The following is a 54,725-nucleotide window of genomic DNA, read 5'->3' as shown; positions in this document are numbered from 1 at the left end:
CGCCGCCCGGTTCGTCAACGCCTTGTACCGCGACGACCACCGCATCGGCCGGCCCGACCTGCCGTCGATCCGCACCGCAAGCGGGCTCTCCGAGCTCGCCGCCGAACTCACGCGAGCGTGAGCCACAACAGGCTCGCGAGCCCGGCCAGTCCACAGTAGATCGCGAACGGGGTCAGCGTACGGGTGTGGAAGTACCGGGTCAGGAACCGCACGGCAAGATAGGCGCTGACGAACGACGCGATGCTGCCGGCGAGGATCGGGCCGTGAATACCCGCCCCGAGCGGGCCGGTCAGATCGGGGATCTTGAGCGCACCCGCCGCCAGGATGACCGGCGTGGCAAGGAGGAACGAGAACCGGGCGGCGTCCTCATGCGACAGTCCGCGCAGCAGCCCGGCGACCATCGTCACCCCGGATCGGCTGATTCCCGGCAGCAGCGCGAGGATCTGTGCGGAGCCGATGAGCACACCCCGCCCCATCGGCAGTCGCGCAATGCGCGCATCCGGCCCCTCGTCCAAGGTGGGCAGTGCCTCGGTCGCCACGCCCGCGGCCGGCATCGCCTTTCTGTCCACATGCGACGCCTGCGCCGCCGGGGTCGGGGCGCGGCGGCGGAGGCGCTCCCCCAGAAAGAGCACGAGCCCGTTGACGATGAGGAAACTCGCCGCCGGAATGGGTTTGCCGAGGGTGGTGCGGAAGAGATGTTCCAGCAGCAGCCCGGAAATCCCGACCGGGATGGTGGCCAGGACGATCAGCCAGGCGAGCCGTTCGGCGGGAGTTTTCACCCGGCGGTAGCGGATCGAGCTGACGAACCCGCCGATGATGCGGACCCAGTCACGCCAGAAGAACACCAGCAGCGCCAGCGCGGTCGCCACATGCAGGCCGACGATGAACGCCAGGTACGGCGACTGCGGCGCGGAGACATCGAGATCCTGCGCCCACTGCCCGCCGGCGAGTGCGGGGATGAGCACGCTGTGTCCCAGGCTGGAGACCGGGAACAGTTCGGTGACGCCCTGGAAGGCGCCGACGACAACGGCTTCGACGTAGGTCAGGCTCATGGCACCCGGTTTCCTTTGGACTCACGGCGGGCGCGGATCAGCTCACGCGCCACGGGGATGAGCGACAGCAGCACGATGACAGCGATGAGGGGCAGCAGGTAGGTGTCGATGCTCGGGATCTGGCTGCCCAGCAGGTATCCGGCGAGCGTGACCCCGAGCGACCACAGGAGTCCGCCCACGATCTGCCACAGCGTGAAGGCCCGCGTGGAAACGCCGAGTGCGCCCGCGAGCGGGTTGAGCACCGTGCGCACCAGCGGGATGAACCGGGCGAGCACGACGGCCTTGCCGATGCCGTAGTTGTCCAGTGCCTCCCGGGAACGCACGACGGCGGCGTGCAGCCGGGGCCGGTCAGGACGGTCGAGCAACGCGGGCCCGGCGCGGCGGCCGATCAGGAACCCGGTCTGAGCACCGAGTAACGCACCCGCCGCGGCGGCGACGAGCACCCACGGCAGCGACAGGTGCAGTGTGGCCCCCGACGTCGTCGCGCACAGCAGGCCCGCGGTGAACAACAGCGAATCGCCGGGGAGGAAGAACCCGATCAACAGTCCGGTTTCGGCGAACAGCACCACCGCCACACCCAGCGGGCCGAACGCGGCCAGCAGGCTGTGCGGATCCAACGGGTTCAACGCGAGCACATGCACGTTCACCAGTCTCGCCGAACGCGGGTTAACGGATGGCTAACCGACCGCAAGGGGCGGGTCATCGATCGGCAGCAAAAGCGAAAAAGTCGGCGGCGCGGGCTGGGACAGCCACAGCCGGCCGCCCTCGGCTTCGGCGAGGCCGCGAGCCAGCCCGAGCCCGATACCGCGCCCGGCCCCGGATTCCCGGCGGGCAAAGGGATCGAGGCCGCCCGAAATGCCGGGACCTTCGTCGGACACGTCCACCGCGAGCGCGTCACCGGCATCGCGCGCGGTGACGGTCACCGTGCCGCGGCCGTGCGTGACCGCGTTGTCCAGCAGCACGGCCAGGATCTGCCGGATCGCCGCCTCCGACGCGCGCGGCGCGGGTGGGTCGTTCGCGACGACGTGCAGCCGCCGGTTTTCCGCGGCGAGCAGACCACGCCAGCTTTGTTCGATTTCGGCGAGCAGGGTGCCGAGATCGGCCACCTCCGTCGTGGCGCGCTGATTGCGGGCGAGCGTGAGCAGGTCCTGAATGGTGCGTTCGAGACGGTCCGCGGTGTCCACGCAGTCGCGCAGCGCGGCCCGGATCTCGTCCGGGTCCGTCGTCTCCTGCGCGGCCTCGAGCTGCAGCCGCAGTCCCGCGAGCGGGGTGCGCAGCTGGTGCGAAGCGTTGGCGGAGAACGCACGTTCCCGCTCGAGCATGTCCCCGATCCGCTCGGCCGTGGTGTTCACCGACGAGCCCACCGAGTCGATCTCGGTCACCCCGGCCGGCCGCGCCCGGACCGTGAAATCGCCCTCCCCCAGCCGCCGCGCGGTCAGCGACAGGTCTTCGAGCGGGCGGGCGAGCCGTGCGGCCATCCGGCGCGCGACGAGCCAGGTCAGCCCGAGCGCCGCGGCCGCGAGACCGGCCATCACCAGCCAGGTCAGCCCGGTCCGCACGTAGAGTCCGGCGCCCCCGCTCGCCGTGCGAACCACCCCGACCAGCTGGCCCTCGTCCGTGACCGGCACGGCGAACACCAGGTCCGGGCCACCGCGCGCCGGCCCGCTCGCCATGGCACGGGCGACGATCTCATCGGCGGTGGCGGGACCGGTGCCCGCGAGCAACCGGCCGTCGGGCGCATAGACGGCGATGTCGGTGCCGCTACTGGGCAGGCGCACCGTCGCGGGATGCGCGGCCAGGTCGTCCGCGAGCGCGAGCGCGGTGGAGTCGGCGACCCGTTCCAGTTCGGCGCGCTCGTCATCGAGGTAGTACTTGGCGACTCCCGCCGCCAGCGGCAGCCCGAACAGGCTGATCGCGAGCAGCGCGGCGGCCAGGGTCAGCGCGATGATTCGTTTGCGCATGGAGCCTCCCCGGGCAGGTCCAGCCGGTAGCCGTGGCCGCGCAGCGTGGAGATCCCCGGTGCCTCGCCCGGCGCGGCGTCGGCGAGCTTGCGGCGCACCGCGGCGATGTGCACGTCGAGGGTCTTGGTCGAGCCGTACCAGTGCGCGTCCCACACGTCGGTCATCAGCGTGTCCCGGCTGATCGCGACGCCGGGGTTACGGGCGAGCCGGGCCAGCAGGTCGAACTCCTTGGCCCGCAACAGGATTTCCCGCCCGCCGAGGTGCACCCGCCGGGCTGCGACGTCGACGCGCAGCGGCCCGACTTCGAGCACCCCGGCCGGCGCCGGTCCGGCCGGGCCGCGCCTGAGGTGGGCACGGACCCTGGCCAGCAGCTCGGCGAGCCGGACCGGTTTGGTGAGGTAGTCGTCGGCCCCGGCCTCCAGGCCCACGACGACGTCCATTTCCTCGTGCCGCGCGGTGAGGATCACCAGCACCGCCGAGGGCTGCCCGGCCCGCAGCCGGCGGCACACCTCGATCCCGTCGAGGTCGGGCAGGCCGAGATCGAGCAGCACGAGGTCGAACACGCTCGCCGCCGCGGCCGAAAGGCCGGCCGCGCCGCCGCGTTCCCAGCGGACGTCGAACCCGTGCCGGCGCAGGCTCGTCTCCAGCACCCGCCCGATCGTCTCGTCGTCCTCCACCACCAGCAGCTTCGCCATGGCGGCAGCCTAATCCGCGCCGCCCTGCCGCGCCCAGCAGCCGCCCGCAGTCCACAGTGGACGAATTCCGGATCCACAAAGGACTACGGGCAGCCGTCGATGCGGTGCAGGATCTGTTCGGAGCTTTCCCGCAGCGCGGTCAGGGCCTCGTCGTCGAGGACATCGATGACGAGGTCGCGCACCTTCGCGACATGCCCCGGCGCGGCACGCACGAGATGCTCGTACCCCTCGTCGGTCAGGATCGCGTTGGTGTAGCGGCGGTCATCCCGGTCCGGCTCGCGCCGCACGAAGCCACGTTTTTCCAGCCTGCTGATCAGGTGGGACAGCCGCGAGAGCTCGGCGTTGGTCAGCAGCGCGAGCCTGCTCATCCGCATCCGCCTCCCCGGCTCTTCGGACAGGCCGGCCAGCACGTAGTACTCGACGTAGCTGAGCTGGGCATCGCGCTGCAGCTGGGCTTCCAGCTCGGTCTGCAGCCTGGCGAACATGAACGTGAACGACCGCCATGCATCGAGCTGGGCCGCGTTCAGCCAGCGTGGCCCGTTCGTTTCGGCCTGCTTGCGCGATTTGCCGGTACCCATCGGCCCAGCTTACCCGATCACTTGAATGTTCATGTGCTGTCCGGTACGGTATGACGTGAACATTCAAGTAAACGAGAGGGGTGGCCGGATGACGGTCGTCGTTCCACCAGCAGGGCGGTATGTCGTCGATCCGGGCCGTTCCGAGATCACCTTCACCGCGAAGCACCAGTTCGGCCTGGGTACGGTCCGCGGCGGTTTTTCCTTGCGCACAGCGGAAATCACCGTGACCGACCCGCCGGCGAGCTCGGCGGTGCGGGTCTCCGTCGACGCCACAAGCTTCGACAGTGGCCACAAGGGGCGCGACGGTAAGGTGAAGTCGAAGACGTTCCTGGATGTCGAGCGACACCCCGAGATCGCCTTCGAATCCACCGGCGTCACGGTCGACAGCGCGGGCAACTGGACGGTGCGGGGCATCCTCACCGCCCGTGGCGAGAAGGCCCCGGTCGAACTCGCCGTCGTGGACGCCAAGACGGCCGGCACCGAGCTCACGCTCACCGCCACGACCGTCGTCGACCGTTACGCGCATGGCATCACCGCGATGAAGGGGATGGCGGGCCGCCACCTTCATCTGACCGCACAGGTTCGCGCCCACCGCCAGGGCGCGTAGGCAAGCACTCACTGACCACAAAGGACTGAAATGAGCGACCTGAAAATCGCGATCATCCTCGGCAGCACCCGGCCGGGCCGCAACGGCAAGGCCGTCGCCGACTGGGTACTCGAGCGCGGGAAGGGCCGGGCCGGCGCCGACTACGAGCTGGTGGACCTGGCGGACTTCCCGTTGCCGCACCTGGACGAGCCGATCCCGCCGTCGGCAGGCCAGTACGTCGGCGAGCACACCAAGGCCTGGGCGGCGAAGATCGCCGAATTCGACGGGTTCGTCTTCGTCACCCCCGAGTACAACCACTCCACCTCTGGTGTGCTCAAGAACGCGATCGACTATCTGTACTCGGAGTGGAACAACAAGGCCGCGGCGTTCGTCTCCTACGGCGGGCTCGGCGGCGCCAGGGCGATCGAGCACCTGCGGGGCATCGCCAGCGAGCTGCAGCTCGCGCATGTTCGCCAGCAGCTGTCCTTCTCGCTGTTCAACGACTTCGAGAACTTTTCGGTGTTCAAGCCGGCCGCCCTGCACGAGGACGCGGTCACCACGCTGTTCGACCAGCTCGAAGCCTGGTCGGGTGCGCTCAAGCCCCTGCGCGGCTGACCGCGGTGGGCCGCCATGGTCCGCGCTGGACCGGGGCGGCCCGAAATCGCGTCATGGCACCGCCGCGCCGACGTCGAGTCCGCATGGACAACAGCGACACTCGCGTGCCGAGATCGGACGCCTTCGCCGCGGCAGTGGGGAACATTCTGCGTGAATTACGGCTCGGGCGAGGCTGGACGCGGGCGGAGCTGAGCACGCGCACCGCGGGCGAGATCGCGGGTTCCTCCATTTCCAGCTATGAGAGCGGGTACCGCGCACTCAAGCTCGAAATCCTCGCCACCCTGTGCACAGCACTGGACGTCCGGGTCGATGCGGTCTTCACCGCGGCCGAACGGCGTGCGCGAGAAGGCGCTTTCCACGCTCCGGAGCTGTGACGTACGGCCCCGGCCCCAGGCAACCGTCATCGATGCCGGTTGGCCACCTGACAGATTCATGTTACCTTGGGTAACAGTAAATCTCGGTAACACCGTCGTCAGGGAGAGCCGCCGTATGACCAGCGCCGCTACGGACGAGCAGGCCGGCCGCCGGGAAACCGCACGCCGGCTGCTGGACTCGTCCGAGACCTTGTCCTACGACCCGGTCCGCGAGGTCGACTGGGAGACCGCCCTCGACGAGGACCACCACGGGGCGAGCCCGGAGTGGAGCACCCTGTACGGGACTTCGTACTGGGCGGAGCTGACGCCCCGGCAGCAGCGCGAGCTGACCCGCCAGGAGGCGGCTTCAGTGGCGAGCACCGGGATCTGGTTCGAGATGATCCTGCAGCAGATGATGCTGCGGGACTTCTACGCGAAGGATCCGACAGACCCGGCGTTCCAGTGGGCGCTGACCGAGATCGCCGACGAATGCCGGCATTCGATCATGTTCGCCCGGGGCGCCGCGAAACTCCGCGCACCCGCCTACCGCCCGCGCCGCTTCGTGATCGAACTCGGGCGCACGTTCAAGACCCTCGCTTCCGGTGAGGCCGCCTATGCAGCGATCCTGGTCGCCGAGGAGGTCCTCGACGTCATGCAGCGGGACTGGATGCGCGACGAGCGGGTGGCGCCGTTCGTCCGCACCATCAACAACATTCACGTCGTCGAGGAATCGCGGCACATGAAGTTCGCCCGCGAGGAGACCCGGGACCGGTTGCGTGGTGCGGGCTGGCTGCGCCGCCAGGTCAACGCGCTCGTCGTGGCCATCGCCGCGTACTTCATCGTCACCAGCATGGTGAGCGACAAGGTGTACGCGAACGCCGGCCTCGATCTGCGGCGCGCGATCCGCGAGGCGCGCGCGAACGAGCACCACAAGTCGATGCTGCGCTCCAGTTGCGCCGGCCTGATGGAATTCCTCGCCTCGGCCGGCTTGCTCACGAAGGCGTCGGCATGGTTCTACCAGCGCGCGAATCTTCTGTGACGCCATGGCCTACGCGATCACCCAGACCTGCTGCGCCGACGCGTCCTGCGTGTCCGTCTGCCCGGTCAACTGCATTCACCCCACGCCGGACGAGCCGGACTTCGGCAGCACGGACCTGCTCCACATCGACCCGCGTGCCTGCATCGACTGCGGTGCCTGCGCGGACGCCTGTCCCGTCGACGCGATCTTCCCCGTGGACGCGCTGACCGCTTCCCTCCAGTCCTATTCGGACCTCAACGCCGCCTACTACACGGATCGCGAGCCGGCGCCCGATCCGTCGCCGAACTTCCACGCGTGGGCCCCGCCGGTGTTCGCCAGGAGCATCCCGAGTGACTTCGCCCCGCTGGACGTCGCGGTGGTGGGCACCGGGCCGGCCGGGATGTACGCGGTCGAGGATCTGTTGCTGCACACCGGTTCCCGGGTGACGCTGATCGACCGGCTGCCGGTGGCCGGCGGCCTCGTGCGGTTCGGGGTCGCGCCGGATCACCCGTCCACCAAGCGGATCGGCGAGACTTTCGCGCGGTTCCACCACCATCCGCGGCTCCGGTTGCGGCTGGGCCTCGAGGTCGGGACCGATGTCACGGTCGAGGAACTGGCGCGGCGGCATGACGCCGTGATCTACGCCGTCGGCGCGTCTTCCGCGCGCAGGCTGGGAATTCCCGGTGAGGAACTGCCCGGCAGTGTCGCCGCCACGGCGGTGGTCGGCTGGTACAACGGACATCCGGACCTCGCGGCCGACGCGATCGACCTGTCGGCAGAGCGGGTCGTCGTGGTCGGCACCGGCAATGTGGCGCTGGATGTGGCCCGGATCTTGACCGCGGATCCGGGCACGTTGCGCGGCACGTCGATCGCGCCGGAAGCGTTGGCACGGCTGGAATCGAGCAAGGTGCGAGAGGTCGTGCTGCTGGGCAGGCATGGCCCGGAGACGGCCGCGTACACCGGCCCGGAGCTGCTCGCGCTGCGTGAACGGGAGCTCGTGGTGGACGGTGACGATCGCACGATCGCGGCCGGGGACGGGAAAGCCGGGTTACTGCAAGGGGTTCCGGTGGAGAACATCGATTGGTCCACACCACCACCGGAGCGGCGGCGCATCGTACTGCGGTTTCACTCGGCGCCGGTGGAAATCCTGGGAGACAGCCAAGTTCGCGGCGTGCGGCTTGCCGATGACACGGAGATCGCGGCCGGGCAGGTGGTGTCCGCGGTGGGGCAGCGCGGCACTCCCGTGCCCGGGCTGCCTTTCGACGCCGAAACGGGCACGATCCCGCACACGGCAGGCCGGGTGAGGCCGGGGACGTACGTCGTGGGCTGGATCAAACGCGGCCCGTCCGGCGGAATCGGCGCGAACCGTACCTGCGCGCGGGAAACCGTGAGCACCCTGCTGGCGGACGCGATCAACGGCCGGCTCGGCTGAGACTCCCGTCAACGCCCCTCGGCGGACACCTCAGCCGAACTCATGCAGCACCTGCGCCGTGTGCGCGCCAAGCGGGGCCGCGCGCCCGGCGGGGCGGCGGGCCACCGGTGGTGCGGCGTCGACCCGGAAACCACCGTCGAGCGAGCCGGTGAGCGTGGCGGCTGCTTGGGCGCGCTGGGACAGTTCCGCGAACCACCAGCCGCCGCCCAGCCGGCAGGCCACCGCGGTCAGCGCGGCGTTCACGCCGGTCAACGGGGCCGCGATCGCATCACCGCACGGCGCGAGCCCTCCGCGGTCGTCAGCGATGCGCCCCGCAGCGTCCCCCTGCGCCGCGAGCGCTCCGTCATCGGGGGCGGCCGGGCCCCCAGCATCGCCGCACGCCGGCACTCCGTGGTCATACGCGACCAGTCCGGCGGCCACCGCGTCCTCGTCGCCGGAACCGCCCGTGATGCGCAGCCAGCATTTGTCCTTGGCTATGACCGGCGGATCGACCAGCACGTCATCGATCACCACGTCCGCCGCTTCGATGAGCCGGACTGCCTTTTCCGGCGCGAGCGCCACCGATTCCTGGCCGCTGTGCAGCAGATCGAAGAACTCGCGCGGGCCCGAACGCGCGGTATCCGGCCGGCCCGGATCCTCGATCTTGAGCACCCGCGCACCCAGCAGAGTCAGGATATGCCCGCACAACGGCCCAGCCCAGCCCGAGGACAGGTCGGCGACCAGCAGTTCGGGCAACCGCCACCGCTTTCGGTCCGTCCACATCGGACGATCACTTGACACCGCTTCCCGGCTCAGTCCATTGAGGACAACGGGAGCAGCACAACTATCCACTGTGTACTGCGTGACTCGAAAAGTGCCGTCCGCGGACCACGGTGCGTTCCGGTGGAACCCCGCGATGGCGGCCCGTTCGCCGAGGACCCGCGGTCCGGGCAGGACCACCTCCCGGCCGCCAACGCGGGCCAGCAGCTCCGTCGCCAGCAACGCACCCCAGGCAACGCTCGCCGGCTGTCCTGGACACAGCAGCGGCGGCCCATCGCGACGACCGGTGAGCATCATCGCGCCCGAGGCGGCCCAATCTTCGGCCGCCGTGGTATCCACTGTGCGCACCGTCGGCACCGTGGCGGCCGAGGGCAGCATCCCGACGGCGTCGATAACCCCGTCGGCCTCGCGCCATGCGCCGTCATCCCCGGAATCGACGACAGCGCCGAGCGCCGCGAGCAGCCGGCCGGCGTGCCAGACCGCCGCCCCCGATCCACACACCGCGACCCGCAGCCCGCTCAGCGGGCCGCCCGCCTGGGGTCTCCAACCGGCCACAAAGGACAATTCTGCGCCACCATCGCGCCCCGCGCCGGATCATGCGACACCCATCAGGGCGACACCGCCTTCCACGCTGCGTTTCGCGGCCACCGTGCCGGTTGCGCTCCCGCGTCGCTCAGCCGGATTCGTGCACCCAGTCGATGTCCACTTCGGCCGTACCGGTCACCGGCCCGATGCGGTTGATCTGGAACACCAGGTGCATGGGGCCAGTGGGCAGGTGCCGGGAGTAGACATGCCACACCTGCCCGTCGACCGAAACCCGCACCTGCGAAGGACTCCATTCCACGCCGTAGGTGTGCCACTGGGTCATGTCGACGCGGAAATCGCCGGCGTAATCGGAATCGTCACCGCCGCCCGGCCCGGCGTAGTGAATCCACGACCCGAAGGACTGACGGCTGGTGTCATAGCATTCGAGCCAGTCGATCTCGCCCGCCTGCGGCCAGTCCGCGTCGTGCTCCGGCCAGTAAAGGAAAACCGGGGCCAGTCCCTGCCCTGCCGGTGCCGGGAAGCGGGCGCGTACCTCGGTTTTCCCGTAGGTCCGCTGGGTTCGCGACGCGACCCCGCAGATGCCCGAGCTGTCCGCGCGCAGCCGCAGCAACCCGTCCGAGACCGTGCACTGCGCGGCCTGCCAGGTCTCCCCCGACGCCTGGTTGAAACCGTTGTAGGCGACCCAGCGCGTGGCGTCGAGTGCGGACCCGTCGAAGTCCTCGGGCGCCTGCGGCGGCGAGCCGCCCGCGTCACCAGAACAGGCCGTGAGCAGCATCAGCACGACCACCAGCCAGGACTTCACCCGTCGAGTACACCACGCCGGACGCTGCCTCGCGGTTACCAATCCGGCCGAAAGTAGGCGGACACGGTCCGCAGCCGATCTGCTTGTAGACATCCGTTTCCGCCGTAGCTGCCGTCGGATTGGTAACGAACGGCACAGTACGGCAGGCAGCCGCGGCGGAACTCACCCGCGGCGGGCGAGTGCGCGCAGGAAGAACACCAGGTTCGCCGGGCGCTCGCCGAGCCGGCGCATGAAGTACGGGTACCACTCGGTGCCGTAGGGCACGTACACCCGCATCCGCAACCCGCGTCCGGCGAGCTCCTGCTGGACCCGCGGGCGTACCCCGTAGAGCATCTGGAGCTCGTACTCGCCGCGTGACCGGCGCGCGTTCCCGGCCAGCTCCTCCGCGACCGCGATCAACCGCGTGTCGTGCGTCGCGACCATGGGATAGCCCTGACCGGCCATCAACACCTTGAGGCAGCGGACATATGATTTGTCCACTTCGGACTTGTCGCGGTAGGCGACCGAGGACGGCTCGTCATAAGCACCCTTGCACAACCTGATCCGCGAACCCGGCCCCGCGAAATCGGCGCAGTCGGCCTCGGTTCGTTTGAGATACGCCTGCAGAACCGTTCCCGTGGACGGGAAGTCGGCACGCAGGGCCCGCACGGTCGCCAGCGTCGAATCGGTGGTGGTGTGGTCCTCCATGTCCACGGTGACGGTCGTGCCCGCCGCGGCCGCTGCCTCGCAGATGCGCCGGGTGTGCTCCAGCGCGATCTTCTCCCCGTCCACCGGCAAAGCCTGCCCGAGCGCGGACAGCTTGACCGAAACCTCCGCCCGCTCCCCCAACCCCTCTGCCGCCAAGCGCGCGAGCAGCACGCGGTAGGCCTCGGTGGTCTGCTCGGCCTGCGAACGGTCCACAGTGTCCTCACCGAGGTGATCGAGCGAGATCAGCCTGTCCACCGCCAATTCGCGCGCGACGCGCACGGCATCGTCCACAGTGGAACCCGCGACGAACCGGCTGACGATCGGGCGCATCACCGGCGTGCGTTCGACGACGGAGCGGCAGGCGGCCGACCGGGACGCGGCGATCAACGCGGAACGGAGCATGCTGGTCCCCTTCTCAGGCCTGGTGCGGGTAGCCGCTGCTGGTCGGCGGCAGGAGGTTCTCCTTGATCGACCGCGGGCTCGCCCAGCGCTGGAGATTGTAGCTCGAGCCTGCCTTGTCGTTCGTGCCCGAAGCCCGCGCGCCGCCGAACGGCTGCTGTCCGACGACCGCACCGGTGGGCTTGTCGTTGACGTAGAAGTTCCCCGCGGCGAACCGCAATGCCTCACTCGCCCGCCGGACAGCGGCCCGGTCGGTGGCGATCACCGAACCGGTCAGCCCGTACGGCGCGCCCTCGTCGATCTGCCGCAGTACCCGGTCGTAGTCGCCGTCTTCGTACACGTGCACCGCGAGCAGTGGCCCGAAGAACTCGGTGGTGAACACCTCGTTCGCCGGGTTTTCGCCGACGATCACCGTGGGGCGCACGAAAAAGCCCCGCGAGTCGTCGGCTTGCCCGCCGGCGATGATGTCCACATCGGACGCCGCGCGAACCCGCTGCAACACCTCGTCAAGCCGGTCGTACGCGCGCCGGTCGATCACCGCGCCCAGGAAGTTGCCGAAATCACTGACATCACCCATGGCCAGCGAGTCCACTTCGGACACCAGATCATCGGAGAGTCGCCGCCACACCGAACGCGGCACGAACGCGCGGGACGCCGCCGAGCATTTCTGGCCCTGGTACTCGAAGGCACCACGCACCAGCGCGGTCCGCAGCACGTCGATGTCCGCGGAAGCATGTGCCACCACGAAATCCTTGCCACCGGTCTCCCCGACCAACCGCGGGTACCCGCGATAGTTCGCGATGTTCGCGCCGACGGTCGACCACAAGTGCTGGAAAGTCCTGGTGGAGCCCGTGAAGTGGATACCGGCGAGCGCGGGGTCGGCGAGCAGCACGTCGGACACGGCCAGCCCGTCGCCGGACAGCAGGTTGATCACGCCCGGTGGCAGGCCGGCCTTTTCCAGCAGCCGCATGGTCAGGTGCGCCGCAAGTCCCTGCGTGGGCGAGGGTTTCCAGATCACCGTGTTGCCCATCAACGCGGGCGCGGTCGGCAGATTCCCGGCGATCGCGGTGAAGTTGAACGGGGTGATCGCGTAGACGAAGCCTTCGAGCGGGCGGTAGTCGGTGCGGTTCCACGCCCCGGGGCCGCTGTCCGGTTGACCGGCGTGGATCTGACGGGCGAAGTGCACGTTGAACCGCCAGAAGTCGGCAAGCTCGCATGCGGCGTCGATCTCGGCCTGCACCACGGTTTTCGACTGGCCGAGCATGGTCGCGGCGTTCAGCGTGTCGCGCCACGGGCCGGACAGCAGGTCGGCGGCACGCAGGAATACCGCCGCCCGCTCGTCGAACGGCAGGGTGCGCCAGTCGTGGGCGGCTCGCAGCGCGGCGGCCATGGCGGCTTTCGCGTCCTCGTGCGTGGAGTTGCGCATCGTGCCGAGCACGTGCGCGTGGTTGTGCGGCTGCACGACGTCGATCGGCGCACCACCCGCCATCCGTTGCTCGCCGTCGATGGTGGCGGTGAGCTCGTACTTCTCGCCGGACAATGCGGCGAGTTTCGCGGTGAGGCTTGCGCGTTCCGGCGAGCCGGGGGCGTAGTCGCGGGGCGGTTCGTTCCGGGGCGTCGGCGGGTGGGTGAGCGCGTCCATACGCCAAGGCTAGGCAGCAGCTCGAGGCTTCGGATTGGCTGATCGGCTACTGTTGAGAGGGTGACGTTGGCTGATCTCACAACCGTGTCGCTGCGGCAGTTACTGCTGGCCGAGCCGCTGCTGGAGCCGGTCACGGGCAGCCTGGACACGCGCATCCGGGGCGTCGGGATCTTCGACGACGAAGCGGGTGGCTTCACCGGCGAACTGGTCCTCCTCGTGGGCGCCCGTGGGCGCGCCGCCGTCCGGTTGGTGCGTGCCGCGGCCGCGGCGGGCGCGGCGGCCGTGGTGGTGAAGGACGGCGGAAGGCTCGACGAACTCCGCGCCGCCGCTGAGGGCACCGAAATCGCACTGCTGACCGTGGGGCCGCGGATGCGGTGGGATCAGTTGCAAACCCTGCTGCGTGAGGTGCTCGACGCGGCGAGCCTGGCCGCCGACTCCACTTCGGACAGTGGGGATTTGTTCGCACTGGCCCAAACGGTGGCCATCCTGACCTCCGGCAGCGTGACGATCGAGGACGCGGGAAACCGGGTACTCGCCTATTCGCGGTCCGACGACGAGATCGACGAGCTGCGGCGGTTGTCCATCCTCGGCTGGGAAGGGCCGGAGCAGTACCTGGCCCTGCTCCGGGAATGGGGCGTGTACCAACGGTTGCGCACGAGCGAAGAGGTCGTGCGCGTCGACGAGCGGCCCGAGCTGGGTATCCGGCGCAGGCTCGCGGTCGGCATCCGGGCGGGCACCCAGCATCTCGGCACGATCTGGGTGCAGGAGGGCGCGCAGCCGTTCGCCGAGCGCGCGGAAAGCGCGCTCCTCGGCGCCGCGCGGCTGGCCGCCGTGCAGTTGCTGCGACGGCGGTCGCCGACTGTCCGGTCCCGTGAGGATCTGGTCGAAGATCTGCTGGAGGGGCGGATCAGCGCGGATCTGGTGGCCGGCCATCTCGGGCTCGACCCCTCGGCCCCGGTGACCGTGCTGGCGGTAGGCCCACGGGAGATCGAGCGGGACCGCTCCGAGCACGAGCTGCACCAGCTCGAGATCGGCAACGTGGTGTCGGTGCACGCGACGTCGTACCGCCGGGGCGCAATCGTCGGGGCGGTCGGTGCCCGGGTGTACGCGATACTGCCGGAGGCCGGTGTCTCACTGTCCACTTTGGCCGGACACATGGTGGATGCGCTGGGGCGGGCGGGAATGCGGGCACAGGCGGGGATCGGTTCGGCGGCACCCGCGCTCGGCGAGGTGGCGACGTCACGCCGCGAGGCGGACCGCGTACTCGACGCGATGGCACGAACGGATCGTGCGGTGGCCACGATTTCCGATCTGCGCGCAGAAATCCTGCTCGACGAAACCCTCGCGTTGCTGGACGCGAACCCGGACCTGCGCGATCCCGCGGTCGCGACACTGGCCGGGCACGACGCCGAGCACGGGACGGAATTCGTGAAGTCCCTGCTGACCTACCTCGATGCCCTCGGCGACGTCCGCACCGCGGCGGCGGAGCTGCACATCCACCCCAACACCCTGCGGCACCGGCTTCGCCGCGCGAGCGCCGTCAGCGGCCTGCACCTGGACGAACCGCGCGAACGGCTGGTGTGCCACCTGCAGTTGCTGCTCACGACCCGCTAGGGGTTTACCCGGCCGCGAGCCGGGTACGCCGCTGCGGGAGGAGTAGCGCGATGACCGATTACGGACAGCTCCGGCCGGACCCGGCCCGATTGTGGGCAGGTGGGGTCGCGACCGCGATCGTCGCGGCGCTGGTGGCGATCGTGGGCATCCTGATCGCCCGTGGGCTCGCCGGAGTCGCGATACTGGCGCCCAAGGGATCGGGTCTGTGGGGCAACGCCAACACCGCGACCTATGCGATCGTTTCCGCGCTCGTCGCGCTGGCGGCCACCGGCCTGCTGCACCTGCTGTCGGTGGCCACGCCGAGACCGGCGACGTTCTTCGGCTGGATCATGGTGCTGGTGACGCTCATCGCGGTGGTGCTGCCGTTGAGCCTGCCGGTGGCACTGGACACCAAGATCGCGACCGGGCTGCTGAACCTGGTGATCGGGCTGACGATCACCTCACTGCTCGTCACCACCGCGGGCAGCGCGCTGCGCCGGGCGGGCACGCGGGTACCGCCGGACCAGACGCGGCCCTACGGTCCGGGCAGCCAGTACTACGACCGCTGATCCTGGGCGAGCAGGCGCCGGGCCCGTTCCAGCACCGGGCGATCCACCATCTGACCGTCCACGGCGGACGCCGAGTCACCGGCCGTGAGCACCCGCCGCGCCCACCGCAGCTCTTCCTCGGTGGGCATGAAACCCTGGCGCACCAACGGAATCTGCTTCGGATGGATGCACAGTTTGCCGCCGAAACCGAGCCGGCGGGCGTGCGCGACATCCGCGATGAGCACGCTTTCATCGTGCAAATCGGTGGTGACGCCGTCGAGCGGCGGCGCGACGTCGTTCGCCGTGCTGGCGAGCACCAGCCGCGAGCGGGCGTAACCGAGCGCGAGTTCGTCGTCGTGCCGGACACCGAGCTGCGTCGCGAGATCGACGCTGCCGAACGCCACCCGCGCCACGTTCTTCACCGCGCACAGCGCCGTCGCGGCCTCGATGCCCAGCGCGGTCTCCACGATCGGCACCAAGGGCACATCGATTTCCGCCAGTACACGCGGGTCCTCGGCTTTGGGCAGCATGAGCGGGCACCCGTGCTTGCGCGCCAGCTCGAGGTCCGCGTCGAACTGCGGGGTACCGGCGGCGTTGATCCGCACCAAAGCGTTGCCACCGCGGGAAAGCCAGTCGTCCACATGCGAGCGTGCCGCGTCCTTGTCGGCCTCCGCGACGGCGTCTTCGAGGTCGACGATCACCGCGTCCGCACCCGAAGCGACGGCCTTGTCGAACCGGTCGGGGCGGTCCCCCGGGACGAACAGCAGCGCCCGGGCCGCGACGATCCGTTCGAAGTACGACCCCGAGTCCATGCCGCTCCTTTGTGTCAGCCCGTACCGAGTCTGGTTGCCCGGCGAGGTCCTCGTCAATGTGACAGGACCAACGAGACCGTCGCACACAGCCCGCACACCACCACCGCGGAGGTCACCAGGATCAGCCGGATCCGCGCGCTGGGCACGGCACGCGCGAGCGGGCACAGCGCGACCACGAGCGCGGCGCACGCCCCGGCGGTGATCTCCAGCGCGGAACCGGCGGCGATACCGCCGCGGATGAGCAGCACGGCCACCACCGCCGCGGACAGGCCGGTGCGCTGCCAGGCGAGCGCGGTGCGTTCGGGCTGTAACCCGGGATCGCGCGTCGTCATCGCGCGTGGGTCAGGACGAGGACCAGCACCACGACCCCGGCCAGCGCCGCGGCCCAGCCCGCGGCGAGCGGCAACCAGGTCATCGGCAGCGGCCGGTCGTTGCGCATCGCCCGCTGCACCCGCGCCCACCGCCGGTACGAAAACGCCGCGAGGAGCGTGCCGCTGACGGCCAGCAGCGCGGCCAGCGCGGTCCGCAGCCCGGCGATGCTGAACTGCGGAAAGAACTGGGCGAACGCGATCGCGCCCGCCAGCAACGCGAGTGCGGTGCGGAGCCAGGCGAGGAAAGTGCGCTCGTTGGCCAGGGTGAAGCGGTAGTCGGGTTCCTTGCCTTCCTCGTACCAATGCGGGCGGCGCGGGCTGTCGGGCACGATCACAAGCTACTGCGCGATCCCCTGCAGATCGAGTGCACGCAACGCGATCTCGATCTCGAACCGCGCGTCCGGGTCACGCAACTGCCCGCCGAAAACGTCCTCGAGCTGGCGCATCCGGTAGCGCACGGTGCGCGGGTGCACGCGCAGTTCCGCCGCCGTCTCCTGGACATTGCCCTGCGCCCGCAGCCAGGCGAACAGTGTTCCGGCCAGCCGCACGCGTTGCTTCGCCGGGAACGTGCCGAGCGGGGTGAGGCGGCGCTTGGTGACCTGGTCGAGCAGGGCCGGCTCGCTCAGCAGCCACAGCGTGGACCAATGTTCCGCGCACATCGTGACCGGCACGTCGGGCAGCGGCCCGTCCGCGACCAGGCGCAGCGCCTGCCGTGCCCAGCGCAGCGATGACGGCGCGTCGGCGAGCGCCACGGTCGGTCCGACCGCGATCCGCACCCCGTGGGTGGCCACGGCCAGCCGTCGCAACCGCTCGCCGGTGACCGGACCGGGCAGCAACAGGCACGGCTCGGGTTCGCGCAGGTCGGCGAGTAGGTCGTCACCGAGGCGCAGCGCTTCGCCCGGTGCGGTTTCGACGGCGACCAGCGCGCACTGCGCGGGCACCGCCCAGCCGATCGTGCGGGCGAGTTCAGTGATCGCGGCGACGGGGACGGCGGGTCGTTTGAGCACGAGCCACAGCAGCTTCTGCCTGGCCTCCCTGGCGGCGTCACTGGCGTGGCCGCTCACCTCGCGGTGCCCGCGCATCGCCAGCGCGGCCAGCTCGTCGAGGAACGCGAACAGCCGGTCCGCGAGCCACGACACGTCCGCGGCGGGCAGTGCACGCACCCGTTCCGACGCGCTCAGCCGGCGCCACCCGGCCCGGCCGCCGATCCGCAACGCGGCGTTGAACGGGTCGAGCGTGTGCCCGGCGTGCCCTTCGGCCCGGCCGATGCCACGGAACTCGCGCTGGGCGTCGGCACGCGCCGGGGATCGCTGTTCGACCAGGTCAGCGAACAACTTGACGGTGTAGTGCACCCGCTCCTGCAGCAGTCCGGGGTGCGCTTCGCCGAGCGGCTTGCCGTACTCGGGCACGGCTCGGCAGATCTCGCGCGCGATCTCACCGGCGAGGACGGGCAGTTCGGGGCGCAGCAGCGCGGCCAGGCGCTGTCTTCGTTCTTCCATCACGAACCCATCACGGCTGCGTGTCCATCCCGGTTCGGAAAACTTTCGCGCGCCGCCCACCCCCGCCGGGGCGGCGGCGAGCGTGCACCCACCGGAAATCCCGCGGAAAATGGTATTTTCATGGTTATGAAAAACCCTCCCCGCGTTTTCGTCTCGTATACCCACGACTCAGCGGAGCACAAAGATCAGGTGTTGCTGTTCAGCCAATTCCTGGTCGCTCAGAAAATTGACATCATCCTCGATCAGTGGTTTCTGGAAAACCGGCAGGACTGGTACACCTGGGCGATCGGGAACATTGCGAGCGCCGATTTCGTCCTGACCATCGCCTCGGACCGCTACAAACGCGCGGCGGAAGGCGCCGTCACCCGTGAGGATAATCGCGGCCTGCAGGCGGAGGCCGCGCTGCTGCGGGAAAACCTGGAAGAAAACCGTCCACTGTGGATGACGAAGATCCTGCCGGTGGTGCTGCCGGGGCACCGGGTGGAGGAGATCCCGATCTTCCTGCAACCTCGCACGGCCGATCACTACGTGGTGACCGAGTTCACCGTCGCCGGCGCCGAATCACTGCTGCGGGTGCTGACCGGGCAGCCGCCGCACGTCCGTCCCGAGCTCGGCCGGACGCCGGATCTCCCGCCACACCAACCGGTTCCGGCGCCGTCCGGCCACAATGTACAGAACATCAACTCGTCGGGCGGGACGATCAACGCCGTCCAGGGCGGCACGCAGAACTTCTACGGCCGCTGAGCACGTGTCCGCCGTTCCGGTCGCGGAGACCGGAACGGCGGACAGGTCAGTTCGAGGTGTGGCGGGCGCGGACCATCTTCTTGATGATGTTGAGCGCGCGGGAGTTGCTCGCCCACGCGATCTGGTTGTCCGAGCCGATCGTGTCACCGAAACCGGTGTTCAGCTCGATCCGCTCGCCGCTCACGATCGACATCGTGAAGGTCTGTGCGAAGGACAGATCGGCGTACTTCTGCTCGTCCGGTTGGGCGCCCGCCTCCGCGGTGAGCGAGTCGAGTGCCTTGAACAGGTCGGTGATCACCTGCGGCACCGGCACCCGGTTCGACGAAACGCCCACGATGTCACGGTAATGCCGCTCGGTGAGCTCCTCGTACACCGGCTCGCCGGTGTGGAAGTCGAGCGTGCACCGGTAGAGGCTGATCAGATCGTTGGTCAGGAACAGGATCAGCACGTCGTAGTGGTTCGCCCGCCAGCGACGATCGTGCCCGCGCCGGATGCGCAGCCCTTTCGCCCCCGTGGCGCCTTCCGCGGGAATACCGACGACGGCCTGCACCGGATAGACCAGGTCGCCACCCTCGTCCTCGTTCAGCGGGTTGAGCCGGACCCGGTCACCGGCTTGCGAGCGCAGGATTTCGACGTCCTCGGCAAGCCACGCGTCCATCTGCTCGTCGGCGGGCTTGGGCTCGGCCTCGGCGAGGCGCTTGCGATAACGCTGGTAGACGGTGAATTGCCGCCACCCCCACCGGCCCGCGAAGTAGATCCCGGCCACGAACACCACGCTCGCGATGTTGTGCAGTGCCGCGGCGAAACCCAGCATGGCAAGGCATCCCACCAGCGCGGTCACCGCGGGCGCGGCGGTGCGGAGGCGCGGCGTGGGGATGAAGTACTTCTTCACCGCCTCCGCCCGGCCCGGATCGTGCACCCTCGTCACCGGTGTGTCCTCTTGCGACACCGCGGGTTTCATCCCGAACTCGACGGCCCGCCGGGTCAGCGCCTCCCAGGCGGCCCCCTGCGCCGACTTGAGATGCTCGACCAGAGGTTGCAGTTCGGACTGGGAAAGCGCATACAGGCTCTCGGGGAAATCGCCCGCGATCGGTTCCTTCACCCGCATTCCGTTGGCCCGGTAGTAGTCGTCCTGCACCACGGCCCACAGCACGTTCGCCTGGTGCGGCACGATCGGGTCGTCGAACTTCGCCGCCTGCACGAGGTGACTTTCCACCCGCTTGATCTGTTCGGGCACGCGGTCACCGGGCGGGCGCCCGTTGAGCATCGCCAGTGCCGCGTGGAAATGCGCCGAGGCCAGATCGTGGCGGCCCTCCGCGGTCTCATCGGCGCCGGCCTTCGTCGCGTCGGCGAGCGACTCCTCGAACTCGGTGACCGCCTTGGCGTACATCTCGCCTTTCAGCGCCCGCAGCCCGTTCTGGAAGTGATTCTTCATCGACTCCAGATAGACGTTCTGCACACCGCCCTGGCTCGCGAAGATGTTGCCCTGATGACCGTCACCGAAGTTCTGCTGAAAATGGGGAGAATCGTTCACGGGAGCTCCTGATGAGGATGCCGGATCAGCGGGGAAGTCCCGCGATATTAGGGCCGCGCAAACCCGGTCCGAACACGCTGACGATGATTTGTCCGCAAACTGTCCAGTTTTTTGCGCGCTCGGTGACGGCGCCGCAATTCGCCCCGGTGGCCGCGTGGACCGTTGCCAGGTAGGCCCACGGTATGGCAAAGCCTTCACGGCGGCGGCCATCGATCACGGAGCGCGTAACGCTCGTCGATTTACACCGATAACCTGGACATATCCCGACAGCCGAGGTGACGCCTGATGCACATCGACTCCAGCGCCGCGGCCACGCGGTATCGCCGCTGGCTGTGGCTGCTCGGCGCGCTGATCTTCGCGGCGACCGCGGGCATGCAGGTCTATCTCGCGATCAGCATGACCGCCTGGTGGGCGTGGGCGGTCGCGGCGGTGCTCGCCGTGATCTCGCTCGCCTGCGTACTCGCCGCGTTCAGCGAGCCCAGACCACAGTGAACCGCCCACGCGAGCCGGGGGGCTCGCGTGGGCGGTTCAGTGCTCCGGCCGGGTCAGCAGTGGACCAGCAGTGCGGTCAGCGCGTTGCAGGTGACGCTCGCCGAGTCGTTGCCCGCGTTCGGGTCGGCCGGGGTGCTCGCCTGCCGCGTCGCGGTCGTGGTGAGCGGGCCGAGCGTGAGCAGGCCGGTGTTCGCGGTGTAGCTCACCGTCTTGCTGGTACCCGACGGCAGCGCCGCAATCGTGCAGGTGACTCCGCGGGTGCCGCTGCGCGTACAGGCCGTCGAGCCCCCGTAGTTCAGACCGGACGCGTACGTCGAGGAAACCTGGATGCCGGTGGCATCCGCGGGGCCGGAGTTCGTCGCTGTGATCGTGTAGGTGATCTGGGACCCGCGCGACGACGCGGCCAGCGCCACACCGACGTCCGCGGTCTTCGGGGTGCCGGTGACGGTCAGCTCCGGGCCCGCCAGCGTGTCGAACGCGTAGTTGTCACCGACGAACTGGGTCTGCAACGTGACCGTGCCGGGGTTCACATCTTCCTTGGCACGCAAGGTAAAGGTCACCGAACGACTCTCCCCCGGTGGCAAATCACCAACCGGGGCACGGAAACTGCTGCCATACACAAAGCAGTCGCTCGTGGTTCCGGTGCAGGACACCAGGTCCGCGACGTCGGTGATCGCCTGCGGGGTGCTGTAAAGGGCAGCCTTGGCGAAGGTGACGGTGAAGTCCTGCGGGTTGTAGATCTGCTCGGTGACCGTAAAGGTCTGGCCCTGTGCCACCGTGGCCGGGTTGACGTCGGCCGAGCTGGACGGCGGCGCGGCGGCCGCCGGTGCCACAGACAAAGCCGTGGCACCAGCCGCCAGCAGGGTGAACATCGTGGCTCTTCGGCGATTTCTCATAACCCCTCACCGGTTAGGACTGTCGCGTTTGGACACGCGCTGACGATGATCAGTCGGCGAGGGACTTCTGGGCGTTACCAATCCGGCCAAAAGTAGGCAGACCCCGAGCAGCACGTAACCGTTGCCACGCAAGCCGGATAGCCGTGACTGTGGTCGGATTGGTCACGAACGGCTCAGTACGCTCTTTTGGCGAGTACCGGCAGTTCACCCGCCACATACCGGTCGCCGCGGAAAGCGCTTGCCCCCGCGGCGATCAGGCAGGTGGCGATGGCGAAGCCGAACGCGATGTGCAGGCCCGCCTGGAACGGGCCCGAGATGAGCCCGGGGAAGAACGCGTGCCCGGTCAGCGCGGCCGCGTCCGCAGGCGGCAGCTTCGCGATCACGTCGGGGCCGAGCAGATGCTCCATCGGGTTGTAGCCGAGGAACGCCGCGAACAGCACCGAGACCGGCGGGCTTGCGGCGAGCTGCGCGGTCACGCCGGGCGGCACGTGATGCGCGGACAGACCGGACGTCAGCGCCGAGGGCAGCGTCGCGGCGAGTCCGGTGATCATCAGCGAGAAGAAGATCCCGATCGAGAACACCTGCGCCGAGTTCTGGAAAGTGGAATTCATTCCGCCGCCCGCGCCACGATCGGTCGCCGGCAGGCTGTTCATCACCGCCGCCCGGTTCGGCGACGCGAAACAGCCCATCGCGAGCCCGTTGAGCAACAGGATCCCCGCGAACGCCGGGTACGGGAAGTCGATCGGCAGCAGTTCCAGCAGCCCGAACGTCAGCGCGGCCACGAGCATCCCGGTGGTGGCGAACGGCCGGGCGCCGAACCGGTCGGACAGGTACCCCGAAACCGGCCCCGCAGCAAGGAAACCGACGGTCAGCGGCACCATGTAGATCCCCGCCCACAGGGGTGTCGACTCGAAGCTGTAGCCGTGCAGCGGCAGCCAGATCCCCTGCAGCCAGATGATCAGCATGAACATCAGCCCGCCACGGCCGAGCGCGGACAGGAACGTCGACAGCGTGCCGAAGGTGAACGCCCGGATCTTGAACAGCGGCAGGCGGAACATCGGGAACGGCACGCGGGTCTCGATGATCCCGAACGCGATCAGCAGCGCCACTCCGCCGGCGAGGGTGCCGACGACAAGCGGGCTCGTCCAGCCCATGGTGTGCGCGCCGTAGGGCTGGATGCCGTGCGTGATCCCGACCATCACGAGGATCAGCCCGACCGCGAACGTGACGTTGCCCAGCCAGTCGATCGGTTCGCCCGAGCGGCGGGACAGATCGTGCAGCCGCCGGTAGGCCCACACCGCGCCGAACACCCCGCACGGCACGGAGATCAGGAACACCAGCCGCCAGCTGATCGGCGCGAGCAGCCCGCCGAGAATGAGCCCGATGAACGTGCCGCTGATCCCGGCGACGTTGTTGATGCCCAGCGCCAGGCCCCGCTGCCGCGCAGGGAACGCGTCGGTGAGGATGGCGCCGGAGTTGCCGACCAGGAACGCGCCGCCGATCCCCTGCACGATCCGCCAGACGAGCAGCCAGATCGCGCCCGCGTGCCCGGTCATCCAGTCGATGGTCAGCAGCAGCGAGGCGAAAGTGTAGATGACGAAGCCGAGGTTGTACATCCGCACGCGGCCGAACAGGTCACCAAGGCGCCCGACGCTGACCACCAGCACACTGCTGGTCACGAGGTAGCCGAGGATCATCCACAGCAGGTAGAAGCTGTTCTCCGGCAACAACGGATCGAGCTGGATGCCGCGGAAGATGTCAGGCATCGCGATCAGCATGATCGACGAGTCGATCGTCGCGAGCAGCACGCCGATCGTCGTGTTGGTCAGCGCCACCCACTTGTACCGGTCACCCCGTACCTCCGCCCCGGCCACATGCCCTCCACTCACTTAGCGCGCGCAACAGTTTCGGTTGCTAACGATTTCAGCCGATCGGTCGGCACAAGGCAAGAGCCAGCGGTGCCCAGGCTGGTGTGAGCACCACCGGACGAGGCACGACATGACCGGACCCGATGACACACTGGCGGCCGCACAACACCGGCACTGGCAGCACACCTATCGTGATCATCCCGGCAGGTACGGGACGGCGCCGTCGTCCGCGAATGCGACGACCGTGCTGGAACTCGGTGCCGGGCATGGCCGCGACGCCCTTCTCTTCGCCCGTCGCGGTTTCACCGTTCACGCCCTCGATTTCAGTGCCGCCGTCCTGACGCAGCTGCGCGCGGCGGCCGCGGGCCTGGCCGTGCACACCATCGAACACGACGTCCGCGATCCACTGCCGTTGCCCGACGCCGATGTCGACGCAGTGTTCGCCCACACGCTCTTGTGCCTGGCGCTGAGCACAGCGGAAATCTCGGCGCTGACCGGAGAGGTCCGCCGCGTGCTGCGTCCTGGCGGCATCTTCGTCCACACGGTGCGGCACACCGGCGATCCCCACTACGGCACCGGCCTCGCCCACGGCGACGACATCTACGAAAACGGCGGTTTCGCGGTGCACTTCTTCTCCCGCGAACTGGTCGACGCGCTGGCCGAAGGATGGCGGCTGGTGGAGGTCCGCGAGTTCACCGAGGGTGACCTGCCACGCCGGCTGTGGCGGATCACCCAGACCGTGCCGCGCTGATCGGCGGGGCACCCTGGGCGTCTTCCTCGCGCAGCATCGACGTCGAATCGCAGGCCAGCTAACGGCACTGAGTGCCAGCCGGCTCAGCCGGGGCGAAGCGCCGCCGAGATCTGTCGCATGACCTCCGCCATCGAAGCCGACGACTCCATCACCGCGACGACCGTCTGCCCGCCCGGCTGCGCCGGCATCGGGAACGCGTCGGTCACCAGCCGGAACGCCTCGGTGGCGTCGGCTTGGATATCGGTCTTCCCCTCGCTGCGCAACCACCGCCGCAGCACGTGGTTGTTCGCCGCCGCGACCGCGGCCGCGGCGACGGACGCCCTCAGCCCGGCCATGGGATCACCGGCGGCCTCGAACCGCTCCCGCAGATAGCGGGCGAACACGCGCTGGTACCGGTCGACGGTCGCCACTTCGCGGTCGCGGAGCGAGGGCACGGTTCTGGTGAGCGCAAAGCGTTTCACCGACACGTCCGGGTCCGCGACGTAGTAGTCGAGCACGAGGCGCACCGCCGCGCACGCGACCGCGACGGGGTTGTCCTCCGGCGCCGCCGTGGCCAGCGCGTGCTCGATGTCACCGAGCACATCCTCGTGGTCGGGGAAGATCGCGTCCTCCTTCGACCGGAAGTACCGGAAGAAGGTGCGCCTGCCGACATCGGCCGCCGCCGCGATCTCGTCGACCGTGGTCGCGTCGTATCCCTGCTCGAGGAACAGATCGATCGCCGCGACGGTCAGCGCGTGCCGCAGCCTGCGACGGCCTGCCGAGGTGCGGCCGGCACGGGGACGCGGCGCTTGCCGGGACTTGACGGACATGCCATCGAAGTTAGCAGGCACGGTTGCTAGAGGCACTCAGTGCCGTTAGAGTGGAAGTCGGCGATCGACGATGCGTGCCGGAGGGATGATCATGACCATTCAGCAAGACGCCGGCCCGGCCACACCCGACTACCGGCGGGTCTTCGGCTGGCCCGTGGGATGGCACAACGGCGGCCTCGCCCTGGTCACCGGCTCGGGCATCGGCGCGATCGCGATTCCCCGTCCGATGGCGGACCGGGTGCTGCCCAACCTGGCCCGGCAGGGGTGCGACGGACCGGCGCTGGCCGTACCGACCAAGCACGGCGCCGTCGTGATGCTGCTGGTCGAAGCCGATGTCCTCGCCCCCGACTCGCTGCCCTCCGGCGTACGAGTGCTGACGGCGGGCACCATGATCCCGTTGCCCGGTGACCGGAACCCGAACCAGCTGACCCACTGGATCGTCCCCCCGGACACCCATCACCGCTGGCTGCCGAGCCTCAACGGCGTACTGGCCTGCATCCGCAGCGGCCACTGATCGTCCACTGTAGACAGTCACTGATCAGCGGATACCCGCCTGGCTTGTGTCCTGCTCCTCGACCTCCGCTTCGGTACCCGCGGTTGCCTGCACGCTCGCCACCACCGCGTCGAAGACGGGTGTCGGCTCCTGCTCCCCACCTGGCATGGCGAAATTGTGGCCCCAACCACGCGGGCGCGCACGGCGAACCGATCCACAATGGACTGCACCTCGCCCGCCCGGGTGGCCCGTAAGCTGGTGTCGTGCGCACGAAACCGACCCTGAGCTGGACCCCCAAGGGTGAGCCCCTGCCACGCACGACCGAGCTGCACGAGGTCGTGCGTGTCGTCGCCGAAGGTGACGTGGTGGTTCTGAGCGGCGCGGGGCTGTCCACCGAATCCGGGATCCCGGACTATCGCGGCACCGAAGGCAGCCTGCGGCGGCACAGCCCGATGACCTACCAGGAGTTCGTGACCAGCGAGGAAGGCCGCCGCCGGTACTGGGCGCGCAGCCATCTCGGCTGGCGGCTGATCGCGCGGGCGCGGCCCAACGCCGGGCACCGGGCGGTGTCGGCGTTGCGGGCGAGCGGGTTCGTGTCGGGGGTCATCACGCAGAACGTCGACGGGCTGCACCAGTCGGCAGGCACCGGCGAGGTGATCGAACTGCACGGCAGCCTGGATCGCGTGGTGTGCCTCGACTGCCGCCAGTTCAGTGACCGCGAGCTTCTCGACCGCCGGTTGCGGGCGGCGAATCCGGGGTTCACCGCCGACGCCACGCAGGTCAACCCGGACGGTGACGTCGATCTGCCCGACGATGTGGTTCGCGAGTTCCGGCTGGTCTCGTGTGACGCGTGCGGTTCGGGTGTGCTGAAGCCGGACGTGGTGTTCTTCGGCGAGAACGTACCCCCGGTGCGGGTCGGCGAGTGCTACCGGATGGTCGACGAGGCTCGCGCCCTGCTGGTCCTGGGCTCGTCGTTGACGGTCATGTCCGGCTTGCGTTTCGTGCGCCACGCGGCCAAATCCGGGAAGCCGGTGGTGATCGTCAACAAGGGCCGGACCCGCGGCGACGCGCATGCCCAGGTGCGGGTGGACCTTCCGCTCGGGCAGGCGCTGACCGAACTGGCGCAGCGCCTGGCCTGACTCAGCCGAGCCGTGCGGCGGCCTCCAACCCGCTGCGGACCGCGCCTTCCAAGTACGGCCCGCGCAGGTAGTCGCCCGCGAATACCAGTGAGCCGGAATTCCGGGATCGCCAGGACCGCACTTTTTTCAGGTGGCCGACGTCGAACACCGGCAGGGCTTCGGGCCAGCGGGCCAAGCCGACCACGCTGCCGGAACGCAGGAGCGTGGAAAGCTGCGGCATGCGCCGCGCCGAGTCGATGACGAACTGCCCCAGTTCACCGTCCGACATTCCGGCGTTGCCGCGGTAAGCCGGATCGGACAGCGATATCCGGACGATCGAGTAGTCCCGATCGTCGTCCCGGAACAAGTACGGGGTCATGCCCACAATGGACGACTGGTCTTGCATCGTGAACCAGACGGATTTCCGCAACGTGTCCGGCTTGCCATCGACCTTGACCACTGCCACCGCGGTACTCGAATACCGGACGCCGGCGAAGAACTCTTTGTCTACATGAGACAGTTCCGGCACCAGGTCCGCGACCTGTGTCGCAGGTGCACTGCACACCACCGCGTCGGCCTCGAACGTTTCCGGGCCGCCATCCCGGTCACAGTGGACAGCCCACCCGGTACCGCTGCGGACGATCCCGGTCACCCGGGCACCGGTCTGCACCGTCAGCCCGTCTGCCATCGCCAGCGGTAGCGCCGCCATTCCCGTGCGCGGCACGTAAGCCCGTGGATGGGCCAGAAAAGCCTTCAACATCGCGAACAACACCGCACGGGACGTCGTTTCCGCGTCCCAGTGCACGACTCCGCGCAACAAGGGTTTGATCACCCGCTCGGTCACCTCGGCGCCATACACTCGCTCCGACCACGATTGCGCAGTCTCGTCGTCGTACGCGATCCCGGCATCCAGATCCCCCGGATTCAACGACAACCATTTCGGCGCCAAGGTCATCGTGCCGGCCGCGAGCCGGACCAACGCCGTGACCGGCAGCAGGCCTTCCGCCACCATCTCCGGTAATGGCCACAACGATTTCAGCTTCCCGTCGTGCTCGACAGCGGAGTCCAGCGAGAATCGCACCAGTTCGTTTTCGAGGCCGATTTCCCGCATGATCTTTCTGGCGTGGAAATAGAAGTCGGTGACGAAGGCGGCGCCGACGTCGATGTCCATGCCCTCGTAGGCGACTCGCCGCACGCGGCCACCGATCCACTGGTCCCGCTCGAGAACCGTGACCTGCCAGCCCTGCCTGGTCAGTTTCCAGGCCGCCGCCAGGCCGGAGATGCCACTTCCGACAACAACCGCGCGCTTCACAGGTCGATGTCCACAACGGACACAGCGAGCGCGAGGAAGCCGAACTTCCATGTCCTGCTCATGACGGCGAACAAGTTCATCGCGTCACTCGCGGAAAACGTCGACGACACCAGCATCTCCCTATGGTAGAACCTGACTATCGGAAACACGACGAAAACCACGAAGACCACACCGAACGCCGCTCCTTGTGGCGACAGGAAAGCAGCGCCGGCGGCCGGCACACCGGCGAACTCACACAGCCGGATGCCCAGCCGCACGGCACGATCGACGCCGAGGCGGGTGGCCACGGTCCGCAGTCCCCCGGCCGCGTCACCGTGCGCGTCCCTGGCCGTTTTGACCACCTCGAACGACCACATGGACACGCAGATCGCCAGTGCCTTGACCGCCAGCTCCCCGCCCAGCCCGGTGGCCAGCCGCGCCCCGATCAGCAAGGGACTCGTGGCCATCAGCCCGATCACGATATTGCCCAGCAATACCGTGGATTTCAGCCACCACGAATAAACCCCTGAAAGGGCGACCATCACGATCGCCCACAGCCCGAGGTCCGGGCTCGCCAACCAGCCGAGGCAGCCGGTCGAGGCACAACAGACCACATAGGACACCCAGGCCGAGCGGAGCGAGATCGTCCCGCCCGGCAACGGCCGCCACGGCTGGTCGATCGCGTCCACCCGGCGGTCCACGATGTCGTTCACCACATTTGCCTGTGCCACGGCGAAACAGACCGCCGCCGCGCCGATCGCCAGGTGCGCGAGCGAAACCGCACCCGCCCGCGACAGCGCCCCGAGCACGAAAAGGAGCCCGGCGCTCAGACAGCTCCTCACCCGCAACAATGTCATGTACGCGGCCACGCTGCGCGTGAACTGCCGACGAAAGGACTGCTCAACCCGCATCGGGATCACCTGCGCCGGTCCATTCGGAAGATCCGGCGAGAATCGACTGGACGATCCGGCTGCCGAGCCACGGCAGCAAGGGAAATACCGCCGCGAGCAACGCGGGCCACACGCCGTACCGCGTAAATGCCGCGACCAGCAACGATGACCAAGGCAGGAGCACGTAGAGCAGTCCAAGCCGGGCGCCGGCCTGATCGGGCCGGTAATACCAGGTACCGCGCCAGAGTGCGGCCATGCTCACCAGTTGACCCAGCACCGCGATCGCGATACCCACTTCGGTGCGCCCGGGTAGGATCGCCATTCCCGCCACGCCGGTTGTCACGGAGATTCCGTTCACCGCCAGGCCGTACGCGACATAGGGACGGGGCAGTTCGGCGGGCATTTCCTGGGCACGGACGAACATCAGTGCCGTCGTCCTGGCCCCATGCCGTGCGTCGTTGGGCAGATCACGCAGCCCGGCGGGGATTCCGGTCACCACCATCACGTAAGCGGCGATGGAACAGGACAGCAGCACCGCCGCCGCATTGATCGGGCCATTCGCCGCACACCCGGCCAGCAACAGGAATCCCCATCCGGCGCCTTGCGCGAGGTCGGTCAAGGGCGGAAACGGAAAGCGCTTACCGAAGACGTCATAAACCGCCAGCCCGGCGGTCGCGGCGATGAGGCAGATGAACGTTGTCGCGTTCACCGTCGCGGCCGGCAGTACGAAAGCCACCAGCAGGCACAGCACTACGACTCCGTACGCGACGGGTGTCGAAACCGTTCCCGCCATGAGCGGTGCGCCCGCGCGGCGAGGATCGGTGCGGTCGAGGTCCACGTCGACGATGTCGTTCAGTACATAGACACCGACATGAAAAAGCACGCCGACGGTCAGCATGACGCCGATGCGCGCTGCCGAGGTTTGGTCCGAACCACTGACTACGCCCAGCAAGACCACAGCAAGGGTCACGCCGATCGAGGGAAGGCGGAGGAAACGGCCCAGCTGCCGCAACCGCCCGCCCGTCACCGCGTCCAACGAATGACCTCGTACTCGCTGTCTCGCAGCAGTTTCATGATTCGGCGGGCGTAGTTCTTGATGAAGTCGCCCGGGGTGCGGGCCTGGAACATCTCCGCGAAACCGGCGCCGAGCACCTCCCGGCGCATCAACGGGTAATGGATCGCCTGGTGCACCGCATTGTTGTACAGCCCGAGTGCGTCGACGTAATGGCGCGCGAAATCCATCTCCCCCGCTTCGAGGCCGCCGAGCCTGGCCACCGGGCCCATTTCGCGCAGAAAGACATCCACCATCGTGGGATGCATCGGGTACATGCGGGACAAGATCCGCAGGAGCCCGGCTCTGACCTCCTCGCGCCCGAACGGGTCGCGGACCTGTGCCAGTGCGGCGAGCACGGCGTCCGGATAGTACAGACCGACCGCGGCAAGTCCCTCCAAATTGGACTGACGCACGGTCTCGTCGTCGTCCTCCAGAGCCCCGGTCACCAGGTCGGTCAGCGGGCGCCCGTGTTTCGCGTAGGCCAGCGGGAGGGTCACCGCGAAAAGATTGACCGACGCACCGTCGCCGGCCAGATAGCGGACGAGGCTCGCGCGATGTTCGGTGAGTACCTTGCCGGTCATGGCTGCCAGGCGGTCCGGCAGCGCTTCGGGGGTGCGCTTCAAAAGGACGGCGAACGCGACAACCTGCCACAGTCGTGCGTCTGCGGTACTTTCGGAGAACAACTCGTCCAAGGGGCGCGCGCAGGCGTCGAGATCGGTGATGGCCTGGACGGCCACGACGCAGCCGCTGAGGATGCGCGGCGCCCAGGCGTCCGAGGAAAATCCGTCGCGGAGCGGGCCGATGAGCCCCGACAGGTCATGCCCGGGTGTCAGCGCGGGCAGCAGTTGCCCGGCGAGATCCTGGTATCGCTCGGGCAGCGCGCCGATCTGACCGCGCAGCACGTCATTTTCCACGAGCCGGCTCGCGATCCGTTTCGCCGCCACGGAAATGATCGGCTTCTCCAGGGCCGGCCGGTTGACGAGGCGAAGATGTAGCCGCTTGATCGCGATGTACTGCCACAATTCACTGGTCGCGATCGCGACCGCCGGATCGTCACAGTTGTTGACATAGGCCGTGATACTGATATTGGACAGGAATTCGAGAATGCGCCGTGTCCGGGCGATCCGGACGACCGAGATGTTCTGCGCGACGGCTTTGAGCATACCGGCGGCGATGAGTTCCCGGTCCCCGCCGGCGAGCAGGTAAAGCATGTACCCGGCGTAGGTGCGCAACTCGGCCGTACCGTGACAGGCGATCCACAGCACTATTTCGTGCCGCGATTTCGGCTGCAGCCGCATCGCGGCGTACAGGGCGGTCGTCCAGGCGTGCAGGTGTTCGCTTTTGAGGAGGTCGTAAACAATTCTCCCGGTGCGTGCCGGATCGACGCCGGCCGATTCGACCAGCGCGTCGACGACGGCGGCCCGGACATAAGGGTCCGAGGACTGGGCACTTTCCGCGACCACGGCCTCGTATTCATGCTCCGGCCACAGCCGGCGGGACGCGATCAGCACCTGGGACATCGCCTCGTAGTGATCGCCGGCCAGCGCCGGGTCCGTGCCGATGCGGCGTGCCAATTCGGGCAGCCGCACCTGTTCCCGGGTGTACCCCGGTGGCGCACCGGTCAGGCTCCGCAGGCGGTTGAGGTGCGCGGCCAGGTACATCACCGCGTAGCTGTCGGCGTCGCTCCACCGGCCGTGCCACTCCTCGGCGAGCTGCCGCACGATCCGGTCGGCCACCGCCCGGTGTGCTTCGTCCTCGCGCACGGCGTGGCTGTTGGGGCTGCCGTCGGACAGTGTCGGCGTAAGCAGGAACTGGGCGACCGATTTGTGTTCGAGGCTGATGCTTTCGTAGCCGGAATCGACTTGGAGGAACGTACGCATGACGCGCAATGCGACGGACAGGCGCGGTTCCCCGATCTCCAGTAACGCGGCGAGCTGCCGCGACGACAACGCTGTCTGCGCCACTGCGAGGCAGTGCATCAGTGCCAGGCAGTCATGGGTCCAGTCGATCGCGGGATCGTCGTCCACGGCTCGTTTCAGCCGGTCCAGCAGCCCGGCGTAGTACCTGTCGAGTCCGTTGTGGTCGGTTATCGCGTGGTCCACACCGGCGTCTCCCAGCACTTCTCGTACCAGGCTTCCGGCCCAGAGGAAGTTCCCCTGTGCCGATTCGGCGATATCGTCGGCGATTTCCTTGGTCGCGGGCGCCGCGCTGAGCGCGTTGCGCACATAGTTGCGTACGTCGTCGCTCGCGGTGGCACGGTTGTCCTTTTCGGACAGATCAAGATGGACGACGTCCTGTGCCGCGGCCAGCAGGGAGTCGATGATCCGCGGGGTGTTCTGCGAGGTGATCAGGATCTTGCAGTTACCGGGGAAGGCCGAGGCGTACTTGGCCATCAGGTCATGGATTCCCGTGCCTTCGTGTGCGACGGCTTCGTCGAGCCCATCGATGAGGATGCCTGGCCGGGCGTCCGGATAAAGTCGCGAAATCTCGTGCAGTGGCTCGATGATCATCGTCTGGAAGTAGTCGTCGAGCGAGATCGGCGAGGCTGTCAGGTGTCCGATCGCGATACCGGTCGCGGTCCCGGGCACGGAATCGGCGGAGACGTTCGCCGTGAAGTTCATCAGTGTGCGCAGTTCCCGCGACAGGTAGGCCTGCGGGTAGTGGTCGAGCAGGTTTTCCTGTATCCGCATGACGAATTGCCGGGGATGATAGGAAAATCCGGTGAGCCGGTTGGAGCAGAAATAGCTCGCTGTCCACAGGTTCGTGGTGTCGTTGGCCAGGGTGAGTGCCGAGATCATGGTCTTGCCGGTTCCGGGCCCGCCGGAAAGGAGAAAGAACCGGTCGGTGCCGAGGTGCCAGGCTGCGATCCGGTCGGACACCCATGGTCTCGCGCTCAGGGCGGGTAACCGGTTTTTCAGTTCGGCGGGTACGAGGCTCGCGGGACGAGGCAACTATCCGCCTATCTCGTCGATTTCGATGCCGTGCACTTGGCCGCTGCTGCTGACGTTGCCCGTCTTGACCTCGGCGCTGACGTCCACGTCGCCGCGGGCGCGCCGAGCCGAGATGCCGGAAACCTTGCCCTGCACCAGATCGACGTCCAAGACCGCACGCAATTTGGTCTGCTTCCCGGTGGCTTGGGCCGGCGGGGTTTCCACGATGAGAGCTGTGCGCAGCAGTTCCTGCAATTCCCGCACCCGGTTGAGCAGTTCCTCGGCCTGCTCGGCGGAAATCCCGTCGGGCCGGTCCACCGCGCTGGTCAATATTTGCTGATGCTCGTCGACTTCTTCGACGAGCTTCTCATCAACCTGCGGCGCGACCTGCACACCTTCCGCAAGGGCCCGATCCTTGGCGGACCTGCGTTCGCGCCACCACTTGACCAACTCCCCCGCCTGGCTGACAAGAAATTTCACTCCCTCGGTCGCGAGTGTCGTCTGCGCCTGATCCAAGAAATCCATGAGGGAGGTTCCTCCTGCTCGCCAACGCCGGCCCGTACAGCAAACGATCGTTTCAACCCGGAAAGACGTTACCGCACGGGAAAACCCCCGCCGGGTCGCGAGCAAGGCAGCGAGCGCGCCAACAACCCTTCGGGTATTGGCGCACTCACCCGTTTCACGGCGCGTAATAGCGTTACGCTGCAATTCCTCGACCGCCGCGACCGAGCCCTCCACGCGGTTCAGGCGCTGCTCGCCGAGCGCACCCCATGGCGTGCCGTCGACCGTTTCGGCATGACCGGTCGCCCTGGATGCCCTGCACCGGCTCACCGGCGGCGAGTACGACAAGACGCTCGACCAGCAGCGCGCCGAGCGAAACAAGCCGGACCCACGAGCAGCTCGCCGAAGCCGTGGCCACCATCCGCGCCGAGCGGGGTGAGGAGTGATGCGTGAGCTCTACGACCATGGCCCGGTACTCGCCCCGACCCGGCGAGGCGCGGCCGGTGTGGCGAAGCGCTCGACATCGCGTTCGTCTTCGCCGCCACCGCGTTCAGCGTCGTTCTCCACCACGCCGGTAGCGGGCTCCCATCCATTCCCGACACCCATCGAGGGTGGGGACTATGAGGATCCCGTTCGTCGCGCTCGTCCTCGCGGTCCTCGCCGCCATCACCCCCGCCCAGGCCATCGCAGCGCAGGCGCCGGGGTGTGACTGGGCCGCGGCGTAGGCCGGCAAGCTGGCCGAGCTACACGAGACCCGGCACTGTGGAGCATCTCGCCAACCAACCCGGTACTCGGCGGTGTCGAGATGTGGGGCTCGGCCGGCGACGGCGGAGCCACAGTCTCCGCGCTGGTGCCGTGCGCCCATGTCGCCGACGTGGCACGGCACGAACACCTGCACCGCGGACTGTGCCTCGATGCTCGCCGGCTCCTGGTACACGCCGTACGTCGTTCGCGATGTCGCGGACGCGCGGCAACTGCTGTACCCGCGTTTGAGTGACAAAGGGGGGAAAGAGGGGACAGAAACCGGACAGCCCGTAACAATCCCCTTGCGAACTACGACCTGGTGTCGCGCATTCAACGAAGGAGATCACCCAGTGAACCAACCCAACCCCTACCCCGGCGGGTATGACCAGCAGTTCTACAACAAGCAATCCCCAAGGAACGGCCTCGGTGTCTCCGGAATGGTCCTCGGAATTGTCGCTCTGGTCTTCTCGTTCGTTCCGGTCATTGGTGTGATCGCGTGGCCGCTGTCCATCGTGGGCACCGTCCTCTCCGGTGTCGGCATCAACTATGTCCGCACCGGCCGAGCCGATAACAAGGGCGTGGCGATCGCTGGTCTGACGACCTCGGTCATCGCGCTGGTGGTGTGCATTCTCTGGGTGACCGTGTTCGTAGCTGCTCCGCTGGGGACGATGTCGACAACACGTTGACCTTGGCGACACCAAACCGGCCCCGGAGTAACGACGCAGACTCCGGGGCCGTCGTCGTCCAGTGGCCGGGTGGCCCGCTGGTCGCGTCCTGGAATGGGCAGTGGTTGGACCCGTCGAATGCGATCCACCGGTTCCGCCAAGCGCTCAACGAGACCGGCTTCGGATTGGTCACCAACCATGTGTGGCGCAGGACGGTCGCGACGGTGCTTGACCAGGCGGGCCTGCCAACGACGGCGATCACGGACCAGCTCGGCAACACACCACAGGTCGTCGAGCGGCACTACCGGGCCACTGGAATGGATGTTCGCAGAGTCCACAGAGGACGATCAACGGGAAGGTGCTGAGCAGATGAAACGTGCAGTTTGGCCGTCTGGAGCCGGACATGAAAAAACCCCAGGCCACTGACCTGGGGCGAATGCTCCCCCGGTTGGACTCGAACCAACAACCCTTCGGTTAACAGCCGAATGCTCTGCCAATTGAGCTACAGGGGAATGCTCTTGGTGCCGGCTCGGATCGCTCCGGCCAACGAGAAGAAACCTTAGCGCATCCCTGATCGCGCTCTGCAAGCACCCCCGGCGGGCGGGGGCACGCTGGGGGACAATGGCGGGACGGGCCGAACAACAGGCGAGGAGGCGCAGACATGAAGACGTTCCTGCTTGGTGCGGCAGTCGGGTACGTGCTCGGGACCAAGGCGGGCCGTGCGCGCTACGACCAGATCGTGCGCACGTACCGTAAGGTCGCGGACCATCCGATGGTGCAGGGCGCGGCGGGCGTCGCGCGGGCGAAGGTCGGTGAGAAGGTCGGCAATAAGGTCCCCTTCCTGCGCCAGCAGGGCCACGACGGGCACCGCGCCGGAGAGACCACCATGACGCAGGCCTGAGTCACGGTGGGCCGGCAATGGCGCCGGAACGCCACGCCTGGGGTCTGCCGGCGGACGGCAGTCGACCGCCCGGCAGTCACGGAGGATGTCACCGCTCGCGGCCGGACGGGCAAGCAGGCTTCCTACGGGATGCGGGCTACGGCGAAGATCCGGCGGAAGCGGAACCAGGTCGTGCCGTCCGCGCGGGGTGGGTACGCCTCGGCCAGCAGCGGGGCCAGCGCCGACCGGAAACGCTCCCATGCAGCCTCCCCCAGTACTGCCTTGACCGGGCGCAGCGCGGTGCCGGACACCCATTCCAGCACCGGGTCGGCACCGCTCAGCCGCTGGACGTAGGTGGTCTCCCAGGCATCCACCCGGCAACCCGCATCGGCGAACAGGTCCGCATAGTCCTGCGGCTCACCGACCGTCTCGTCGCCCCGGAACACCGCCGCGCCCAGCACATCCGCCCACGCGGGGCTCGACGCCAGTTCCCGGATCAGGGTGTGCGACGGCGCGCCGAAATTGCCGGGCACCTGCATCCCCAGCCAAGCGCCCGACGGCAACTCCCCCGCCCAGCGGCGCAACAACTCCCGGTGATCCGGCACCCACTGCAACACCGCGTTCGTCAGCACCACGTCGGTATCCGGCGCGGGCTGCCAATCGTGCACATCCTGCACCTGCGCCGGCACCCCCGCGGCGAGGGCTGCTGCCACCATTTCGGGTGAACTGTCCGACGCCTCCAGGGTCGCCGACGGCCAGCGTGATGCCAGGGTTTTCGTCAGGTTCCCCGGCCCGCAACCCAGGTCCACCACCCGGCGCGGCGCCGCCGCGTCGATCCGGCCCACGAGCTCGTGAAACGGGCGTCCGCGCTGGTCAGCGTAGGCAAGGTACTTCGCAGGGTCCCACACAGTACGAGCGTACTGCTAGACCTCCGGGGGCGCCAGACGCTGCGCCGCCTCCCGCGCGATCGCCGCGACGACGTCCGGATCGACACCCGGATCGGGCCGGGCCTGCAACACCGTGCCATCGCGCCCCGGCACCTTCCGCTGCACGAACCACACCCCGCCGCCGGTCAGCTCGTGCCGGTGCCGCCCCCGGATGGACCCGTCCACCCGCCTGTGCACCATCTCCGGCAGTTTCCCCGGCCGTGGCAAGGCGAACCGCAGCGGCTCCCGGTCCGCCAGCACGACAGCGTCGCCCGCCGCGCCGACCTCGTCGGCCTCGACCAGCGTCAGGATTCCTTCGCCCCACACGGCTTTGCTGATCAGGTGCCACCCGACGCGCCGCCCCTGCGGCACCCACAGCCCGAGCTCGGTCACCACGAGATGCCCGCCGTAGGCCACTTCCGCGACCGCCAGCGCGTTCTCGCCGGCCGCGAGCTCACCGGGAAATCCCTCGGGCAACCTGTCGCCGAACCAGCGCCGCAGCCACGACATCAGCTCAGTCCATCCCGCCGATCGCCTGTTCCCGCAACGCCTTCCGGTACTCCTCCAGCGCCACGAGGTCCCCGAACAGTGCACGATATTCGTCGGCCGCGTCGATCGGTGACAACCGTTGCAGGCGGGACTTGATCTCCGCGATCTGCCTGCCGACAAGGTTCTCGTGCACCGCCGCGATCATGCTGCCGATGTACCGACTGTCCGCGCTTCCCTTGGCATGCAAGGGTTCCACGGCCAGCTCCGACAGCAGGACGCGCACTGTCCCTTGTGGAACGTGCTCGCTCGCCGCATCGAGCAGTGCCGGGCCGGTGAGCCCGCTGCTCGCCCCGCCCGCCTTCACCACGGCCCGGTGCACCGCGACATACGCGGGATGGGTGAACGCGTCCTCGGGCAACGCGTCGTACTCGGGCCCGGCCAGCGCGGGTTCCTGCAGCGCGGCCTTGAGCACCTCGCGCTGCGCCATGAACCGCGGGTCCTTCGCGGCGGGACGCGGGATGTCCTCGGCCGGTGACGCCGGCGCGGGTGCGGAACCGTTGCGCCGCACGGCTTTCGCCGGGGCACCGGCCGCGCCGCGCACCCGGCGCACCACCATGTCCGCGTCCTGCCAGCCGACCCACCACGCCAGCTTCGTCGCGTACCCGTCGCGCTTGGCCCTGTCCTTGATCTGCGCGACCAGCGGCACGGTGCGCTGCAGCGCGGCGACCTGGCCGTCGACCGAGTCGAGGTCGTACTCGGCGAGCATGCTGCGGATCGCGAACTCGAACAGCGGAATCCGCCGCGCCACCAGATCACGCACGGCCGCGTCACCCTTCGCGATGCGCAGCTCGCACGGGTCCATCCCGTCCGGGGCGATCGCGATGTACGTCTGGCCCGCGAACGTCTGGTCACCCTCGAATGCCTTGAGCGCGGCCTTCTGCCCCGCCGCGTCGCCGTCGAATGTGAAGATGACCTCGCCGCGGAACGCGTCGTCGTCCATCAGCAGGCGCCGCAACACCTTCATGTGGTCCTCGCCGAACGCGGTGCCCGAGGATGCGACCGCGGTCGCCACTCCCGCCGCGTGCATCGCCATCACGTCGGTGTAGCCCTCGACCACGACCACCTGGTGCCGCTTCGCGATCTCGCGCTTGGCCAGGTCGAGCCCGAACAACACCTGCGACTTCTTGTAGATCGGGCTTTCACTCGTGTTGAGGTACTTGGCCTGGATCTGGTCGTCGTCGAAGAGCCGGCGCGCGCCGAAGCCGACGACGTCGCCGGAAATGTCCTTGATCGGCCACACCAGCCGCCGGTGGAACCGGTCGATCGGCCCCTGCCTGCCCTCGCGGACCAGCTGCGCCTTGAGCAGCTCCGGCAGCTCGAAACCACGGTTGAGCAGGTACTTCGTGAGCTTGTCCCAGCCGGAGGGGGCGAACCCGCAGCCGTAACGCTGGGCCGCGGCCTCGTCGAACCCGCGCTCGCGCAGGTAGTCGCGGGCGAGCTGGGCCTCGGGGCCGCGCAGCTGCTCGGCGTAGAACTCGGCGGCGGCCTTGTGTGCCTCGACCATCCGGGTGCGGGTGCCGCGGTCACGCTGGACACTGGCGCCGCCGCCCTCGTAGGTGAGCCGGAAACCGATGCGGTCGGCGAGCCGCTCGACGGATTCCACGAACCCGAGGTGGTCGATCTTCATCAGGAACTTGATGACGTCGCCACCCTCGCCGCAGCCGAAGCAGTGGAAGGTGCCGTGCGTGGGCCGGACGTTGAACGACGGGGTCTTTTCGTCGTGGAACGGGCACAGCCCTTTGAGCGCGCCGCCGCCGGCGTTGCGCAGGGCGACGTACTCCCCCACGATCTCGTCGATCCGGTTGCGGTCGCGGACCTCCGCAATGTCTGCTTCCCGGATCCGGCCTGCCACGCATCGAGGATACTGTCTTGGTCATGGCACTGGCTGAGGAGTTCACCGGCCACCGCGCGCACCTGGTCGCGGTCGCCTACCGGCTCACCGGATCGGTGTCCGACGCCGAGGACGCCGTGCAGGAGTCCTGGCTGCGGCTCGCCGGACTGAGCGAGGAGAAACGCGCCGCGATCCGGGACCTGCGGGGCTGGCTGACCACGGTCGTCGGCCGGATCTGCCTCGACCGGCTGCGCTCGGCGACCGCGCGACGCGAGCACTACGTCGGGCAATGGCTGCCCGAACCCATCGTCACCCCGCTGAGTGGCTCCGCCGGGGAAGATCCACTCGATGTCGCGGTGCGTGACGAAGGGTTGCGCATGGCCGCGATGGTCGTGCTGGACAAGCTGACTCCGGAGCAGCGGGTTGCGTTCGTGCTACACGACGCGTTCTCCGTGCCGTTCGACGAGATCGGCGAGATCCTCGGCGCGAGTCCCGACGCGGCGCGGCAGTACGCGTCACGGGGACGGCGTGCGCTCAAGGACGCGGAGCCGCCGCCGCGGGCGAGCCTCGACGAGCAACAGCAGGTGCTCGACCGGTTCCTACGGGCGCTGATGGCCGGGGACGTGCGGGGCATGGCCGAGGTGCTGCACCCCGATGTGGTGCTGATCGGCGACTCGAACGGCAAGGCGCGCACCGCGCGGCAGATCATCGTCGGCGCCGACAAGATCACCCGCTTCCTGTCGGGCCTGCTGCGGCGGTACACGCCGGCGCTCGCGACCGTCAGCACCCCCGTGCTGGTCAACGGGGATGCCGGGTTGTACCTTCCGCGCTCGCAGTTCCCCGGCGGGCAGGAACTCGATGCGCACGTGCAGACGATCGCGATGCGGGACGGCCGGATCGTCGCGATCTACGACGTGGCCAACCCGGACAAGCTCACGCGAGTCCTGGCAGCGGAACCCGGCACGCCTCGCCGGACGTGAACCCCTGGTCGGTGATGCCGAGCGCACTGTTGAGGCGGCCGCGCATATTCTCCAGGGAGATCTGGTAAGTCAGCTCGAGCACTCCCTTGCGGCCGAACTCGCGTTCCAGCTCGGCGACCTGCTCGTCGGTGACGGTGACGGTGACGGGCGTGGTGGTCATGGCGTCGGCATACGCGATCGCGAGCCGCTCCTGGCTGCTGAAATACGGTGAGGTGGCGTACTCGTCAATATGCTTGAGACGGTTGATGTCCAGGCCTTCATGCTTCTGCAACATCATGCCGAAGTCGACGCACCACGAGCACCCGAGCCGCACGGCGGTACGGTAGACGGCGATCTCCCTGACGTTGACCGGCAACGTCCGGGAGGCCTTCTCGACAGCCAGTTCATGCACCGCGCCAGCCGCGAGCAACCCGATATGGTGCGCGCTGACGGCGAACGGCTCCGGAACGGCCCCGTACCGGCGGCGGGCGAAGCGGTAGACGAACTTCGTGAACAACCCAGCGTCCTTTGTAGACACCACAGGAATGCGAGACATCGGTCAACTCCTCCTTCGGTTCACAGTGAGGACGAAACGCAACGGGCAAATGTGACAGGGCAAACGCCACCGCAACTCGACCACCCACTCAAGGTGACGTCCCGTTGGGCCAGTCATCCCGGAGCCAGCCCGGCGAGGACATCTTGTTGCCCGGCGGCGGTTTCCCGCGCGTGCCGGGAGCCGCCTCAGGCTGCTTGCAACGCTCGCACGTCCCACAGCCAGACGCCGTCCACGTATTTCGCCGGCATGTTCAACAGTGCCTCGACGGTGGTGCGCAGCGGGTCCTGGTTCGTGCCGGGCGCGAGTACGACCACGTCCGCGTGCCAGTAGCGTAGGTCGGCCACCGCGTCGGTGCGTTGGGCCTGTGTCACTTGCGGGGCCTCGCCATTGTCGCGCACATCTTGCAGCAGGTGCGCCGTCGGGCGTTCGGCGGCGCCATAGCGGCCGCGCTTGTCGCCGGGGGCGTTCGGGCCCACAAAGTAACCCCCCGCGAGCGGGAAGCCTGAGTTCGCCCGCACCTGCCAGGTCAGCGCACGTGCATCACCGGGGTCGGGCAGCGGCACGGTGACAACCGAGCCCGTCGAAACATAGTGCCGCCACGTGCCATCGGAGAAGAACGCGGGCGTGGGCGGACGCGTGATGGTCTCCAGCGGCGTCGGCGCGATCGGCAGCAGGACCGCGACCAGCGCCCCCAGCCACAGCCAGCGTAACGGGAACTCCTTGTCCCGGAAGGTCGGCGCGGCCTCGAAAACCTTCTGCGTCGCGATCGCCAGCAAGGCACCGACCGCCGGGATGCACGCCATCGCCAGGCGCGATTCGAGCAGGGAGTCGAACAGGGGCAGCTTCGCCAGCAACGCCCACGGGCCCGGGATACCCGTCTCGTGGTGATCGACCGTCATGACCAGACCCAGCGAAAGCCAGGCCATGAAGAACATCGCGATCGCAATCGAGCGGGCGACGACGTTGCGCCACAACCAGATGGTCAGCACCACCATGAACACGATGAGCGGCCAGCCGAAGAAAGCGTTCTCCTCGGTGCGGTTCATCGACACATCCGCGGCGGCATCGGGCTGCCCGGCGATGGACTCCGTCGCGAAGCGGGTGAACGCCGCCGTGTCGTTGCCGACCGAACCATGTTCCAGGCTCCGGTAACTCTGCGGGCCCAGGAATTGCCACCACAGCGGGAAGATCACCACCACGAGGGCCAGCGCACCGCCGACCACGAGGCCGATCGCCATGGGCCGCACCATTTTCGCCGCTTCGCGCCACCGCGATGCCGCGTAGGCGATCGCGAACACCACGAAGCCGAGCATGGTGATCAGCAGCGGCTCTTCACCCAGGAAAACCTGGTACGCGAGCAGCGCACCGAGGATCAGCCCGTCCCGCACCGGGTGCGCGCCCTGCGCGAGCCGGATCAGCCGCAACACGATGAACGGCAACAGGAACAACACCACGAAGTTCGGATGCGCATTGCCGTGCGAGATCATCGGTGGGGCGAAACCGCAGAACACACCGCCGATCGCGGCGGCGACCCGCGAGCTCACCAGATGCCGCGAAAACACCCAGTACCAGGCGAACGCCGTGCCCGCCAGCCCGCCGGTCAACGCGATCGCCCAGGTCAGCGTCGGGCCGAACAGCAACGTGATGGGCGACAGCGGGATGCTCAGCCCCAGCATCGCGGTGTTGGCCATCATGTTGACGCCATCGGGATAGTTCTGCAGCACCGACTCGAGCGGGTTCTGCCCGCTCCACACGGCGTGGGCGGTGGCCGAGAAGAACCACTCCCACATGTTCTGGTCCTGCGCGCTGTTGTACAGGTAGCCACCACCGAGGTTGACCCACAACCCGGCGTAGATCACGAAGGCGGCCAGCAGATAAACCAACCCGACAATCGTGTCGGCTCGGGTCCACCTGCGCCGTCCGGGCTCGTCCACCTGCACCGTCCCGGGCGCCTCCAGCAACGCGGTCACTTCTTACCTCACGGTTCGACAACGCGGGCGAAAAAGTAGACCACACCCGTCTCGGCGTGCCGCACGAGGAGCAGGAAAGGCCGGTCGACCACGACCTCGACCGGATCGACCGGGCCCACCGCGGCCAGCAGCCGCATCACCACAGCCGTCGCCGCCGCGCCCTCCAGGCCCTGCTCGTCGAGCCGCAACACCGCCTGGTGGATCACCTCGTCGACGAACACCCGCGGATCCGGGGTGAGCGGGGTGAAATCCGAATCCCGCGCCGAGAACATCGTCCGCACGCCGAGCTCGGCCAGTACCGGCTTGAGCGCGGCCCTCGCCTCGAGCGAGACCTTCGGCATGGTGAGCCGGACCTGACGATTCCTCACCGCCGACAGCAGCGCCGCGAGCCCGTGCGCGTCGAGCTCCGGCTCCTGCGCCGACAGTTCGCCGTCGGGCAACAGGATCGTCGCCCGCACCCCGCCCGCGCCCGGCAGGTCCACGACCTGCCAGCCGTCACGCGCCGCGTAACCGAACGACTCCGTCTGCCGCATCATCGGCACGCGCCGGATGCCGGACGGGCTGTGGAAATCCCCATCCTCGGTCTGCTCGTCGCGGAACCTGTGCTGCCACGCCACTTTCAGGTACAAGGCATTGACCAGGCTCGCCACCGTGTCCGCCTTGACGTCACCAGGCTCCAGCAACTCCGGGATCAGGTCATGGGTCGTCTCGGCGACAGCCGCGTTGATCGCCTGCCGGGCGGCCTCGGGATCGGTGGCGAACGGCGCGGTCCGCACGCCGCCGTTCGGCCACGCCGCCAGCTCGCCGAGGAAGTCTTCGTGCAACGGCAACTGCTCGGCCGCCCACAGCGTGTTGGCGACTTCGAGCACCGGCGCCTCACCGCGGCCGGACTCGGTGAGCGTGGCCGCGGCACGCAGCAACTCGGCCTGTTTGGCGATGTCCGCATCCCCGCCCGCCAGCAACCGCACCAGCTCTTCGGACGCCGCACCGCGCGACGCCTGGCTCGTCAGCCCCAGCGCGCTCGCGACCGAGTACGGCGAGAAGCACGAGTTCCCCCGTGCCGCGACCGCTCGGTGCAGGGCCAGGCTGAACGTGAGGTGGTCGGTGTCCGCTTTCCCCATCATGTCGACGCTACCGGATTCACTCGCGCTCGATCCGCCGCAGCCCGTGCGCGGGGGTCCACCATTCGACGACCAGCAGCGTGGCTTCCGGGTTGAGGTGGGTGTGCACGACCTCGGTGACTTCGACACGGAAGCCCTCCGGCCCCGTGGGGACCGCCCGGCCCGCGATCTTCGCTTCGCCCGGCCATTGCGCCTCGGCGCCCTCGACCGGATCGACCGTGGCGCTGTGCAGGGCCAACCGCGGATCCCGCCGCAGGTCCGCGCCCTTGCGCGCGCCCGGCATCGAGCCGAATGTCAGCTCACCATCGGAGAACGTCGCTTCGATCCCGGAGATCCGCGGCGCACCGTCGGCCCGCACGGTGGCGATGGTCTTGTGCTTGTGGGCATCGAACAGCGCCCGCACCCGCCGCGCGAACTCCGGCTCCGCCTCCTCCACGTCCCGCCAGGCGGTCATCAATGCCTCCCCGTGTGCCAGGCATGCCACGCATGCGCTTGCGCGTCGGTCAGCGACGCGACCTGATCGATGACCACCCGCAGGCGCGCCGCATCATCCTCCGCCTCCGCCCAAGCCGGGTGGAACACGGTGTCGAGTGCCCCGGGCGCGCGCCGCACGAGCAGCCCGACGAGTTCGGTGATCATCTGGCGCTGCCCCTCCTGCATCGCCAGCCGCCGCGGATCGCTCATCACGTACCGCAGTGCGAGCGCCTTGAGCAGCGCGACCTCGGCCCCGACCTGGTCCGGCACCACCAGCTCCGCGTCGTACCGCGTCAACGGCCCGTCCCCGTACCGCTCCCGCGTGGTGGTGACCGCGGCCGACGCGAAACGGCCGACCAGCTCGCTGGTGAGCCGTTTCAGCGCGACCTGCGCACCGAACGAGCCGTCCTGCCCCTGTTTCGCCAGCTCGGTGACCACCGGCAGGGTCAGCAGCTCCCGCGCGGCGGCTTCCAGCGCGCTCACCGACTGAGCCGAGAAATGCTTCGCCGCCAGTTCCGCCACCGCCGTCCGCTCCTCGGCACTGGCCAGTACCGGCAGCGAAATGCGGCCCGCCAGCACGCCGTCCTCGACGTCGTGCACGGAATACGCCACATCGTCGGCCCAGTCCATGATCTGGGCTTCGAGGCAGCGCCGGCCGTCCGGCGCACCCGCTCGCATCCACCCGAAGATCTCGCGGTCGTCCTCGTACACCCCGAACTTGAGCTCACCGGTGCGACGCGGCCACGGGTACTTCGTCGCCGCGTCGAGGCAGGCGCGGGTCAGGTTCAGCCCGCCGGGCTCCAGTTTCGGTTCCAGCCTGGTCAGGATGCGCAGCGTCTGCGCGTTGCCCTCGAACCCGCCACACCGCTCGGCCACACCGTTGAGTGCCTGCTCTCCGTTGTGCCCGAACGGCGGATGCCCGATGTCGTGCGCCAGGCCCGCCGTGTCCACCAGATCCGGGTCCGCGCCGAGCTCTTCGGCGATACCGCGGCCGATCTGCGCGACTTCGAGCGAATGCGTGAGCCTGGTGCGCGGCACACCGGTGACCTCGGCGCCCTCCCCCGGCCCGACCACCTGCGTCTTGCCGGCGAGACGGCGCAGCGCGGCCGAATGCAGCACCCGCGCCCTGTCCCGCGCGAAGTCACTGCGTGCGTCCAGCCGGGAGCCGGGCAGCGCGGCGGTTTTCGGCGGCTCCGGCACCCGCCGCTCCCGGTCGTGTTCGTCGTACACGGTGGTCACCATAAAGGCGACCCCCGACCGCCGGCCCCTCACCCGACCACCACCCCTCACGGAGGCGCTTCGCGCCGCAGTGTTCTAGCCGAGCCCAGTCCCACCGATGTCATCGGCCGGGGTTTTCGTCAGCAGGTAGAACAACAACGCGCCGGTTTCGCGGAAGATGTACATCGCCTGCGTCTGCCGGGTCTGCACGATGGGCCCGCTGTGCGTGGGCGAGGCCCACGAATCCATCCCGGAGTCGTCGGCCATCACGCGCGCCCGCAGCGAATGCCAGGGATCGCTGACCAGCACCGCGGTGTGCCAGCCGCGCTGAGCGACCACGTCCGCGACGGCACGCAGGCTGCCCAGGGTGTCGCGCCCCTCGCCGACCGGCAGGGTGCTCGCCGCCGGCACCCCCTGCTCGATGAGCCAGCGCGCCCCGGCGGAGGCCTCGGTGTACTCGTCACCGGTGCGGTTGCCGCCCGCGGTGATGATCACCTTCGCGACGCCGTCGGTGTAGAGCTGCTTGGCGTGCCGCAGCCGGGCCTGGAAGATCGGGGACGGTTTGCCGTTGTACTGCGCGGCGCCGAGCACGACGATCACATCGGCCCGGCTGCGATCGTCCCCGCGGGCCACCTGCCAGACGCGGAAAGCGGTGCCTGCCACGGTCAGCAGCACCACGAGCACGGTGCCGAAGACGGCGCGCCGCACCCAACTTCCCGTCGTCACACCGGTTCTGCCCATCCCGGCCATTGTCACAGCCAGCCGTTCTCCTCCGCGAGGCGGACCGCCTCCGCCCGGGTGCGGGCGCCGGTCTTGCCGATGGCGGCGGAAAGATGGTTGCGCACGGTGCCTTCCGACAGGTGCAGCCGGCGCGCGATGTCGGCGACCGTGCCACCGTCACTCGCCGCGCGCAGCACGTCGTGTTCGCGGCCGGTCAGCGGGCTCGGCCCGGTCGCCAGCGACTCGGCGGCCAGCGCCGGATCGACCACCCGCAACCCGTTCGACACCCGCCGCACCGCGTCGACGAGCTGCTCGGGTGGCGAGTCCTTGACCACGAAACCGGCCGCACCCGCCGCCATCGCGCGGGCGAGGTAACCGGGCCTGCCGAACGTGGTGCACACGATGATCCGGCACGCGGGCAACGCGGCGTGCAGCTCGGCGGCCGCGGTGAGCCCGTCCTTGCCGGGCATCTGCACGTCCAGCAGCGCCACGTCCGGGGCGGCTTCCTTCGCCGCGGGCAGCACGTCGTCCCCGGACCCGACCTGCGCGACGACCTCGATGTCCGGCTCCAGGCCGAGCACGGTGGCCAGTGCCCCGCGCACCATCGCCTGATCGTCGGCCAGCAGCACGCGGATCACGACGCGATCTCCAGCGCCGGGCGGACTTCCGCCCGCAGCAGGAAACCACCACCGGGACGGGGTTCCGCGTGCACTGTGCCGCCCAGCTTCCCCAGCCGTTCGGCAAGCCCGCGCAACCCGTTCCCGCACGCATCCGCGGACGCACCCACACCGTCGTCCTCGATGTCCAGCCACGTCTTCCCGAAGCGCACCTTCACGTGTCTGGCGCCCGAATGCCGCAGCACGTTCGTGACCGCTTCCCTGAGTACGTAACCGAAAGCCTGCTGCAGATCGGGCCGCACGTTGTCCACCGCGTGCGGCAGGTCCGCGTCGATCTCCGCCGCCCGCAGCGCCGCGCGCGCCCCCATCAGCTCCGCCGACAGCGACACCTCGCGGTAGTCCGAGACGGTCGCCCGCACATCGGCGAGCGCACTGCGCGCCAGGCCTTCGACCTCGTGGATCTCGGCGGCCGCGCGGCCGGGTTCCTGACCGCTTTCCAGCATCCGCCGCGCCAGCCCGGCTTTCACCGTGATGGTGGTGAGGCTGTGGCCGAGAATGTCGTGCAGGTCCCTGGCCAGCCGCTCCCGTTCCGCACTGACCGCGAGCGTGGCGATCTCCTCGTTCGCCGCCCGCAACCGCCGCACGGTCTTGATCAGCCTGGCGCTGGAGAACATCGCCGTGGTGATCCCGAGCAACGTGCCGACGTCGCCCAGCGAACCGTGCGCACCGACGTGGAGCCAGACCAGAAGCCACGCCACACCCAGCGACAGCCCGTCGAACAGCAACGCCCAGCCCGGCGGCAACCCGAACGCGAGGATGGCCAGCGCGTACAGCAGCACGAACACGTTGCCGTCGACGACCACGAGCATGGTCAGCCAGCCCAGCGCCAGGATGCCCACCGCGTAGGCCAGCTTCACCGCCAGCGGCCGCTTCGGGAAGAACAGCATCGGGAAGACCACGTAACTCGCCCCGTAGACAATGACCAGGACCAGCTCGAGGATCCCGGCGGGGGTGTTCGCGTGCCGAATCGCCGGAAGCAGGATCGGCAGCAGGAAAACCACCGCCGCCAGCGGCCACCGGTACTTGAAGTACCGGTCCCGGGGCCCGCCGGTAATCTCGTCGCGCCACCAGTCGCGCCTGTCCCGTCGGTCCGCCACGTTCCCCTCCGTCACACCCGGGCCGAGTCCTTACGGTAACGCCGCACCACCACGAACGAGAGCACGAGCGTCCACACGGCCAGTACCAGCACATCCTTGCCGAGACCGGTGGCCAGATCCGGGGTGATCGCGCCACGCCCGATCTGGCCCATCCGGTAGCTCGGCAGCACCTGCGCGATGTTGAGCAGCCAGTGCGGCATCGAGTCGACCGGGATGAATATCCCGCCCAGCAGCGCCATCGGGAGCATCACCAGCTGCGTGATCGGCTGCGTCGAGTCCGCCGTGCCGATCTGCCCGATGAGCAAGCCGATCAGGGCGAACGGGATGGCTGCGAGCCACACCCCCAGGGTGGCCCGCAGCCAGCCCGACGCGTCGAGTGAGACCCCCTCGCCGACGGCGGCGACCACCGGCACGAGGATCACGGGCGCGAGTGCCAGCGTCATGCCGGTGGCGGCCTTCGCGGTCAGGTACCCCGGGCCGGACAACGGGGTCAGCCGAAGCTGACGCTGCCAGCCCGACGCGCGCTCCAGCGCGACGCGGGTCCCGGTGAACAGCGCCGACGCCATCGCACCGAACGAGGTCATGCTCACCATCAGGATGGCCTTCGTGGCCGGGTCCTTCGCGAAAATGCCTACGTACAACAGGAAAAGCAGGACCGGGAAGCCCACGGTGAAGATCAGGAACCGCGGCGAGCGCAGCATCCGCCGGATCTCCAGTGCCAGAAACTTGACGCTCATTCTTGCTCCTCGGAAGTCAGGGTGAGGAACGCGCCTTCGAGGCCGACCGCGGTGATCTCGATGTCGTGCGCGTCCGGGTACGCGGTCAGCAACGCGCGCAGGGTCTTGTCGGAATCACTGCTGGAGACGGCGATCTGCCCGCCACGGAGCCGGAATTCGGTGACACACGGCAGGTTCGCGATCGCGTCGCCGGTCGCACCCGGCACCACCGCCCGCAGCGTGCGGCCACCGGCGAGCGCCCGGACCTGCGCGACGGAACCGTCCGCGACGATCCGCCCGGACCGCATCAGCACGACGCGGTCGGCGAATTCCTCGGCCTCTTCGAGATAATGCGTCGCGAACATGACGGTGCGTCCGGAATCGGTGAACGCCTGCATCGACCGCCAGAACTCGCGGCGGCTCGCGACATCCATCGCCGCGGTCGGCTCGTCAAGCAGCAGCAGGTCCGGATCGGACACGAGCGCGACAGCGAACCGCGCGCGTTGCTTCTGGCCGCCGGAAAGCTTGTTGCCGCGCCGGTTGGCGAGATCCTCGATCCCGGCGCGGGAGAGGGCTTCCCTGACCGGCATCGGGTTCCGGTGCAGCGACGCGACCATGGTGACCATCTCACCGACCGTCGCGTCGTCGAGCAGCGCGCCGCCCTGAAGCATCGCCCCGATGCTGCCGGCCTTGACCGCTTCGGCGGGCGACGAGCCGAACACCGTGACATCCCCGGTGTCGGGTTTGCTCAGCCCGAGGATCATGTCGACGGTGGTGGATTTCCCGGCGCCATTGGGGCCGAGCAGGGCCACCACCTCGCCGGGCGCGATCGTCAGGTCGATGCCGTCGACCGCGCGCACCTCGCCGTAGGACTTCCGCAGGCCGGTAAGCCGCACCGCGGCTCCGGCCGTGACCGCCGCGTCGCGGACGGGAGAGCTTGTGTTCATGCCACCGACTCTCCCGCCGGGAGTGCCTCGCCGTGCAGGCCGCCCGTCATGACCTGCCCGTGACAGGTGTCATGGCCTGTCACATTCTCCGGCGCCGTCGCGTCAGGTGGGTGTCAGCATCGGCAAGCAAAGGAGTTCGACCATGGAAGCCCGCCTGAACGTGTTCGCCAGCCCGTTCGCGGCCAAGTTCGTGAAGCACATCAACGCGGCGGGGCAGCTGCTGTCGCAGACGTCGCTCCCGGCCTCGACACAGGAACTGGTGAAGATCCGGGCCAGTCAGATCAACGGCTGCGCCTTCTGCACCGACATGCACACCAAGGACGCCACGGCCGCGGGGGAAACCCAGACGCGGTTGAACCTGGTCGCGACCTGGCGGGAGGCGACGGTCTTCACCGAAGCCGAGCGCGCCGCGCTGGAACTGGCGGAGCAGGGCACCCGCATCGCGGACGCGGCCGGCGGTGTCACCGACGACGCCTGGGCCAACGCGGCCAAGCACTACGACGACGAGCAGCTCTCCGCGCTGGTGGCGATCATCGCGCTCATCAACACCTACAACCGGCTGAACGTCATCATCCAGCAGCCCGCCGGGGATTATCAGCCCGGCCAGCTGGGCTGAGCCGGATGCGCGCCCCGGGCTCGACCCGGGGCGCATCTTGATGCACCGATGTTAAGATGAGGGCATGCGGACCACGGTCGACCTGCCTGATGACCTGCACCGACAGGCTCTCTCGCTAGCTCGCGATACTTCACGCACGCTCAGTGAGGTCGTCGCCGAACTTATGCAACGCGGTCTCCGCCAAGGTAAGGCGGCTCCGGCCGCGCGAAGCTCACGCACCGGACTGCCCGTGATCCGACTTGGCAAGGTCATCACGACCGACGATGTCCGATCACTGGACGACGAGTGACGACACTCCTCGATGCGAACGTCCTCATTGCCCTCGTGGTCGACGACCACGTGCACCATGCCGCTGCCGAGACGTGGTTCGCCGGCTCCGCCGACCCGTTCGCCACCTGCCCGATCACGCAAGGAAGCCTCGTGCGGCTGCTGATCCGCGAAGGGCAGACAGCGGACGACGCGCAAGCCCTGCTGGGCTTGATCGAGGCCGGCGACCGGCATGAATTCTGGCCTGACTCCATCACCTACGGCGAGGTGCCCATGAACGGCATCCTCGGCCATCGCCAGGTCACGGACGCTTACCTCGCGCACCTCGCACGAATCAACGCCGGCCGGCTGGTGACCTTCGATCAAGGTCTCGCGACACTGCACGCCGACGTCGTGGACCTGCTGCCCACGATTCCGGCCCAGCCGTCCCGCTGAAACGGCCCTGGCCCCGCGCGAGCCAGGGCCCCCGAGTCAGCAGCCGAGCAGGCGGCTCGCCAGGTAGGTCTCCACCTTGTCCAGCGCCACCCGCTCCTGTGCCATCGTGTCGCGCTCCCGGACCGTGACCGCGTTGTCCTCCAGCGAGTCGAAGTCGACGGTCACGCAGAACGGCGTGCCGATCTCCTCCTGGCGGCGGTAGCGCTTGCCGATCGACCCGGCGTCGTCGAAGTCGACGCTCCAGTTCCGGCGCAGCGCCGCCGCGAGGTCCTTCGCCTTCGGGGTCAGATCCGCGTTGCGGGACAAGGGAAGCACCGCGACCTTGTACGGCGCGAGCCGGTAGTCCAGTTTCAGCACGACCCGCTTGTCCGTGCCGCCCTTGGCGTTCGGGACCTCGTCCTCGGTGTAGGCGTCGAGCAGGAAGGCCATCATCGGACGGCCGACACCCGCGGCCGGCTCGATCACGAACGGCCGGTACCGCTGGCCGGTGGTCTGGTCGAAATAGGACAGATCCACGCCGGAGTGGTTCGAGTGCGTGGTGAGGTCGAAGTCGGTGCGGTTCGCGATGCCTTCGAGTTCACCCCATTCCTGGCCGGAGGAGAACTGGAACCGGTACTCGATGTCGACGGTGCGCTTCGAGTAGTGGGACAGCTTCTCCTTGGGATGCTCGTAGTGGCGCAAGTTTTCCCGCTTGATCCCGAGGTCGGTGTACCAGTCGGTGCGCAGGTCGATCCAGTACTGGTGCCAGGTCTCGTCCTCGCCCGGCTCGACGAAGAACTCCATCTCCATCTGCTCGAACTCACGCGTGCGGAAGATGAAGTTGCCCGGGGTGATCTCGTTGCGGAAGGACTTGCCGACCTGGCCGATGCCGAACGGCGGCTTCTTGCGCGAGGTGGTCTGCACGTTGAGGAAGTTGACGAAGATGCCCTGCGCGGTTTCCGGGCGCAGATAATGCAGGCCCTCCTCGCTCTCCACCGGGCCGAGGTAGGTCTTGAGCAGGCCGTTGAAGCTACGCGGCGCGGTGTACTGGCCGCGCGTGCCGCAGTTGGGGCACGGCACATCCGACAGGTCGTTCTCCGCGATCGCCTTGCCGGTGCGCTCGGCGTACTCCTCCGCCAGGTGGTCCGCCCGGAAGCGGCGGTGACACGACAGGCATTCCACCAGCGGGTCGACGAACGCCTCGACATGCCCCGAGGCCTCCCACACCTTGCGAGGCAGGATCACCGAGGAGTCCAGGCCCACGACGTCGTCGCGGCTTTGCACCATGGTCTTCCACCATTGGCGCTTGACGTTCTCCTTGAGTTCGACCCCGAGCGGTCCGTAGTCCCACGCCGACCGGGTACCGCCGTAGATCTCCCCGCTCGGGAAGACGAAGCCACGGCGCTTGCACAAGCTGACGACGGTCTCAATCGTGTTGGCGGGCACTCCACGCTCTCCATAGCTGCGGAAATACTGACTGGCTGTCCGTCAAGACTATCGGCCGCTACGCGGTTGCTCGACGCCAGGTGTCAAGCAACCGGGGCCCACTAGACTGGAGATCGACGGGGAACGAGAGGCTGGAGATCGACATGACGGCGGTGCGCCCGGCGCCTGGCGAGGTGCACTCGGACGGCCCGGTCAAGCCCGGCACGCCGGTTCCGTCAGCCACGGCACTGGCCGGGGCCGGGGAACTGCTGCGGGCGCTCGCCGCGCCGGTGCGGATCGCGATCGTGCTGCAGTTGCGCGACGCGCCGCGCTGTGTGCACGAACTGGTCGACGCCCTCGACGTCGCGCAGCCACTGATCAGCCAGCACCTGCGGGTGCTCAAAGCGGCCGGGGTGGTGTACGGGGAACGCCGCGGCCGTGAGGTCGAGTACCGGCTGGTCGACGATCATCTGGCGCATATCGTGGTGGACGCGGTGGCACACGTTCAGGAGGATGCATGAGCAAGGTCGCGGCGGTACCTGGCCGCCGGTCGACGAAGCAGCGCTCGGCCGTGGTCGAACTGCTCGCGGAGATCGACGACTTCCGGTCGGCCCAGGATCTGCACGACGAGCTGCGCCGCCGCGGGGACGGGATCGGGCTGACCACGGTGTATCGCACGCTGCAGTCGCTGTCGGACGCCGGTGAGGTCGACGTGCTGCGCACGGACAGCGGCGAGGCGGTCTACCGGCGCTGCTCCTCGCACCACCACCATCATCTCGTGTGCCGGCACTGCGGGCGGACCGTCGAGGTCGAAGGGCCCGCAGTGGAACGCTGGGCGGAGAAAATCGCGACCGGGCACGGGTTTTCGGAGATCACACACACCGTCGAGATCATCGGCACCTGCTCCTCCTGCGCCGCTCAGTCCTCGTAGGGGTCGGCGGGCGCGGTGATACGCCGCGCCGAGGCGACCACGAAATCCGGCGTGAACGTGGTGGCCTTCGTGGCGGTGCCGGGCACGACGCGCCCGGTCACCTCGAGCCAGGTGTCGTTCTCGTAGCCGGCCGGCAGCCCCCGCATGCGCACCTTCAAGGGGTACGCGTCGGCGGCGCAGCATGTGATGACCATGCGGGCGAGCAGCACCGAATCGCCGGTGTGCGTGACGAACCCGGTCAGCCGCACGGTGCGGTCGTTGAGCGAGCCGCCGGGGTCCCAGCCCGCGCGCGTGACGAAATCGGTGAGCGGCAACGGGATCACGTCACCGGGCGGCAGCGGCGGGAACACGGACTGGTCCTGTGCGGGAGCGCGGGCCTCGGTGCGGGTCACCGAATCCGAGCCGAGCGCGGGCGGCGCTACGAGGAACACCGCGAGCACCGGCAGAAGCAGCAGCCACGCCGGGCGGGCCGCATGGTGGTGTCCGTCGGTTTCACGGCCGCGGGCGAGCAGGTCCCGCACGATGGCGACGGCGCCGAGGACGACCACCACTGCTCCCCCGGCGATGATCCAGATCTGCTGGGACGGCTTGACGTAACGCAGGTAGTCGCCGTTGATACCGATCTTCAACAGGGCGCCGCCGAGCAGGACGAGCAGCACGTTCTGCGTCTCGCGCCTCATCGTGCGCCGCCGATCAGCAGTGTGCCGGCGACCAGCGCGCAGCACACCGCGACGAGGAATGTCACCGGCGCGAACCGGATCGCGAACGAGCGGCCGAAAGTGCCTGCCTGCAAAGCGAAAAGCTTGACGTCGACCGCGGGGCCGACCACCAGGAACACGAGCTTGGGCAGCAACGGCAAGGCGGTCAGGGACGCCGCGACGAACGCGTCCGCCTCACTGCACAGGGCCAGCACGACCGCGAGCACGGCCATCACGACGACACCCAGGACAAGCTGCCCGCCCACTACCGCGAACCAGGACGGCGGCACGATTACGTTGAGTACAGCCGAAATCAGCGCGCCGAGCACGAGAAACCCGCCCGCCTCGACGAGATCCGCGCGCGCGATCTCCGCGAACGCCGTCCAGCGGCTGCCGTGGGGGTCCGGCGCCCGCTGTAACGCGCGTTCGACGATCCAGCCGAGCTTTCCCCAGCGCGCCCACAGCAGTCCCATCACGACGGCGGTGGCGAGTGAGCCGAGGAAACGGGCAAGCACCATCTCGGGTTTGCCGGGGAACGCGACCGCGGTGGCCACCAGCACGACCGGGTTCACGGCGGGCGCGGCGAGCAGGAAGGTCAGCGCCGCCGCCGGGGCCACACCCTGGCCCATCAGCCGCCGCGCGACGGGAACCGAGGCGCATTCACAGCCGGGGAGCGCGACACCCGCGAGGCCGGCGACGCCCACCGCCGCGGCCGGATTGCGGGGCAGCGCCCGCCGCAGCACGCGCGCGGGCACGAACGCCGCGATCGCGCCACTGATCAGGACACCGAGGACGAGGAACGGCAGGGCCTGCACGCACACCGCGACAAAGATCGTCGAGCCGGTGCGCAGGGCGGGCACGTCCAGCACGTCCTGCAGCCACGACTGCGCGAGGATCGCGACCAGCAGCACAAGGCACAGCACCTCGACCGAGGTGACCCGGCGGCGTTTGGCCCGCGGGCGCTCGGTCGTCCCGGTCAGCACATCCACAGCCGCCGATCATGCC

General features: G+C 68.7%; 59 protein-coding genes, 1 tRNA gene and 1 pseudogene (1 of these 61 running past the window's edge). 21 read left to right on the top strand and 40 right to left on the bottom strand.

The window, feature by feature from the left end; translation table 11 throughout:
* Positions 1–121: pseudogene (locus tag GKO32_RS40775) on the top strand (DUF6292 family protein) (it extends 408 nt beyond the left edge of the window).
* Here GKO32_RS40775 and GKO32_RS13155 read toward each other — a convergent pair.
* The 5 genes from GKO32_RS13155 to GKO32_RS13135 form a co-directional block, all read right to left on the bottom strand.
* On the bottom strand, positions 108–1,052 hold the full coding sequence (locus GKO32_RS13155; RefSeq protein WP_154757123.1) for an undecaprenyl-diphosphate phosphatase: 945 nt from the start codon (positions 1,050–1,052) through the stop codon (positions 108–110). The pseudogene GKO32_RS40775 and the gene GKO32_RS13155 sit on opposite strands and share 14 nt — an antisense overlap.
* Positions 1,049–1,693: a DedA family protein gene (locus tag GKO32_RS13150; RefSeq protein WP_312867862.1), complete on the bottom strand. Its 645-nt coding sequence runs from the start codon at positions 1,691–1,693 to the stop codon at positions 1,049–1,051. Before GKO32_RS13150 ends, GKO32_RS13155 begins: the two co-directional genes overlap by 4 nt.
* A 36-nt stretch (positions 1,694–1,729) precedes the next feature.
* On the bottom strand, positions 1,730–3,013 hold the full coding sequence (locus GKO32_RS13145) for a HAMP domain-containing sensor histidine kinase (protein ID WP_154757122.1): 1,284 nt from the start codon (positions 3,011–3,013) through the stop codon (positions 1,730–1,732).
* Positions 2,989–3,708: a response regulator transcription factor gene (locus GKO32_RS13140; protein ID WP_154757121.1), complete on the bottom strand. Its 720-nt coding sequence runs from the start codon at positions 3,706–3,708 to the stop codon at positions 2,989–2,991. Before GKO32_RS13140 ends, GKO32_RS13145 begins: the two co-directional genes overlap by 25 nt.
* A gap of 83 nt (positions 3,709–3,791) precedes the next feature.
* The gene (locus GKO32_RS13135) at positions 3,792–4,286 is read right to left on the bottom strand and encodes a MarR family winged helix-turn-helix transcriptional regulator (protein WP_154757120.1); all 495 of its coding nucleotides are present in this window, start codon (positions 4,284–4,286) and stop codon (positions 3,792–3,794) included.
* A gap of 88 nt (positions 4,287–4,374) precedes the next feature.
* Here GKO32_RS13135 and GKO32_RS13130 point away from each other — a divergent pair, with 88 nt between their 5' ends.
* The 5 genes from GKO32_RS13130 to GKO32_RS13110 all read left to right on the top strand — a co-directional run bounded on the left by GKO32_RS13130 (position 4,375) and on the right by GKO32_RS13110 (position 8,290).
* Positions 4,375–4,893, top strand: a complete 519-nt coding sequence (locus GKO32_RS13130) for a YceI family protein (protein ID WP_166459526.1) — start codon at positions 4,375–4,377, stop codon at positions 4,891–4,893.
* 30 nt (positions 4,894–4,923) lie between these two features.
* Positions 4,924–5,487: an NADPH-dependent FMN reductase gene (locus tag GKO32_RS13125; RefSeq protein WP_154757118.1), complete on the top strand. Its 564-nt coding sequence runs from the start codon at positions 4,924–4,926 to the stop codon at positions 5,485–5,487.
* Between the two features lie 83 nt (positions 5,488–5,570).
* A complete protein-coding gene (locus tag GKO32_RS13120; RefSeq protein WP_166459525.1) occupies positions 5,571–5,861 on the top strand; it encodes a helix-turn-helix domain-containing protein in 291 nt (96 codons plus the stop codon).
* A gap of 115 nt (positions 5,862–5,976) precedes the next feature.
* Positions 5,977–6,879: an AurF N-oxygenase family protein gene (locus GKO32_RS13115; protein WP_154757116.1), complete on the top strand. Its 903-nt coding sequence runs from the start codon at positions 5,977–5,979 to the stop codon at positions 6,877–6,879.
* Between the two features lie 4 nt (positions 6,880–6,883).
* Positions 6,884–8,290 (top strand): FAD-dependent oxidoreductase, encoded by a 1,407-nt coding sequence (locus tag GKO32_RS13110; RefSeq protein ID WP_154757115.1) that lies wholly within the window; start codon positions 6,884–6,886, stop codon positions 8,288–8,290.
* Positions 8,291–8,320: 30 nt separating this feature from the next.
* On the opposite strand, the gene GKO32_RS13105 is transcribed toward GKO32_RS13110, so the two are convergent.
* The 4 genes from GKO32_RS13105 to pruA form a co-directional block, all read right to left on the bottom strand.
* Positions 8,321–9,604, bottom strand: a complete 1,284-nt coding sequence (locus GKO32_RS13105; protein WP_312867855.1) for a CoA transferase — start codon at positions 9,602–9,604, stop codon at positions 8,321–8,323.
* A 118-nt stretch (positions 9,605–9,722) separates the two neighbouring features.
* Complete coding sequence (locus tag GKO32_RS13100) at positions 9,723–10,397, bottom strand: glycoside hydrolase family 16 protein (protein ID WP_166459524.1); 675 nt, start codon at positions 10,395–10,397, stop codon at positions 9,723–9,725.
* A 162-nt stretch (positions 10,398–10,559) separates the two neighbouring features.
* Positions 10,560–11,486 (bottom strand): proline dehydrogenase family protein, encoded by a 927-nt coding sequence (locus GKO32_RS13095; RefSeq protein ID WP_154757113.1) that lies wholly within the window; start codon positions 11,484–11,486, stop codon positions 10,560–10,562.
* Positions 11,487–11,499: 13 nt separating this feature from the next.
* Positions 11,500–13,125 (bottom strand): L-glutamate gamma-semialdehyde dehydrogenase, encoded by a 1,626-nt coding sequence (pruA, locus tag GKO32_RS13090; RefSeq protein WP_154757112.1) that lies wholly within the window; start codon positions 13,123–13,125, stop codon positions 11,500–11,502.
* Positions 13,126–13,185: 60 nt separating this feature from the next.
* Between pruA and GKO32_RS13085 the strand changes: the two genes are divergently transcribed.
* Together GKO32_RS13085 and GKO32_RS13080 are read left to right on the top strand one after the other, a co-directional pair.
* Entirely contained in the window at positions 13,186–14,739 is a 1,554-nt protein-coding gene (locus GKO32_RS13085; protein WP_312867854.1) for a PucR family transcriptional regulator, read from the top strand.
* Positions 14,740–14,789: 50 nt separating this feature from the next.
* On the top strand, positions 14,790–15,287 hold the full coding sequence (locus tag GKO32_RS13080; RefSeq protein ID WP_154757111.1) for a DUF6069 family protein: 498 nt from the start codon (positions 14,790–14,792) through the stop codon (positions 15,285–15,287).
* Here the strand turns inward: GKO32_RS13080 and GKO32_RS13075 are convergent.
* Genes GKO32_RS13075 through GKO32_RS13060 form a run of 4 tightly spaced genes read right to left on the bottom strand, consistent with a single transcriptional unit; the run spans position 15,275 to position 17,948 of the window.
* Entirely contained in the window at positions 15,275–16,078 is an 804-nt protein-coding gene (locus tag GKO32_RS13075) for an HpcH/HpaI aldolase/citrate lyase family protein (RefSeq protein ID WP_154757110.1), read from the bottom strand. The two genes, GKO32_RS13080 and GKO32_RS13075, sit on opposite strands and share 13 nt — an antisense overlap.
* 53 nt (positions 16,079–16,131) lie before the next feature.
* Positions 16,132–16,410 carry a DUF202 domain-containing protein gene (locus GKO32_RS13070; RefSeq protein ID WP_154757109.1) on the bottom strand — a complete coding sequence of 93 codons (279 nt, stop codon included), beginning with the start codon at positions 16,408–16,410 and terminating at the stop codon, positions 16,132–16,134.
* Positions 16,407–16,781, bottom strand: a complete 375-nt coding sequence (locus GKO32_RS13065; protein ID WP_376765954.1) for a YidH family protein — start codon at positions 16,779–16,781, stop codon at positions 16,407–16,409. Before GKO32_RS13065 ends, GKO32_RS13070 begins: the two co-directional genes overlap by 4 nt.
* A 6-nt stretch (positions 16,782–16,787) precedes the next feature.
* Positions 16,788–17,948, bottom strand: coding sequence for a PucR family transcriptional regulator (locus GKO32_RS13060; protein ID WP_154757108.1), 1,161 nt, complete (start codon positions 17,946–17,948; stop codon positions 16,788–16,790).
* Between the two features lie 126 nt (positions 17,949–18,074).
* On the opposite strand from GKO32_RS13060, the gene GKO32_RS13055 reads away from it, so the two are divergent.
* Positions 18,075–18,692: an SEFIR domain-containing protein gene (locus tag GKO32_RS13055; protein WP_166459523.1), complete on the top strand. Its 618-nt coding sequence runs from the start codon at positions 18,075–18,077 to the stop codon at positions 18,690–18,692.
* A 46-nt stretch (positions 18,693–18,738) separates the two neighbouring features.
* Here the strand turns inward: GKO32_RS13055 and GKO32_RS13050 are convergent, their stop codons facing one another.
* Positions 18,739–20,226, bottom strand: coding sequence for a hypothetical protein (locus GKO32_RS13050; RefSeq protein WP_154757106.1), 1,488 nt, complete (start codon positions 20,224–20,226; stop codon positions 18,739–18,741).
* Between the two features lie 285 nt (positions 20,227–20,511).
* Between GKO32_RS13050 and GKO32_RS13045 the strand changes: the two genes are divergently transcribed.
* On the top strand, positions 20,512–20,718 hold the full coding sequence (locus GKO32_RS13045; RefSeq protein WP_154757105.1) for a hypothetical protein: 207 nt from the start codon (positions 20,512–20,514) through the stop codon (positions 20,716–20,718).
* 53 nt (positions 20,719–20,771) lie between these two features.
* Here the strand turns inward: GKO32_RS13045 and GKO32_RS13040 are convergent, their stop codons facing one another.
* Positions 20,772–21,590, bottom strand: coding sequence for a COG1361 family protein (locus GKO32_RS13040; protein ID WP_154757104.1), 819 nt, complete (start codon positions 21,588–21,590; stop codon positions 20,772–20,774).
* Positions 21,591–21,787: 197 nt separating this feature from the next.
* A complete protein-coding gene (locus GKO32_RS13035) occupies positions 21,788–23,488 on the bottom strand; it encodes an MFS transporter (protein WP_312867852.1) in 1,701 nt (566 codons plus the stop codon).
* 124 nt (positions 23,489–23,612) lie between these two features.
* On the opposite strand from GKO32_RS13035, the gene GKO32_RS13030 reads away from it, so the two are divergent.
* A complete protein-coding gene (locus GKO32_RS13030) occupies positions 23,613–24,233 on the top strand; it encodes a class I SAM-dependent methyltransferase (RefSeq protein WP_154757103.1) in 621 nt (206 codons plus the stop codon).
* An 83-nt stretch (positions 24,234–24,316) separates the two neighbouring features.
* Here the strand turns inward: GKO32_RS13030 and GKO32_RS13025 are convergent, their stop codons facing one another.
* Positions 24,317–25,042 (bottom strand): TetR family transcriptional regulator, encoded by a 726-nt coding sequence (locus tag GKO32_RS13025; RefSeq protein WP_154757102.1) that lies wholly within the window; start codon positions 25,040–25,042, stop codon positions 24,317–24,319.
* A gap of 91 nt (positions 25,043–25,133) precedes the next feature.
* Between GKO32_RS13025 and GKO32_RS13020 the strand changes: the two genes are divergently transcribed.
* The gene (locus GKO32_RS13020; protein WP_246243617.1) at positions 25,134–25,556 is read left to right on the top strand and encodes a bifunctional DNA primase/polymerase; all 423 of its coding nucleotides are present in this window, start codon (positions 25,134–25,136) and stop codon (positions 25,554–25,556) included.
* 24 nt (positions 25,557–25,580) lie between these two features.
* Here the strand turns inward: GKO32_RS13020 and GKO32_RS39770 are convergent, their stop codons facing one another.
* Positions 25,581–25,703: a hypothetical protein gene (locus tag GKO32_RS39770; protein WP_281353839.1), complete on the bottom strand. Its 123-nt coding sequence runs from the start codon at positions 25,701–25,703 to the stop codon at positions 25,581–25,583.
* A 95-nt stretch (positions 25,704–25,798) separates the two neighbouring features.
* On the opposite strand from GKO32_RS39770, the gene GKO32_RS13015 reads away from it, so the two are divergent.
* On the top strand, positions 25,799–26,674 hold the full coding sequence (locus GKO32_RS13015; RefSeq protein ID WP_312867851.1) for an NAD-dependent protein deacetylase: 876 nt from the start codon (positions 25,799–25,801) through the stop codon (positions 26,672–26,674).
* 1 nt (position 26,675) lies between these two features.
* Here GKO32_RS13015 and GKO32_RS13010 read toward each other — a convergent pair whose 3' ends face one another.
* The 5 genes from GKO32_RS13010 to GKO32_RS12995 form a co-directional block, all read right to left on the bottom strand.
* A complete protein-coding gene (locus tag GKO32_RS13010) occupies positions 26,676–27,965 on the bottom strand; it encodes a protoporphyrinogen/coproporphyrinogen oxidase (RefSeq protein WP_166459522.1) in 1,290 nt (429 codons plus the stop codon).
* Positions 27,962–28,855 (bottom strand): UbiA family prenyltransferase, encoded by an 894-nt coding sequence (locus GKO32_RS13005; protein ID WP_154757099.1) that lies wholly within the window; start codon positions 28,853–28,855, stop codon positions 27,962–27,964. Before GKO32_RS13005 ends, GKO32_RS13010 begins: the two co-directional genes overlap by 4 nt.
* Positions 28,845–29,861 (bottom strand): UbiA prenyltransferase family protein, encoded by a 1,017-nt coding sequence (locus GKO32_RS37970; protein ID WP_312867861.1) that lies wholly within the window; start codon positions 29,859–29,861, stop codon positions 28,845–28,847. The genes GKO32_RS13005 and GKO32_RS37970 overlap by 11 nt, the downstream gene beginning before the upstream one ends.
* Entirely contained in the window at positions 29,858–32,767 is a 2,910-nt protein-coding gene (locus GKO32_RS37965; RefSeq protein ID WP_166459520.1) for a hypothetical protein, read from the bottom strand. The genes GKO32_RS37970 and GKO32_RS37965 overlap by 4 nt, the downstream gene beginning before the upstream one ends.
* 72 nt (positions 32,768–32,839) lie before the next feature.
* Positions 32,840–33,649 carry a hypothetical protein gene (locus GKO32_RS12995; RefSeq protein WP_154757097.1) on the bottom strand — a complete coding sequence of 270 codons (810 nt, stop codon included), beginning with the start codon at positions 33,647–33,649 and terminating at the stop codon, positions 32,840–32,842.
* A 764-nt stretch (positions 33,650–34,413) separates the two neighbouring features.
* Between GKO32_RS12995 and GKO32_RS12990 the strand changes: the two genes are divergently transcribed.
* Positions 34,414–34,749 carry a DUF4190 domain-containing protein gene (locus GKO32_RS12990; protein ID WP_154757096.1) on the top strand — a complete coding sequence of 112 codons (336 nt, stop codon included), beginning with the start codon at positions 34,414–34,416 and terminating at the stop codon, positions 34,747–34,749.
* Between the two features lie 418 nt (positions 34,750–35,167).
* Here GKO32_RS12990 and GKO32_RS12985 read toward each other — a convergent pair.
* Positions 35,168–35,240: transfer RNA gene (locus tag GKO32_RS12985), tRNA-Asn, on the bottom strand.
* Between the two features lie 149 nt (positions 35,241–35,389).
* On the opposite strand from GKO32_RS12985, the gene GKO32_RS12980 reads away from it, so the two are divergent.
* On the top strand, positions 35,390–35,629 hold the full coding sequence (locus GKO32_RS12980; RefSeq protein WP_154757095.1) for a hypothetical protein: 240 nt from the start codon (positions 35,390–35,392) through the stop codon (positions 35,627–35,629).
* A gap of 122 nt (positions 35,630–35,751) precedes the next feature.
* Here GKO32_RS12980 and GKO32_RS12975 read toward each other — a convergent pair whose 3' ends face one another.
* Genes GKO32_RS12975 through dnaG form a run of 3 tightly spaced genes read right to left on the bottom strand, consistent with a single transcriptional unit; the run spans position 35,752 to position 38,935 of the window.
* Complete coding sequence (locus GKO32_RS12975) at positions 35,752–36,516, bottom strand: trans-aconitate 2-methyltransferase (protein WP_312867850.1); 765 nt, start codon at positions 36,514–36,516, stop codon at positions 35,752–35,754.
* A gap of 15 nt (positions 36,517–36,531) precedes the next feature.
* The gene (locus tag GKO32_RS12970) at positions 36,532–37,044 is read right to left on the bottom strand and encodes a hypothetical protein (RefSeq protein WP_154757094.1); all 513 of its coding nucleotides are present in this window, start codon (positions 37,042–37,044) and stop codon (positions 36,532–36,534) included.
* Positions 37,045–37,048: 4 nt separating this feature from the next.
* The gene (gene dnaG, locus GKO32_RS12965) at positions 37,049–38,935 is read right to left on the bottom strand and encodes a DNA primase (protein ID WP_312867849.1); all 1,887 of its coding nucleotides are present in this window, start codon (positions 38,933–38,935) and stop codon (positions 37,049–37,051) included.
* 23 nt (positions 38,936–38,958) lie between these two features.
* On the opposite strand from dnaG, the gene GKO32_RS12960 reads away from it, so the two are divergent.
* Positions 38,959–39,894, top strand: a complete 936-nt coding sequence (locus tag GKO32_RS12960; RefSeq protein ID WP_154757093.1) for a sigma-70 family RNA polymerase sigma factor — start codon at positions 38,959–38,961, stop codon at positions 39,892–39,894.
* Here GKO32_RS12960 and GKO32_RS12955 read toward each other — a convergent pair.
* The 10 genes from GKO32_RS12955 to GKO32_RS12910 form a co-directional block, all read right to left on the bottom strand.
* Positions 39,848–40,429, bottom strand: a complete 582-nt coding sequence (locus GKO32_RS12955) for a carboxymuconolactone decarboxylase family protein (protein ID WP_154757092.1) — start codon at positions 40,427–40,429, stop codon at positions 39,848–39,850. The two genes, GKO32_RS12960 and GKO32_RS12955, sit on opposite strands and share 47 nt — an antisense overlap.
* A gap of 185 nt (positions 40,430–40,614) precedes the next feature.
* Positions 40,615–42,399: a glycosyl transferase gene (locus GKO32_RS12950; RefSeq protein ID WP_312867848.1), complete on the bottom strand. Its 1,785-nt coding sequence runs from the start codon at positions 42,397–42,399 to the stop codon at positions 40,615–40,617.
* A gap of 8 nt (positions 42,400–42,407) precedes the next feature.
* Positions 42,408–43,520: a serpin family protein gene (locus tag GKO32_RS12945; RefSeq protein WP_154757178.1), complete on the bottom strand. Its 1,113-nt coding sequence runs from the start codon at positions 43,518–43,520 to the stop codon at positions 42,408–42,410.
* Positions 43,521–43,539: 19 nt separating this feature from the next.
* Positions 43,540–43,974, bottom strand: coding sequence for a pyridoxamine 5'-phosphate oxidase family protein (locus GKO32_RS12940; protein ID WP_154757091.1), 435 nt, complete (start codon positions 43,972–43,974; stop codon positions 43,540–43,542).
* A complete protein-coding gene (locus GKO32_RS12935) occupies positions 43,974–45,236 on the bottom strand; it encodes a deoxyguanosinetriphosphate triphosphohydrolase (RefSeq protein WP_154757090.1) in 1,263 nt (420 codons plus the stop codon). Before GKO32_RS12935 ends, GKO32_RS12940 begins: the two co-directional genes overlap by 1 nt.
* A 72-nt stretch (positions 45,237–45,308) precedes the next feature.
* Positions 45,309–45,962, bottom strand: coding sequence for a YdcF family protein (locus GKO32_RS12930; RefSeq protein WP_154757177.1), 654 nt, complete (start codon positions 45,960–45,962; stop codon positions 45,309–45,311).
* Between the two features lie 2 nt (positions 45,963–45,964).
* A complete protein-coding gene (locus GKO32_RS12925; protein ID WP_312867847.1) occupies positions 45,965–46,570 on the bottom strand; it encodes a response regulator in 606 nt (201 codons plus the stop codon).
* A complete protein-coding gene (locus tag GKO32_RS40130) occupies positions 46,567–47,706 on the bottom strand; it encodes a sensor histidine kinase (protein ID WP_312867846.1) in 1,140 nt (379 codons plus the stop codon). The genes GKO32_RS12925 and GKO32_RS40130 overlap by 4 nt, the downstream gene beginning before the upstream one ends.
* A gap of 11 nt (positions 47,707–47,717) precedes the next feature.
* Positions 47,718–48,443, bottom strand: coding sequence for an ABC transporter permease (locus tag GKO32_RS12915; protein ID WP_154757089.1), 726 nt, complete (start codon positions 48,441–48,443; stop codon positions 47,718–47,720).
* Positions 48,440–49,369 (bottom strand): ABC transporter ATP-binding protein, encoded by a 930-nt coding sequence (locus tag GKO32_RS12910; protein WP_154757088.1) that lies wholly within the window; start codon positions 49,367–49,369, stop codon positions 48,440–48,442. Before GKO32_RS12910 ends, GKO32_RS12915 begins: the two co-directional genes overlap by 4 nt.
* A 142-nt stretch (positions 49,370–49,511) precedes the next feature.
* Between GKO32_RS12910 and GKO32_RS12905 the strand changes: the two genes are divergently transcribed.
* From GKO32_RS12905 to GKO32_RS12895, 3 genes are all read left to right on the top strand, one after another.
* On the top strand, positions 49,512–49,985 hold the full coding sequence (locus GKO32_RS12905) for a carboxymuconolactone decarboxylase family protein (RefSeq protein WP_154757087.1): 474 nt from the start codon (positions 49,512–49,514) through the stop codon (positions 49,983–49,985).
* 64 nt (positions 49,986–50,049) lie between these two features.
* Positions 50,050–50,274 carry an antitoxin gene (locus tag GKO32_RS12900; RefSeq protein WP_154757086.1) on the top strand — a complete coding sequence of 75 codons (225 nt, stop codon included), beginning with the start codon at positions 50,050–50,052 and terminating at the stop codon, positions 50,272–50,274.
* Entirely contained in the window at positions 50,271–50,687 is a 417-nt protein-coding gene (locus GKO32_RS12895; RefSeq protein WP_312867845.1) for a TA system VapC family ribonuclease toxin, read from the top strand. The genes GKO32_RS12900 and GKO32_RS12895 overlap by 4 nt, the downstream gene beginning before the upstream one ends.
* 36 nt (positions 50,688–50,723) lie before the next feature.
* Here GKO32_RS12895 and GKO32_RS12890 read toward each other — a convergent pair whose 3' ends face one another.
* Positions 50,724–52,112 carry a glycine--tRNA ligase gene (locus GKO32_RS12890; RefSeq protein WP_312867844.1) on the bottom strand — a complete coding sequence of 463 codons (1,389 nt, stop codon included), beginning with the start codon at positions 52,110–52,112 and terminating at the stop codon, positions 50,724–50,726.
* A 143-nt stretch (positions 52,113–52,255) separates the two neighbouring features.
* Here GKO32_RS12890 and GKO32_RS12885 point away from each other — a divergent pair, with 143 nt between their 5' ends.
* Both GKO32_RS12885 and GKO32_RS12880 read left to right on the top strand, forming a co-directional pair.
* Positions 52,256–52,612 carry an ArsR/SmtB family transcription factor gene (locus GKO32_RS12885; protein ID WP_154757085.1) on the top strand — a complete coding sequence of 119 codons (357 nt, stop codon included), beginning with the start codon at positions 52,256–52,258 and terminating at the stop codon, positions 52,610–52,612.
* Positions 52,609–53,022 carry a Fur family transcriptional regulator gene (locus tag GKO32_RS12880; RefSeq protein ID WP_154757084.1) on the top strand — a complete coding sequence of 138 codons (414 nt, stop codon included), beginning with the start codon at positions 52,609–52,611 and terminating at the stop codon, positions 53,020–53,022. The genes GKO32_RS12885 and GKO32_RS12880 overlap by 4 nt, the downstream gene beginning before the upstream one ends.
* On the opposite strand, the gene GKO32_RS12875 is transcribed toward GKO32_RS12880, so the two are convergent.
* Together GKO32_RS12875 and GKO32_RS12870 are read right to left on the bottom strand one after the other, a co-directional pair.
* Positions 53,010–53,702: a TIGR03943 family putative permease subunit gene (locus GKO32_RS12875; RefSeq protein ID WP_154757083.1), complete on the bottom strand. Its 693-nt coding sequence runs from the start codon at positions 53,700–53,702 to the stop codon at positions 53,010–53,012. The genes GKO32_RS12880 and GKO32_RS12875 overlap by 13 nt on opposite strands.
* A complete protein-coding gene (locus GKO32_RS12870) occupies positions 53,699–54,709 on the bottom strand; it encodes a permease (protein ID WP_312867843.1) in 1,011 nt (336 codons plus the stop codon). Before GKO32_RS12870 ends, GKO32_RS12875 begins: the two co-directional genes overlap by 4 nt.
* Positions 54,710–54,725: the final 16 nt, after the last annotated feature.

Source organism: Amycolatopsis pithecellobii, from assembly GCF_009707865.1.
GTDB lineage: Bacteria > Actinomycetota > Actinomycetes > Mycobacteriales > Pseudonocardiaceae > Amycolatopsis_E > Amycolatopsis_E pithecellobii.
The sequence above is the reverse complement of the archived record's forward strand: the minus strand, read 5'-3'. Positions and strand labels throughout refer to the sequence as shown.

What these genes read in the sequence shown, in the direction of transcription:
- GKO32_RS13155 (WP_154757123.1), bottom strand. Translation starts at nt 1,052, where the DNA reads ATGAGCCTGACCTACGTCGAAGCCGTTGTCGTCGGCGCCTTCCAGGGC.
- GKO32_RS13145 (WP_154757122.1), bottom strand. Translation starts at nt 3,013, where the DNA reads ATGCGCAAACGAATCATCGCGCTGACCCTGGCCGCCGCGCTGCTCGCG.
- GKO32_RS13140 (WP_154757121.1), bottom strand. Translation starts at nt 3,708, where the DNA reads ATGGCGAAGCTGCTGGTGGTGGAGGACGACGAGACGATCGGGCGGGTG.
- GKO32_RS13135 (WP_154757120.1), bottom strand. Translation starts at nt 4,286, where the DNA reads ATGGGTACCGGCAAATCGCGCAAGCAGGCCGAAACGAACGGGCCACGC.
- GKO32_RS13130 (WP_166459526.1), top strand. Translation starts at nt 4,375, where the DNA reads ATGACGGTCGTCGTTCCACCAGCAGGGCGGTATGTCGTCGATCCGGGC.
- GKO32_RS13125 (WP_154757118.1), top strand. Translation starts at nt 4,924, where the DNA reads ATGAGCGACCTGAAAATCGCGATCATCCTCGGCAGCACCCGGCCGGGC.
- GKO32_RS13120 (WP_166459525.1), top strand. Translation starts at nt 5,571, where the DNA reads ATGGACAACAGCGACACTCGCGTGCCGAGATCGGACGCCTTCGCCGCG.
- GKO32_RS13115 (WP_154757116.1), top strand. Translation starts at nt 5,977, where the DNA reads ATGACCAGCGCCGCTACGGACGAGCAGGCCGGCCGCCGGGAAACCGCA.
- GKO32_RS13110 (WP_154757115.1), top strand. Translation starts at nt 6,884, where the DNA reads ATGGCCTACGCGATCACCCAGACCTGCTGCGCCGACGCGTCCTGCGTG.
- GKO32_RS13095 (WP_154757113.1), bottom strand. Translation starts at nt 11,486, where the DNA reads ATGCTCCGTTCCGCGTTGATCGCCGCGTCCCGGTCGGCCGCCTGCCGC.
- pruA (WP_154757112.1), bottom strand. Translation starts at nt 13,125, where the DNA reads ATGGACGCGCTCACCCACCCGCCGACGCCCCGGAACGAACCGCCCCGC.
- GKO32_RS13080 (WP_154757111.1), top strand. Translation starts at nt 14,790, where the DNA reads ATGACCGATTACGGACAGCTCCGGCCGGACCCGGCCCGATTGTGGGCA.
- GKO32_RS13075 (WP_154757110.1), bottom strand. Translation starts at nt 16,078, where the DNA reads ATGGACTCGGGGTCGTACTTCGAACGGATCGTCGCGGCCCGGGCGCTG.
- GKO32_RS13070 (WP_154757109.1), bottom strand. Translation starts at nt 16,410, where the DNA reads ATGACGACGCGCGATCCCGGGTTACAGCCCGAACGCACCGCGCTCGCC.
- GKO32_RS13060 (WP_154757108.1), bottom strand. Translation starts at nt 17,948, where the DNA reads ATGGAAGAACGAAGACAGCGCCTGGCCGCGCTGCTGCGCCCCGAACTG.
- GKO32_RS13055 (WP_166459523.1), top strand. Translation starts at nt 18,075, where the DNA reads ATGAAAAACCCTCCCCGCGTTTTCGTCTCGTATACCCACGACTCAGCG.
- GKO32_RS13045 (WP_154757105.1), top strand. Translation starts at nt 20,512, where the DNA reads ATGCACATCGACTCCAGCGCCGCGGCCACGCGGTATCGCCGCTGGCTG.
- GKO32_RS13040 (WP_154757104.1), bottom strand. Translation starts at nt 21,590, where the DNA reads ATGTTCACCCTGCTGGCGGCTGGTGCCACGGCTTTGTCTGTGGCACCG.
- GKO32_RS13030 (WP_154757103.1), top strand. Translation starts at nt 23,613, where the DNA reads ATGACCGGACCCGATGACACACTGGCGGCCGCACAACACCGGCACTGG.
- GKO32_RS13025 (WP_154757102.1), bottom strand. Translation starts at nt 25,042, where the DNA reads ATGTCCGTCAAGTCCCGGCAAGCGCCGCGTCCCCGTGCCGGCCGCACC.
- GKO32_RS13020 (WP_246243617.1), top strand. Translation starts at nt 25,134, where the DNA reads ATGACCATTCAGCAAGACGCCGGCCCGGCCACACCCGACTACCGGCGG.
- GKO32_RS39770 (WP_281353839.1), bottom strand. Translation starts at nt 25,703, where the DNA reads ATGCCAGGTGGGGAGCAGGAGCCGACACCCGTCTTCGACGCGGTGGTG.
- GKO32_RS13005 (WP_154757099.1), bottom strand. Translation starts at nt 28,855, where the DNA reads ATGCGGGTTGAGCAGTCCTTTCGTCGGCAGTTCACGCGCAGCGTGGCC.
- GKO32_RS12980 (WP_154757095.1), top strand. Translation starts at nt 35,390, where the DNA reads ATGAAGACGTTCCTGCTTGGTGCGGCAGTCGGGTACGTGCTCGGGACC.
- GKO32_RS12970 (WP_154757094.1), bottom strand. Translation starts at nt 37,044, where the DNA reads ATGTCGTGGCTGCGGCGCTGGTTCGGCGACAGGTTGCCCGAGGGATTT.
- GKO32_RS12960 (WP_154757093.1), top strand. Translation starts at nt 38,959, where the DNA reads ATGGCACTGGCTGAGGAGTTCACCGGCCACCGCGCGCACCTGGTCGCG.
- GKO32_RS12955 (WP_154757092.1), bottom strand. Translation starts at nt 40,429, where the DNA reads ATGTCTCGCATTCCTGTGGTGTCTACAAAGGACGCTGGGTTGTTCACG.
- GKO32_RS12945 (WP_154757178.1), bottom strand. Translation starts at nt 43,520, where the DNA reads ATGGGGAAAGCGGACACCGACCACCTCACGTTCAGCCTGGCCCTGCAC.
- GKO32_RS12940 (WP_154757091.1), bottom strand. Translation starts at nt 43,974, where the DNA reads ATGACCGCCTGGCGGGACGTGGAGGAGGCGGAGCCGGAGTTCGCGCGG.
- GKO32_RS12935 (WP_154757090.1), bottom strand. Translation starts at nt 45,236, where the DNA reads ATGGTGACCACCGTGTACGACGAACACGACCGGGAGCGGCGGGTGCCG.
- GKO32_RS12930 (WP_154757177.1), bottom strand. Translation starts at nt 45,962, where the DNA reads ATGGCCGGGATGGGCAGAACCGGTGTGACGACGGGAAGTTGGGTGCGG.
- GKO32_RS12915 (WP_154757089.1), bottom strand. Translation starts at nt 48,443, where the DNA reads ATGAGCGTCAAGTTTCTGGCACTGGAGATCCGGCGGATGCTGCGCTCG.
- GKO32_RS12910 (WP_154757088.1), bottom strand. Translation starts at nt 49,369, where the DNA reads ATGAACACAAGCTCTCCCGTCCGCGACGCGGCGGTCACGGCCGGAGCC.
- GKO32_RS12905 (WP_154757087.1), top strand. Translation starts at nt 49,512, where the DNA reads ATGGAAGCCCGCCTGAACGTGTTCGCCAGCCCGTTCGCGGCCAAGTTC.
- GKO32_RS12900 (WP_154757086.1), top strand. Translation starts at nt 50,050, where the DNA reads ATGCGGACCACGGTCGACCTGCCTGATGACCTGCACCGACAGGCTCTC.
- GKO32_RS12885 (WP_154757085.1), top strand. Translation starts at nt 52,256, where the DNA reads ATGACGGCGGTGCGCCCGGCGCCTGGCGAGGTGCACTCGGACGGCCCG.
- GKO32_RS12880 (WP_154757084.1), top strand. Translation starts at nt 52,609, where the DNA reads ATGAGCAAGGTCGCGGCGGTACCTGGCCGCCGGTCGACGAAGCAGCGC.
- GKO32_RS12875 (WP_154757083.1), bottom strand. Translation starts at nt 53,702, where the DNA reads ATGAGGCGCGAGACGCAGAACGTGCTGCTCGTCCTGCTCGGCGGCGCC.